Genomic DNA, 48629 nt, shown 5'->3' with positions numbered 1-48629 from the left:
GATCGTGGGGCATGGGGGGGCGGTCAGCGGGCTGCAACGTAAGGAGGCGAAGCATGCAGAATGACGGAAACCCGCGTGGATTGTGGATATCCACAGTAGTGGGCGGTGTATAACGTTTGTGATACTGCGCCAAGCTGGCCTGAGGGCTAGTCTACATAAACCAAATCAACTGTTTGTCGGAGGAGAAAATATGAAGATGTCCCATCTCATGTTCGGCCTGTTGGCCGGAGTCCTGTCCTGCGGGGCCATGGCCCAGCAGCCCATCGTCATCAAGTTCAGCCACGTGGTGGCCGTGGATACGCCCAAGGGCATGGCCGCCGACTTCTTCGCCAAGAAGGCTGCCGAACTGACCAAGGGCAAAGTGAAGGTCGAGGTCTACCCCAACAGCCAGCTGTACAAGGACAAGGAAGAAATGGAAGCCCTGCAGCTGGGCGCCGTGCAGATGCTGGCACCTTCCCTGGCCAAGTTCGGCCCCCTGGGCGTGCGTGAATTCGAAGCCTTCGACCTGCCCTACATCTTCGACAACTACGAAGAGCTGCACAAGGTCACCACCGGCCCCGTCGGCGCCGCCCTGCTGGCCAAGCTGGAACCCAAGGGCATCAAGGGTCTGGCTTACTGGGACAACGGCTTCAAGTCCTTCTCCGCCAACACCCCGATCAAGACCCCGGCTGACCTGAAGGGCAAGAAGATGCGCATCCAGTCCTCCAAGGTGCTGGAAGAGGAAATGCGCTCCCTGGGCGCCCTGCCCCAGGTGATGGCCTTCTCCGAGGTGTACCAGGCCCTGCAGACCGGCGTGGTGGACGGTACCGAGAACCCCATCTCCAACCTCTACACCCAGAAGATGCATGAAGTGCAGAAGCATCTGACCCTGACCGACCACGGCTACCTGGGTTACGCCGTCATCGTGAACAAGAAGTTCTGGGACGGTCTGCCCGCCGATGTGCGTGGCCAGCTCGAAACCGCGATGAAGGACGCCACCACCTACGCCAACAAGATCGCCAAGGAACAGAACGACAAGGATCTGGAATCCGTGAAGAAGAGCGGCAAGACCCAGGTCTACGTGCCCACCAAGGAAGAGCGCGAAGCCTTCAAGAAGGCACTGACCCCGGTGCACGCCAAGATGGCTGACCGGATCGGCAAGGATCTGATCCAGTCCATCTACAAGGAAACCGGTTTCACCGCCCAGTAAAACATTCTGCCCGCGAGGACGCCCGCCTCAGACTGGGGCGGGCGTTTTTGTGAGGGCAGGGGGAGTTCTGTCATGAATAAGCTGCTCAATCACCTGGAAGAAGCCATCATCACCTTCCTGATGGGTGCGGCCACGGTCATCATTTTCCTGTCCGTGGTGCATCGCTATCTTTCCGGTTACGACATTCCTGGCCTGCAGGACTGGCTGCTCAGCCTCAACTTCAGCTGGGCCCAGGAACTGTGCATCATCATGTTCGTGTGGATGGCCAAGTTCGGCGCCGCCTATGGCGTGCGCACCGGCATCCACGTCGGCGTCGATGTGGTCATCAACCGCTTGAAGACTGCCAACCGCGCCAAGTTCGTGCTGTTCGGCCTGCTCGCCGGCGCCACCTTCACCGGCATCGTCGGCACCCTGGGTGCCACCTTCGTCTGGGAAAACGGCGCCCACTACCAGTTCTTCCACTGGTTCGGCATCGAAGCGCCGGACCTCTTCGAAGGCCCCATCACGCCGGACCTGGAATGGCCGACCTGGATCGTCTATTCCGCCGTGCCCCTGGGCTCCTACCTGATGTGCTTCCGCTTCCTGCAGGTGGCCGTCTCCTTCCTCAAGACCGGCGAACTGCCCCACCACGACCATGGCCATGTGGAAGGCCTGGAAGAGGAACTGGCCCAGGAAGAGAAGACCTACTCCATCGGCGAGGCCATCCAGGCCGCCGAGGAACTGGAACACGTGGACGCTGGCCGCAAGGAAGTGCCCATGGAGCCGGATACGCCCCACGGCGTGAAGCGCAGCGACAAGAACGGAGGCCAATAACATGAACGCCGCAATCATTTTCGGCCTCCTCCTGGCGCTGATGCTGACGGGGATGCCCATTTCCATTTCCCTGGGTCTGACCGTACTGACCTTCCTCTTCACCATGACCCAGGTGCCCATCGAATCGGTGGCCCTGAAGCTGTTCACCGGCATCGAGAAGTTCGAGATCATGGCGATCCCGTTCTTCATCCTGGCCGGCAACTTCCTTACCCACGGTGGGGTGGCGCGGCGCATGATCAACTTCGCCAGCGCCATGGTGGGCCACTTCTACGGCGGCCTCGGCCTTGCCGGCGTGCTGGCCTGCGCCCTGTTCGCCGCCGTCTCCGGCTCCTCCCCGGCGACCGTGGTGGCCATCGGCTCCATCCTGCTGCCGGCCATGGTCAGGGCAGGCTTCCCCAACCGTTTCGGTGCGGGCGTCATCACCACCTCCGGCGCCCTGGGCATCCTGATCCCGCCCTCCATCGTCATGGTGATGTACTCCGTGGCCACCAACACCTCCGTGGGCGCCCTGTTCATGGCCGGTGTGATCCCCGGTCTGCTGCTGGCCTTCACCCTGGGCATGGTCACCTGGTACCGGGCCAAGAAGTTCGACTATCCGCGCATGCCCAAGGCTTCCTGGGGCGAGCGCTGGGTCGCCTTCCGCAAGTCCGTGTGGGGCCTGATGCTGATCGTCATCGTCATGGGCGGTATCTACACCGGCATGTTCACCCCCACCGAGGCGGCGGCCATGTCCGCGGTGTACGCCTTCATCGTGGCGGTGTTCGTGTACAAGGACATGGGCCTCAAGCAGATCCCCAAGGTGCTGCTGGATTCGGCCAACATGTCCGCCATGCTGCTGTACATCATCACCAACGCGGTGCTGTTCTCCTTCCTCATGACCAACGAGAACATCCCCCAGCTGCTGGCTGAATGGCTGCTGGACAAGGGCCTGGGCCCCATCGCCTTCCTCCTGGCGGTGAACGTGCTGCTGCTGATCGCCGGCAACTTCATGGAGCCTTCCTCCATCGTCCTGATCATGGCGCCGATCCTGTTCCCGGTGGCCGTCAAGCTGGGCATCGACCCGGTGCACTTCGGCATCCTGATCGTGGTGAACATGGAAGTGGGCATGTGCCACCCGCCGGTGGGCCTCAACCTTTACGTGGCCTCGGGCATCACCAAGATGGGGATTACGGAGCTGACCATCGCCGTCTGGCCGTGGCTGCTCTCCATGCTCGGCTTCCTGGCCCTGGTCACCTACTGGCCCACCCTGTCCCTGTGGCTGCCCCGCACCCTGGGCATGCTGTAGCAAAGAATCACCCTTGCGTTGAGTTGGCGCGCGTGCGGGAAACCGCCGCGCGCTTTTTTTTGCCCATTTTTTACAGTGCTTTTATACGGCTCGGGCTAGCATGGTGCCCATGATTCCGGCTACTTCCTGCTGATTCGGCCATGGGGCACCTCCTGCAGCGCTTCTCCGGCTACCTGATGGGCATGCTCTTCGTCCTCCTGGGGACGGCGCTGGCGGCCCCGTTCCGGGCCGAGATCGACCTCTCCAACCTGGCCCTGCTCTACGTCCTGGCGGTGGTGGCCGTGGGCGGCCACTTCGGCCGCGGCCCCGCCGTGGCCTGCGCCCTGGCCGGCAGCCTGGCCTTCGCCTACGTCTTCGTACCGCCCCATTTCTCCCTGGCCATCACGGAAATCCAGTACGTCATGGCGGCGGTGATCATGGTGGTGGTGGCCCTGGTGGTGGGCCATCTCACCGCCGCCCTGCGCACCCAGGTGGAGCTGGCCCGCGACCGGGCCCGGCGGGCCCGGGCCCTCTACGAACTGGCCAAGCACCTGGCCGGCAGCCAGACCGCCGAGGAGGTGACCCAGACCTGCCGCCGCTTCCTCGCCGACGCCCTCGGTGCCCGCCGCATCCGCCTGCTGGAGCCGGCCACCTGGGACCAGCCGCCGCCCTTCATCACCAAGGCCCTGGTACGGGCCTGTCTGGAGCGGCGCCAGCTGGTGGCCATTCCCAGCCCGGCGCCGGGCATTTCACGGGCCCTCCTGCCCTTGGCCGGCACCCGGGACCTGCAGGGCCTGCTCGGCTTCGAGGTGGACAGCGGCACCCTGGACGACGGCGAATACCGGGAGGCCCTGGACACCATGGCCTCCGTGGTGGCCGTGGCCCTGGAGCGGACCCAGTACGCCGCCGCCGTGCGCGAGAGCGAATTGCGGGTGGCGGCCGAAACCCTGCGCGGCACCATCCTTGCCAGCCTCTCCCATGACCTGCGCACGCCTCTCACGGCCCTGGTGGGCATGGCCGACGGCCTGGCCCTGGGCAAGGTGGCCGGTGCCGACAAGCAGAAATCCATGCTGCTGCGCCTGCGGGACCAGGCCCTGGCCATCAACCAGTTGCTCGGCAACCTGCTGGAAATGGCCCGGCTGCGCTCCGGCAATGTGGAGTTGCAGAAAGAATGGCAGCCCATCGAGGAGGTCATCGGCGCCACCATGGGACTGCTGGAGCCCCACGCCGGGGGGCGGGAGATCGTCATCAACATCGCCCCGGACCTGCCGCCGGTGCATATCGACGGGGTGCTGATCGAGCGGGTGCTGTGGAATCTCCTGGAGAACGCCCTCAAGTATTCCCCGGCGGAACAAAGCATCGAGCTGCGTGTGGCCCAGTCCGAAGGCTGGCTGGAACTGTCCGTCTGTGACCGGGGCGAAGGCCTGGCGCCGGGCCAGGAGGAGGACCTGTTCGGCCTCTTCCGCCGCGGCCGCAGCGAGTCCAACGTGCCCGGGGCCGGGCTCGGGCTGGCCATTGCCCGCACCATTGCCGAGGCCCACGGCGGCAGTGTCAGCGCCGCCAACCGCAGCGGCGGCGGTGCCTGCTTCTGCCTGCGCCTGCCCCTGGAAACCCCGCCCGACCTGGCGGATCTGGCAGACCTGGAAAGCGAAACGCCATGAGCGCCAGCGAAACCATCCTGGTGGTGGAGGACGATGGGTCCATCCGGGAATTCGTCGTTTCCGTGCTGGAGAGCGAAGGCTACGCCGTCAGCGAGGCCGGTTCGGCCCGCCACGGCATGGTCCAGGCCGGCGCCCTGAAGCCCTCCCTGCTCATCCTGGACCTGGGCCTGCCGGACCTGGACGGCCTGGATTTCCTGCGGGACTTCCGCGCCTGGTCGGCGGCGCCGGTGCTGGTGCTGTCCGCCCGCACCCAGGAGAGCCAGAAGGTGGCGGCCCTGGACGCGGGCGCCGACGACTACCTGACCAAGCCCTTCGGCGTGCCCGAGCTGCTGGCCCGGGTGCGCGCCCTGCTGCGCCGGGGGCCGGCGGCCACGGGGGAGGGCAGTCCCCTCATCGAATTCGGCGAGGTGCGCATCGACTGCGCCGGGCGCCGGGTGGAGAAGGGCGGCGAACTGTTGCACCTGTCCCAGATCGAGTACCGTCTGCTGCTGGCCCTGGCCGGCAACCCGGGCCGGGTGCTGACCCACCGCCAGCTGCTGACCCAGGTGTGGGGCGGCAAGGCGGCGGAGAACAATCAGTACCTGCGGGTCTATGTGGGCCACCTGCGGCAGAAGATCGAGGCCGACCCGGCCAAACCGCGCCATATCCTGACGGAAATCGGCGTCGGCTACCGTTTCCTACCCTGATTTCAACTTTAGACGGATCGTCATCATGCACATCGTCGTTTGTATCAAGCAGGTGCCGGACAGTGCCCAGATTCGGGTCCATCCGGTGACCAACACCATCATGCGCCAGGGGGTGCCGGCCATCATCAACCCCTACGACCTCTTCGCCATCGAGGCGGCCCTGGCCCTCAAGGACCAGCTGGGGGGCAAGGTGACGGTGCTGACCATGGGCCCGCCCCAGGCCGAGCCGGCCCTGCGCAAGGCCCTCTCCTACGGCTGCGACGAGGCCGTGCTGGTGACCGACAAACTCTTCGCCGGGGCCGACACCCTGGCCACCTCCTACGTGCTGGCCTCGGCCATCAAAACCTTGCACCAGGAGACCCCGGTGGACCTGGTGTTCACCGGCAAGCAGACCATCGACGGCGACACGGCCCAGGTGGGCCCGGGCGTCGCCAAGCGCCTGGAACTGGAACTGCTCACCTACGTCTCCCGCATCGTCAGCGTGGATCAGGCCGCCAACAGCATCCGCGTCGAGCGCCGCGCCGAGGGTGGGGTGCAGGTGCTGGAAACCCGTCTGCCGGCCCTCATCACCATGCTCGAAGGCAGCAACGAGATCCGCTTCGGCAGCGCCCCCGACATGTTCCGCGCCGCCCGGGCCGAAGTCCGCGTCTGGGACCGCAACGCCGCCGGCATCGAAGACATCAAGAAGGTGGGCCTGAAGGGCAGCCCCACCATCGTCAGCCGGGTCTTCGTGCCCAGCCCCCGGGCCCAGAAGGCCCTGCAGATCGAGTTCGACGCCGCCAACCCGGAAGCCGCCACCCAGGCCCTGCTGGACAAGGTGCTGGTGGAAATCCCCAAGGTCAAAAAGCAATTGGATCAAACCCGCGACAACAAGCGGGCTAGCCGTAGTGCAGGAGAGCGCCATGAGTGAAGCCAAGACCGACAAGCCCATCAAGAAGCGCAAGATCAAGCTGGATGAAGAACTGCTGGCCTACAAGGGCGTCTGGGTCTTCGTCGAGAGCGAGCGGGGCCATGTGCATCCCGTCTCCTGGGAGCTGATGGGCCAGGGCCGCCGCCTGGCGGACCAGCTGGGGGTGGAGCTGTGCGGCGTGGTCATGGGCGCCCCGGGGCCGGACCTGGAAGCCCAGTGCCGGGCCGCCTTCGCCTACGGCGCCGACCGCTGCTACCGTATCGCCAGTCCGGTGCTGGCCGAGTACCGCAACGTGCCCTTCACCCGGGCCCTGACCGACCTGGTCAATGCCCACAAGCCGGAAATCCTGCTGCTGGGCGCCACCACCCTGGGCCGGGACCTGGCCGGGTCGGTGGCCACCACCCTGAAGACAGGCCTCACCGCCGACTGCACCGAACTGGCCATCGATCCGGAAGACCGCTGCCTGCTCTCCACCCGCCCCACCTTCGGCGGCAGCCTGCTGTGCACCATCGTCACCCTCAACTACCGGCCCCAGATGGCCACGGTGCGCCACCGGGTGATGCCCATGCCCGACCCGCAACCGGAACGGACCGGCCTGATCGTGGACTTCGAGGCCGGCCTGATCGAGACCGACATCGTCACCAAGGTGCTGGAATTCATCCCCGACGACCAGCGCGACAAGCCCCAGCTGCCCTACGCCGAAATCGTCGTCTCCGGCGGCAAGGGCCTGGGCAAGGCGGAGAACTTCAAGCATGTGTGGGATCTGGCCAAGGTCCTGGGCGGCGAAGTGGGGGCCTCCCGGGCCGCCATCCACGCCGGCTGGATCTCGGCCGACCGCCAGGTGGGCCAGACCGGCAAGACCGTGCGCCCGGCCCTCTACATCGCCGCCGGCATTTCCGGCGCCATCCAGCACCGGGTGGGCATGGAAGGGGCGGACTGCATCATCGCCATCAACAACGACCCCAACGCCCCCATTTTCGACTTCGCCCACTACGCCATCGTCGGCGACTGCAACCAGGTGCTGCCGGCCCTGGGCCGCACCTTCGCCGGCTACCTGGCGCACCAAGGCAGCTAAGGAATCCCCATGACCCAGAACATCGAAAAATTCGACGTCATCGTCGTCGGTGCCGGCCCCGCCGGCAATGCCGCCGCCTACACCCTGGCCAAGGCCGGCAAGAAGGTGCTGCAGCTGGAGCGGGGCGAGTATCCCGGCTCCAAGAATGTGCAGGGCGCCATCCTCTACGCCGATGCCCTGGAAAAGATCATCCCCGACTTCCGCGACTCCGCCCCCCTGGAGCGTACCGTCATCGAGCAGCGCATGTGGGTGATGGAGGACGAGTCCTACGTCGGCACCACCTTCCGTTCCGACCGCTTCAACCAGATGCCGGGCAACCGCTACACCATCATCCGGGCCCGTTTCGACAAGTGGTTCTCCGAGCAGGTGCAGAAGGCCGGCGCCCTGGTGATCTGCGAAATGACGGTGATCGCCCTGCTGCGGGATGCCGCCGGCAAGGTCATCGGCGTCGAAGTGGACCGGGAGGACGGCAAAATCTACGCCGACACCGTGATCCTGGCGGACGGGGTCAATTCCCTGGTGGCCAGCCGGGCCGGCCTGCGGGAGGACATCAAGCCCGCCGCCGTGGCCCTGGCGGTGAAGGAAACCATCTTCCTGCCCAAGGAAACCGTGGAGGCCCGCTTCAACCTGAAGGGCAGCGAGGGTGTGGTGATCGAGATGCTGGGCAGCATCAGCCAGGGCATGGCCGGTACTGCCTTCCTCTACACCAACAAGGACTCCATTTCCCTTGGCATCGGCTGCATGCTTTCCGACATGAAGGCGCAGAACACCACCCCGACGGAACTGCTGGAAAAGCTGAAGCAGCATCCTTCCGTGGCGCCCCTGATCGCCGGCGGCGAGACCCGGGAATACGCCGCCCACCTCATTCCCGAAGGCGGCTACCACGCCCTGCCCGAGCTGTACGGCGAAGGCTGGCTGCTGGTGGGGGATTCCGCCGGTTTCGTGAACGCCGTGCACCGGGAAGGCTCCAACCTGGCCATGACCAGCGGCCGCCTCGCCGCCGAGACCCTGCTGGAACTGGGGGAGAAGGGCCTGCCTTCCACCGCCGCCAACCTGGCCCGCTACAAGGCCAGGCTGGAGGACAGCATCGTGCTCAAGGACCTGAAGAAGTACCGCAACATCCCGGATACCCTGCACAGCCAGCGCCAGTTCCTCTCCGATTACCCGGCCCTGCTCAACGGCGCCGCCCACGAGTTCTTCACCGTGGATGGACAGGACAAGGCGACCAAGGAAAAGGCCATCTTCAACGCCTTCCGCGAACGCCGCAGCCTGCTGGGGCTGCTGGGTGATGCTTACCGCCTGTGGCGCGCCACCCGCTGAGGAAGGGCCAACAAAATGGTCCTGGCCGTGCCGCCTTGCCGTACTAGCTGTACTGCCTGCGGCGGCACGCCTGGCCAGGATCGCTGCGCTCCACGCTGTTTCCCTTGGGCGCAGCGCTTCAAAAGGACATAGATCATGATGAAAGTCGAAGAAAAGCTGTTCCAGAACCGCTACCGGGTCGATGCGGACCGGCCCCACATCCGCATCAAGAACGAATCCGTCTGCAACGACGGCTGCGTCAGCCGGGCCTGTGTCGTCTGCTGTCCGGCCGGCTGCTGGTCCTTCGAGGAGGGCAAGATCGGCCTGATCACCGACGGCTGCCTGGAATGCGGTACCTGCCGGGTGGTCTGCGACACCCACGGCAACGTGGACTGGAACTATCCCCGGGCCGGCTTCGGCATCCTCTTCAAGTTCGGTTGAGTCCCGGCGGCCGCCTTCCCGCCAGGGGGGGGGCGGCCGGTTTCCCGTCCCGGCCCCGGGGCGGGGATGGCGGCTGCCGTGGTGCTGCCAAGGTGCGGAAATGGCGTCCGGGCTGGGGTTCTCCCCTAAGGTCTGGTAAAATATAAAGTTATTTCCAAACCCAGCTATTCACGGAGTGACCATGGCTATCGAACGCACCCTTTCCATCATCAAACCCGACGCCGTCGCCAAGAACGTCATCGGCAAGATCTACTCCCGTTTCGAAACCAACGGTCTGAAGATCGTTGCTTCCAAGATGGCCTGGCTGTCTGCCGAAGAAGCCGGCAAGTTCTACGCCGTGCACAAGGAACGCCCCTTCTTCAAGGATCTGGTGTCCTTCATGATCTCCGGCCCCGTCATGATCCAGGTGCTGGAAGGCGAAAACGCCATCGCCAAGAACCGCGACCTGATGGGCGCCACCGACCCCAAGAAGGCCGAGCCGGGCACCATCCGCGCCGACTTCGCTGAATCCATCGACGCCAACGCCGTGCACGGCTCCGACGCCGCCGAAACCGCTGCCAACGAAATCGCCTTCTTCTTCCCGGCGATGAACGTTTACTCCGGTCGCTAATCGGAGTCGGGTGAGCGGGGTCTGACGGTCCCGCTTTTTCGTTGTTCCCCCTCACCCAATCAGAGTCCCAGATGCAAAACCTGCTCGATTTCGATGCCGAAGGCCTGACGGCCTGGTTCGCCGCCCGTGGCGAGAAGCCCTTCCGGGCGCGCCAGGTGCTGCGCTGGATGCATCACTTCGGCCAGGCCGATTTCGATGCCATGACCGACATCGCCAAGAGCCTGCGTGAAATGCTCAAGGCCAATGCGGTCGTGCTGCCCCCGGCCATCGTCAGCGACAAGCTGTCCGACGACGGCACGCGCAAGTTCCTCTTCGACGTGGGCAACGGCAATGCGGTGGAAACGGTGTTCATCCCGGAAGACGACCGGGGCACCCTGTGCATTTCCACCCAAGCCGGCTGCGCCCTGGACTGCGCCTTCTGCTCCACCGGCAAACAAGGATTCAACCGCAACCTGGCCGTGTCCGAGATCATCGGCCAGCTGTGGCAGGCCAACCGGGCCCTGGGGGTCGATCCCCGCCACCCGGACAAGGCCGAACGCATCATCAGCAATGTGGTGCTGATGGGCATGGGCGAGCCCCTGGCCAATTTCGAGGCCGCCGTCGCCGCCCTCAAACTGATGCTGGACGACAACGCCTACGGTCTTTCCCGCCGCCGCGTCACCGTTTCCACTTCCGGCCTGGTGCCGGCCATGGACCGCCTGCGGGATGAATGCCCGGTGGCCCTGGCCGTCTCCCTGCACGCCCCCAACGACAAGCTGCGGGACGAGCTGGTGCCGATCAACCAGAAATACCCCATCGCGGAACTGATGGCCGCCTGCCAGCGTTACCTGGAAAAGGCGCCGCGGGATTTCGTGACCTTCGAATACGTGATGCTCGACGGGGTGAACGACAGCGATGCCCATGCCCGGGAACTGCTGGCCATCACCCGCGACGTGCCCTGCAAGTTCAACCTGATTCCCTTCAATCCCTTCCCGGGATCGCCCTTCCGCCGCTCCAAGGCGGAGCGCATCCGCCGTTTTGCCGACATCCTCATCCAGGCCGGCGTCGTCACCACCACCCGCAAGACCCGGGGCGACGACATCGATGCGGCCTGCGGCCAGCTGGCCGGCCAGGTGCAGGACAAGACCCGGCGCAACGAACGGCGGACCATCCCGATTCAGGAGATGCGACCATGAGCAAGACCCCCTTCCGGCTGCCCACGCTCCCGCTTCTGATGTGCTGCCTGGCGGCCCTGGTGACGGCCTGCAACAGCAATCCCAGTGTCCCCTCCAGCCAGCCCCTGGCCGAAGGTCCCCAGTCCCAGATGACGGTCACCGGCAATGCCCGCAATTCGGCCAAGATCCATACCGAGCTGGGGGCCCTGTACTTCCAGGACGGCCAGCTGGCCACGGCCCTGGAGGAGCTGCGCATTGCCATCGCCGCCGATTCCAGCTATGCCCCGGCCCACAACGTGCTGGGCCTGGTGCACATGGACCTGCGGGAAAACGAGGCGGCGGAGCAGAGCTTCCGTCGCGCCCTGTCCCTTGCCGGCAACGACCCCGAAATCAACAACAACTTCGGCTGGTTCCTCTGCCAGGTCGGGCGGGAGAAGGAATCCATCGCCTACTTCAACAACGCCATCAAGAACCCGCTCTACCCGACGCCGGAGCGTGCCTATCTGAATGCGGGCCGGTGCTCGGAGAAAATCGGCGACCTGAAAGGCGCGGAAAACTATTATTTCCGGGCGCTGCGCCTCGCCCGCAACGATTTCCAGGCCACCTTGGCCATGGCCGGCCTCAAGTACCGCCAGGATGACCTGGACGAGTCCTACCGGCTGGTGCGCGAATTCCACAAGGCCAGCGATCCCACTCCCGAATCCCTGTGGCTGGGCCTACGCCTGGCCCGCAAGCTCGGGGACCGGGCCGAAGAGGCCAGTTACAACGCCCAGTTGCGCCGCCGTTTCCCGGGCTCCCGGGAAACCCAGGCCCTCTTGAAAGGCAATTTCGAATGAGCGAACTCGTTCAAGAAACCCTGGCCGAGGAATCTCCCGCCGCGGAGTCCCGGCCCGAGGTCAGTGTTGGCCTCGTCCTGCGCCAGGCGCGGGAATCCCGTCAGATGTCCGTGGCCGATGTGGCCCAGTTGCTGAAAATCAGCTATCGCCAGGTCGATGCCCTGGAGAGCGACAACTGGGACGCCTTGCCGGGCCAGACCTTCGTCCTCGGCTTCATCCGCAATTACGCCCGGCTGCTGCATCTGGACGCCACGCCCCTGCTGCAGCAGATCAAGGCGGCCCAGACCCCGGACAATCCCAACATCGTGCTGCCCGAAGCCTCCGCCGCCTCCCTGCCCCAGCCGGGCCAGGGCAAGCGCCGTGATCTGGCCGCCGTGGCCGGCGCCGCCCTCATGGTGGGGGTCGCCGTGGCCGCCTATTTCCTGGTGCCGGCCGATTTCTGGCAGTCCGCGCCGGAGCCCGAGCCCGTCGCTGAAACCGCCGCCGAGGCAGAGCCCGAGCAGGCCTTCCCGCCTGCCGCTCCGGCCGAAGGCAACAGCAGCGAAGCTGCCGCCACCGGGGTTCCGGAGCAGGCGCCAGCTGCCGTTGTGCCGCCTGCTGCGGCCGCAGTCGCGGCACCGGCTCCTGCGGCAGCGCCAGCTCCCGCTGCCGTGGCCGCCCCCGCTCCGGTCACGGTTTCTCCCCCGGCCCCCAGCGGTGCCGTGGCCGCCGGCCAGGCCCGCTTCAAGTTCCGCTTCGAGCAGCCCTCCTGGGTCGAAGTGAAGGACAAGAGCGGCCAGATCGTCTTTTCCCAACTCAACCCCGCCGGCAGCGAACGGGAAGTGGAAGGTGTGCCTCCCTTCTCCCTGGTGGTGGGCAATGCTTCCCACGTCAAGCTGACCTACAAGGGCCGGGATGTGCCTCTGGAACCCCGCAGCAAGGACGACGTGGCCCGCGTCAGCCTCGATTGATCCATGTCTGATCCCTATTCCATTCCCCGTCGCCCGACCCTGGGCGTGAAGGTGGGCGGCGTCACCATCGGCGGCGATGCCCCGGTGGTGGTCCAGTCCATGACCAACACGGACACCGAGGACTACCTCGCCACCGCCCTGCAGACGGCCGAACTGGCCCGGGCCGGCTCCGAGCTGGTGCGCATCACCGTGAACACGCCGGAAGCGGCCGCGGCCGTGCCGAAGATCCGCGAGCACCTGGATCGCCTCGGCCTCTCGGTGCCCCTCATCGGCGACTTCCACTACAACGGCCACCGCCTGCTCACCGACCATCCGGAGTGTGCCCAGGCCCTGGCCAAGTACCGCATCAACCCGGGCAATGTGGGCCATGGCAAGAAGCGGGACGAGCAGTTCGCCCAGATGATCGAGCTGGCCTGCAAGTACGACAAGCCGGTGCGCATCGGCGTGAACTGGGGCAGCCTGGACCAGGACCTGCTGGCCCGTATCATGGACGAGAACGCCAAGCGGCCCGAACCCAAGGACGCGGTGCAGATCATGCGCGAGGCCATGGTCACCTCGGCCCTGGAGTCGGCGGAGAAAGCCGTGGAGATTGGCCTGCCGGCCGACCACATCGTCCTCTCCTGCAAGGTTTCCGGGGTGCAGGACCTGATCGCCATCTATCGGGAGCTGTCGGCCCGTTCCCGTTTTGCCCTGCACCTGGGCCTGACCGAAGCCGGCATGGGCAGCAAGGGTATCGTCGCTTCCACTGCCGCCATGGGCGTGCTGCTGCAGGAAGGTATCGGCGACACCATCCGCGTCTCCCTGACCCCCGAGCCCGGCGGCAAGCGTACCGGCGAAGTCATCGTCGCCCAGGAAATGCTGCAGACCATGGGCCTGCGCGCCTTCACCCCCATGGTGGCGGCCTGTCCCGGCTGCGGCCGCACCACCAGCACTTTCTTCCAGGAACTGGCTTCCACCATCCAGGAGTATGTGCGGGCCCAGATGCCCCAGTGGCGCACCGAGTACGACGGCGTGGAGAACATGACCTTGGCGGTCATGGGCTGCGTGGTCAACGGCCCGGGCGAGAGCAAGCACGCCAACATCGGCATTTCCCTGCCCGGCACCGGCGAAGTGCCGGCGGCACCGGTGTTTGAGGACGGGGAAAAGACGGTTACCCTGCGGGGCGACAATATCGCCGAAGAATTCAAGGCCATCGTGGATCGCTACGTGGCCCGTACCTACCAACGCAAACTGCATCCGTGATTGCCAGGGACCGGGGCCGGCGCCGCCTGTGGGCGGTGTCCGGCCCTTCCCGATAATGAAACCAGGTTTATGAGTCAGAAAACACTACAAGCCGTCCGCGGCATGAACGACATCCTCCCCGACGAAGCCGAGCTGTGGGAGCGCTTCGAGGAGGTCGTCCGTTCCTGGCTGCACAGCTACGGCTACCGCCCCATCCGCATGCCCGTCGTGGAGCCCACCGGCCTCTTCAAGCGGGCCATCGGCGAGGTCACGGACATCGTCGAGAAGGAAATGTATTCCTTCGAGGATGCCCTCAACGGTGAAAACCTCACCCTGCGCCCCGAAGGCACCGCCGGTTGCGTCCGTGCCGTGATCCAGCACAGCCTGGCGGCCCAGCATCCGCGCCGCCTCTACTACATGGGCCAGATGTTCCGCCACGAGCGGCCCCAGCGCGGCCGCTACCGCCAGTTCCACCAGGTGGGCGTGGAGTCCTTCGGCTTCGCCGGTCCCGATGTGGACGCGGAGCAGATTCTCATGGGCGCCCGCCTGTGGGACGACCTGGGTCTGGAAGGCATCACCCTGCAGATTAACAGCCTGGGCCAGCCCGAAGAGCGGGCCCGGCACCGGGCCGAGCTGATCGCCTATTTCCAGGCCAATGCCGACCGGCTGGACGAGGATTCCCAGCGCCGCCTGCACACCAATCCCCTGCGCATCCTGGATACCAAGAATCCGGACATGCAGGAGCTGTGCGCCAACGCCCCCAAGCTGATCGACTTCCTCGGCGCCGAATCCCTGGCCCACTTTGAAGGCGTGCAGCAGGTGCTGCGGGATGCCGGCCAGCCCTATACGGTGAATCCGCGCCTGGTGCGGGGGCTGGACTACTACAACCTGACCGTGTTCGAATGGGTCACCGACCGCCTTGGCGCCCAGGGTACGGTTTGTGCCGGCGGCCGCTACGACGGCCTGGTGGAGCAGCTGGGCGGCAAGCCCACGCCCGCCTGCGGCTTTGCCATGGGGGTGGAACGCCTCATCGCCCTGATCCAGGACCAGGATCTGGCGGGCAATCCGGAGCCGGTGGATGTGTACGTGGTGCACCAGGGCGAGGCCGCCAGCCGGCTCGCCTTCCGCGTCGCCGAAGGGCTGCGGGACAACGGCCTGGCCGTGCTCCTCAATTGCGGCGGCGGCAGCTTCAAGAGCCAGATGAAAAAGGCCGACGGCAGCGGTGCTGCCTTCGCCGTGATCATCGGCGACGACGAGGCGGCGGCAGGGGAGGTGAGCCTCAAGTCCCTGCGCAGCGCCGACGGCGAGAAGGGCGAACAACAGCGGGTGAAGGTGGATGATCTGCCTGCCACCCTGATGGATTCAATCATTGATTGGGAAGAGGAATAATGGCCGTCTACGACTTGCAGGAGCAGGAACAGCTCGACGAAATCAAGACCTGGTGGAAGCAGCACGGCAACCTGGTGACCAGCATCCTGCTCGCCGCCGCCATCGGTGTTGCCGGCTGGCAGGGCTGGAACTGGTACCAGGGCCGCCAGTCGGCCCAGGCCGCCGTGGTTTTCGGTGTGCTGCAGAAGGCCGCCCTGGAGGGGGATGCCCAGCGCCTCAAGGCGGCTGCCGGCGAGCTGCTGGAAAACTACAAGGGCTCCACCTACGCCTCCCTCGGCGCCCTGACCGCGGCCAAGGTGGCCTTCGACGGCGGCGACCTGAAGACCGCCAAGGTGCAGCTGGCCTGGGTGGCCGAGAACGGCAAGGACGAGCTGCGCGACCTGGGGCGTCTGCGCCTGGCCGCCGTGCTGCTCGACGAGAAGTCCTACGACGAGGCCCTGAAGCAGGTGGAAGCCAAGCCGGCACCCGCCTTCGCGGCCCGCTATGCCGAAGTGCGTGGCGATATTTTCCTGGCCCAGGACATGAAGGACGAAGCCCGCAAGGCCTTCGCCGACGCCCTGGCCGCCATCGATGCCCTGGCCGCCATCGATGCCGCCGCCAAGGCTGGCAGCGGCGCTCAGGATGCCCAGTCGGCCGCCGCCTACCGTCAGGTGCTGCAACAGAAGGCCGACGCCCTGGGAGAGGCCAAGTGAAATTCCGTCCCGCCCTCCTGAGCCTGCTGCTGGCAGCCGCCCTGGGCGGCTGTTCTTCCCTGGACAAGATCAATCCCTTCGCCAGTTCCTCCAAGGTCAAGATGGCCGAGCTGGACACCATCAAGCCCAGCGTCAATGTGGTGAGCCTGTGGCAGGGCCGGGCCGGCAAGGCCGAGGACTACGTCTTCACGCCGGCGGTGGTGGATTCCAGCGTCTATGTGGCCGCCAACAACGGCAGCGTCACCCGTTTCGACGACGGCAAGCAGGCCTGGCAGGTTTCCGCCGGCCAGCCCCTCTCCGGCGGTGTCGGCAGCGACGGCCGTCTGGTGGTGGTGGGCACGCCCAAGGGCGAAATCATTGCGTTCGACGCCAAGGACGGCAAGCAGCTGTGGAAGGCCCGGGCCAGTTCCGACATCCTGGCGGCGGCAGCCGTGAGCGCCGACATCGTCGTCGTGCGCACCGGCGACAACCGCCTCTACGGCTTCGATCCGGCCGACGGCAAGCGCAAGTGGGTCTATCAGCGCAACAACCCGGCCCTCTCCCTACGCAATGCGGCGCCTCCGGTGATTTCCGAACGCTACGTCTTTGCCGGCTTCCCCGGCGGCAAGCTGGTGGCGGTGTCCCTGCAGAACGGCGCCGCCGTCTGGGAAGGCACCGTGGCCCTGCCCAAGGGCACCACCGAGCTGGACCGGGTGGCCGACATCACCAGCCCCCCCGTGTTCGACGGTCCCCAGGTGTGCGCCGTGGCCTACCAGGGCCGCGTCGCCTGCTTCGACCTGACCAACGGCAACCTGATCTGGGCCCGGGACATGTCCTCCGCCTCCGGTCTGGCCATGGACAGCCGCAATATCTACGTCGCCGACGACAAGGGCGCCGTGCACGCCCTGGACCGTTTCCGCGGCACCTCCCTGTGGAAGCAGGACAAGCTCTTCCTGCGCCAGCTCTCCATGCCCCGGGTGGCCCACGGCCTGGTGGCGGTGGGTGACGTCAAGGGCGTGATCCACTTCCTCAACCGGGACGACGGCTCCTTCAGCGCCCGCTTCACCACCGACGGCACTGCCGTGGTGGCGGCGCCCCAGAGCTACGGCAGCGGCTGGCTGTTCCAGACCCAGGGCGGCGGCGTGTTCGCCCTCGACGTTCAATAATCCAAGCAGAAAGCATTACTCGTGAAACCCACCCTGGTACTGGTCGGCCGGCCCAATGTAGGCAAGTCCACCCTGTTCAATCGCCTGACCAAGACCCGTGACGCCATCGTCGCCGACCTGCCCGGGCTGACCCGGGACCGCCACTATGGCCACGGCAAGGTGGGCAGCAAGCCCTATCTGGTGGTGGACACCGGCGGCTTCGAGCCCCTGGCCAAGGACGGCATTTTCCACGAGATGGCACGCCAGACCGAGCAGGCCATCGCCGAGGCGGACGCCGTGGTCTTCGTGGTGGACGGCCGCGTCGGCATTACCGCCCAGGACAAGGAAATCGCCAACAAGCTGCGCAAGCTGGAGCGCCCTGTGCTGGTGGCGGTGAACAAGGCCGAGGGCATGAAGCACACGGTGGTGGCCGCCGACTTTTACGAACTGGGCCTGGGCGAGCCGTTCCCCGTTTCCGCCACCCACGGCGACGGCGTGCGGGATCTGGTGGAAATGGCCCTGGCCGATTTCCCCGAGCCGGACGAGGATGACGCCAAGGACGAAACGCCCCGGGTGGCCATCGTCGGCCGTCCCAACGTGGGCAAGAGCACCCTCATCAACGCCCTCATGGGCGAAGAGCGGGTCATTGCCTTCGATATGCCCGGCACCACCCGGGATGCCATTTTCGTGGACTTCGAGCGCAACGGCCGCAAGTACACCCTGATCGATACCGCCGGCCTGCGCCGCCGCGGCAAGGTCTTCGAAGCCGTGGAGAAGTTCTCCGTGGTGAAGACCCTGCAGTCCATCGAGGACGCCAACGTGGTGGTGCTGGTGCTGGATGCGGACCAGGACATCTCGGACCAGGATGCCCACATCGCTGGTTTCGTTGTCGAATCCGGCCGCTCCCTGGTGGTGGCGGTGAACAAGTGGGACAGCCTGGACGCCTACCGGCGCGAGCGCATCAAGGTGGATCTGGAACACAAGCTGAAATTCCTCAGCTTCGCCACCTTCCACTACATTTCCGCCCTCAAGGGCCTGGGCCTGGAAAAGCTGTTCACCTCCGTGGACCGGGCCTACGCCGCTGCCATGGCCAAGCTGCCCACGCCCAAGCTGACCCGGGTGCTGCTGGACGCCGTGGCCCGCCAGGCGCCGCCCCGTCACGGCGGCATCTTCCGCCCCAAGCTGCGCTATGCCCACCAGGGCGGCTCCAACCCGCCCCTGATCGTCATCCACGGCAACGCCCTGGATTCCCTGCCGGAAAGCTATCGCCGCTACCTGGAACATACCTTCCGCGAAGTGTTCAAACTGCAGGGCACGCCCCTGCGGGTCCAGTTCAATACCAGCCACAATCCTTTCGCCACCAAGGAAGTGCGCAAGATCGGCAATCCGCGGGACACCTTTTACAAAAACCGCGAGAAAAAGTCCTGAATCTACGGGTTTGCCCGGTGGCTTTCCCCCGGAAAATCCATTAAAGTGCTTTTTCCATAACAACGAACCATGGAGTTTCAGCCATGAGCAATAAAGGGCAACTTTTACAAGACCCGTTTCTCAACACGCTCCGCCGCGAACATGTGCCGGTTTCCATTTACCTGGTGAACGGCATCAAGCTCCAGGGCCAGATCGAGTCCTTCGACCAGTACGTCGTGCTGCTCAAGAACACGGTGACCCAGATGGTCTACAAGCATGCCATTTCCACCGTGGTGCCGGCCCGCCCCGTCAATATCCAGCAGGATAACGGCGCCGAGTCGTGATCATTCCCCGCATACGCATTTCCGGCCCGCTGGCGTCACCGGCGGGCCGCGTCGTTTTCGGCCGGTTGCGGCCAGTCTGCTCCTAATCCATGTTTGATCGTCCCTCCGCCGGTGACCCCAGGGTCCCCGGTTCCGAGCGCGCCCTCCTGATCCAGGTGGATTTCGGCCAGCCCGACATCGAGGATTCCCAGGAAGAACTGCGCCTGCTGGCCAGCTCGGCTGGTGCCGAAGTGGTGGATGTGCTGGTGGCCAAGCGGGGTGCGCCCGATGCGGCCACCTATGTGGGCAAGGGCAAGGTGCAGGAAATCGGTGCCGTCGCCGCCGCCCATGATGCCACCCTGGTGATTTTCAACCACGAGCTGTCGCCGGCCCAGGAACGCAACCTGGAGCGGGCCCTGCAGTGCCGGGTGATCGACCGCACCAGCCTGATCCTGGACATCTTCGCCCTGCGCGCCAGCAGTTCCGAAGGCAAGCTGCAGGTGGAACTGGCCCAGCTGGAGCATCTGGCCACCCGCCTGGTGCGGGGCTGGACCCACCTGGAGCGGCAGCGGGGCGGCATCGGTATGCGCGGTCCCGGCGAAAAGCAGCTGGAAACGGACCGCCGTCTGCTTGGCGTCCGGGTCAAGAGCCTCAAGGAGCGCCTGGCCAAGCTGTCGCGCCAGCGCAATGTGCAGCGACGGGCCCGTTCCCGGCGCGATGTGCTCAACGTGTCCCTGGTCGGCTATACCAACGCCGGTAAATCCACCCTGTTCAACGCCATGACCAAGGCCGGCGTCTATGCGGCGGACCAGCTTTTCGCCACCCTGGACACCACCTCCCGCAAGCTGTGGCTGCCGGAAGTGGGCTCCGTGGTGATGTCGGATACGGTGGGTTTCATCCGCGACCTGCCCCACGCCCTGGTGGAGGCCTTCAAGGCCACCCTGGAAGCCACGGCCCAGGCCGACCTGCTGCTGCATGTGGTGGATTCCGCCTCCCATGCCCGGGAGGAGCAGATTGCCGAAGTCAACAAGGTGCTGCACGAGATCGGCGCCGACCAGGTACCCCAGATTCTGGTGTGGAACAAGGCCGACCTTACGGGCTTGCCCGCCGCTGTGGAGCGGGACGAGTATGGTAAACTTCATCGCGTCCGATTGAGTGCCAGGACCGGCGAAGGCCTGGATTTGTTGCGCCAGGCATTGACGGAGTTTGCCCGGGATAATTCACTCAGCATGACGACAGCGGCCTCTGCGGACGATGCCGCGGCAGCCAGTGCGAATGACGCAGTGCAAGACGTTTAGACCGGATCACCGGCCCCTCATACCGCCCTCAATAAGAGTTCCCCGACATGATCTCTAGCATTGGACTTCTGATGTCGCTCAACGACCCCCAGTGGGGCAATCGTGGCAATGGCGACGGCCGCCGTCCCAACCAGGGACCTCCCGATCTGGAAGACCTGTGGCGCGATTTCAACCGTCGCCTGTCCGGCATGTTCGGCAAGAAGGGCGACGGCAAATTTGGCGGCGGCGATTCCGGCGGCCCCTCCGATTTCAATCCCAAGCTCTTCGGCGGCGGCATCGGCCTCCTGGCGGCCCTGGTGGCCGTGGTCTGGCTGGCCTCCGGCTTCTACATTGTCGATGCCTCCCAGCGCGGCGTGGTGCTGCAGTTCGGCAAGTTCAAGGAAACCACGGAACCGGGCCTGCGCTGGCGTCTGCCGTTCCCCATCGAATCCCACGAACTGGTGAATCTCACCGGCGTGCGCACCATCGAGGTGGGCTACCGGGGCAGCGAGAAGAACAAGGTGCTGAAAGAGGCGCTGATGCTGACCGATGATGAAAACATCATCAACATCCAGTTCGCCGTGCAGTACTACCTGAAGGACCCGGTCGAATACCTGTTCAACAACCGTCACGCCGACGAGGCTGTGATGCAGGCTTCGGAAACGGCCATCCGGGAAATCGTCGGCAAGAGCAAGATGGACTTCGTCCTCTACGAAGGCCGGGAGCAGGTGGCGGCCCAGGCGGCCAAGCTGATGCAGGACATCCTGGATCGCTACAACACCGGCATCCTCATTTCCAAGGTCACCATGCAGAATGCCCAGCCGCCGGAGCAAGTCCAGGCAGCCTTCGACGATGCGGTGAAGGCGGGTCAGGACCGGGAGCGGCAGAAGAACGAAGGCCAGGCCTACGCCAACGACGTCATCCCCCGGGCCAAGGGCACCTCTGCCCGCCTGTTGCAGGAAGCCGACGGCTACAAGCAGCGCATGATCGCCACCGCCGAGGGTGATGCCAGCCGCTTCAAGCAGATCCTCGTGGAATACGCCAAGGCACCCGAGGTGACGCGCCAGCGCCTCTATCTGGAAACCATGCAGCAGATCTACGCCAACACCTCCAAGATCATGGTGGATGCCAAGGGCGGTAACAACCTGCTCTACCTGCCCCTGGACAAGCTGATGGAAACCGTGGCGGCGCCCGGCCATGCCGGCGTCCCGGCCGCCCAGGCCGTTGAAAGCACCGTGAACCGGGGTGTGTCGATTTCCAACGACGTTCCGCCCCAGCTGGAAAAGAACGATGTACGTTCCCGTGACGCTTCCCTGCGTTCCCGGGATCGGGACGGCCGCTAAGGAGCCCCAGAGATGAAACAGAGCTTCGGTCTTATCGGCGGCCTGGTGGCCGCCATCGTGGTGGTGCTGGCCCTCAGCCTGTTCACCGTGGATCAGCGCCAGTACGCCGTGGTGCAGCAGCTGGGCGAGGTCAAGTCGGTCATCACCGAACCCGGCCTCAACTTCAAGTGGCCCCTGATCCAGAACGTCCGCTTCTTCGATCGCCGCATCCTGACCATGGATTCCCCGGAACCCGAGCGTTTCATCACCTCGGAAAAGAAGAACGTGCTGGTGGATTCCTACGTCAAGTGGCGCATCGTCGATCCCAAGCTGTACTACATCTCCGTCGGCGGCGACGAATCCCGGGCCCGTACCCGTCTCTCCCAGACCGTCAATGCGGGCCTGCGGGAAGAGTTCGGCAAGCGCACGGTGCATGACGTGGTTTCCGGCGAGCGGGACAAGATCATGGACGACATGCGGGAAAAGGCCGACCAGGATGCCCGCAAGATCGGTGTGCAGATCGTGGACGTGCGCCTGAAGCGCGTCGAGCTGCCCCAGGAAGTGAGCGAGTCCGTCTATCGCCGCATGGAGGCCGAGCGCAAGCGGGTGGCCAACGAACTGCGTTCCCAGGGCGCTGCCGAGGCCGAAAAGATCCGCGCCGACGCCGACCGCCAGCGCGAAGTGCTGGTGGCCGAAGCCTACCGGGATGCCCAGAAGATCAAGGGTGAGGGCGATGCCAAGGCTGCCGCCATCTACGGCCAGGCCTTCGGCCAGAATCCCGAGTTCTTCGCCTTCTACCGCAGCATGGAAGCTTATCGCTCCACCTTTAAGAGCAAGAGCGATGTCATGGTGCTGGAACCCAATTCCGATTTCTTCAAGTACATGAAGAACGTCGGCCGCAGCGGCAAGTAAAGTCGGCCGTCGTTCTGCCTATGGGCGATAATCTCCTCCTCGCCTTCGCGCTCATGCTGGTGCTCGAAGGCGTCGTTCCCTTTCTCGCGCCCCAGGCCTGGCGCGAGACGTTTCGCCGCCTCATCGCCATGAGCGACGGCCAGATCCGCTTCATCGGCCTCACCGCCATGATTGCGGGCCTCATACTGTTGATGATTTTCAAATGAACTGGTTGCTACCCGAATACCTGGCCGATGCCCTGCCGGCAGAGGCTGCCAAGATCGAGCGCCTGCGGCGCCAGACCCTGGACCTGTTCCGCTGCCATGGCTACGAACTGGTCATGCCGCCCCTGCTCGAGTACCTGGAATCCCTGCTCACCGGGTCCGGCCAGGACCTGCGCCTGAAGACCTTCAAGCTGGTGGACCAGCTGTCCGGCCGCACCATGGGCGTGCGTGCCGACATCACGCCCCAGGTGGCCCGCATCGACGCCCACCTGCTCAACCGCCAGGGCGTGGTCCGTCTCTGCTATTGCGACAGCGTGCTGCATACCCTGCCGGCGGCCACCGCCGGCACCCGGGAGCCGATCCAGATCGGCGCCGAGATTTATGGCCATGCCGGCGTCGAAGCCGACCTGGAGATCATCCGCCTGATGGCTGCCGCCCTGGAAGGGGCCGGCCTCTCCGCTGCCCGCCTCGATCTGAGCCATGTCGGCATCTTCCGCGCCATCGCCCAGGCCGCCGGCCTGCCGGCTGCGGCTGACGAGGAAGTGTTCGCCCTGCTGCAGGTCAAGGACATCCCCGGCCTGCAGGCCGCCTGTGCCGGCCTGCCCGAGCCCTACCGTTCCGCCCTGCTGCGCCTGCCCGACCTCTATGGCGATGCTTCCGTGCTGGCCAAGGCCCGGCAGCAGCTGCCCGACCTGCCGGCGGTGCATGCCGGCCTGGACCTGCTCTCGGCCCTGGCCGCCAAGGCCGGCGACCTGCCCATCGGTTTCGATCTGTCGGACCTGCGCGGCTATCATTACCACAACGGCGTCGTCTTCGCCGCCTACAGCCCCGGCTACGCCACCGCCCTGGCCCTGGGCGGCCGCTACGACGGCGCCGGCGAAGCCTTCGGTCGGGCCCGTCCCGCCACGGGGTTCTCCATGGATTTGCGCGAGGTGGCCCGCCTGGCCCCCGCCACCCAGGTTTCAAAAGCCATCCTGGCGCCCTACGGCGGCGAGGATGCCCAGCTGGCCGCCGCCATCGCCCGTCTGCGGGCCGAAGGCGAGGCCGTGGTGGAACTCCTGCCCGGCCAGGCCGGCAGCGAAGGTCTGCCCTGCGACCGCCGGCTGGTGCAGCAGGACGGCAAATGGATTATTGCAGCAATCAATAAGGACTAAGCAGTATGGCTAAGAACGTCGTGGTCGTCGGCACCCAGTGGGGCGACGAGGGGAAGGGAAAGATCGTCGATTGGCTGACGGACAACGCCCAGGGCGTGGTGCGTTTCCAGGGCGGGCACAATGCCGGCCACACCCTGGTGGTGGGCGAGCGCGAATACAAGCTGAACCTGGTGCCCTCCGGCATCGTGCGTGACGGCGTGCAGTGCTACATCGGCAACGGCGTGGTGCTGGACATCCAGCATCTGCTGGCCGAAATCAAGATCCTGGAAGAGGGCGGCCTGGACGTGCGTTCCCGCCTCAAGGTCAGCCCCGGCTGTCCCCTGATCCTGCCCTACCACTCCGCCATCGACAAGGCGCGGGAAGCCGCCAAGTGCGCCGACCAGAAGATCGGCACCACCGGCAAGGGCATCGGTCCGGCCTATGAAGACAAGGTGGCCCGCCGCGGCCTGCGGGTGTACGACCTGTTCAACCCGGAGCGCTTCGCCGCCAAGCTGAAGGAAGTGATGGAGTACCACAACTTCATCCTGACCAAGATGCTGGGTGCCGAGCCCGTTTCCTACGAAGCCGTGCTGGAACAGGCCCTGGCCAATGCGGAACAGATCAAGCCCCTGGTGGCCGACGTCTCCGCCGCCATCTACGAATCCAACAAGGCCGGCCAGAACCTGCTGTTCGAAGGCGCCCAGGGTACCCTGCTGGACATCGACCACGGCACCTATCCCTTCGTCACCTCCAGCAACTGCGTTGCCGGCCAGGCTGCAGCGGGCGCCGGCGTCGGCCCCGGCATGCTGCATTACGTGCTGGGCATCACCAAGGCCTATTGCACCCGCGTCGGCGGCGGTCCGTTCCCCTCCGAGCTGGATATCGACACCGCCGGCTGTCCCGGCCACCAGATGTCCACCAAGGGCAAGGAATTCGGCACCGTCACCGGTCGCAAGCGCCGCTGCGGCTGGTTCGATGCCGCCGCCCTGCGCCGCTCCGCCCGCATCAACGGCGTCACCGGCCTGTGCATCACCAAGCTGGACGTGCTCGACGGCCTGGAAGAACTGCACATCTGCACCGGCTACAAGCTGGACGGCAAGGTGCTGGACCTGCTGCCCATCGGTGCCGACGAAGTGGCCCGCTGCGAGCCCATCTACGAAACCATGCCCGGCTGGAAGGAAACCACCTTCGGCGCCAAGCGCTGGGAAGATCTGCCGGCCACGGCCCAGGCCTACCTGGACCGCATTCAGACCCTGTGCGAGATTCCCATCGATATCGTCTCCACCGGTCCGGAGCGGGACGAAACCATCCTCAAGCGGCATCCCTTCGCCGCCTGAGCGAAAAAGCCGGCGTCAGAGCGCCGGCTTTTTTCTTTAACCTGAGTGTCGTCCTGATTGTCGTCAACTCCCCTTAAGCTTGCCGGCAGCCAGTATCGCCGGGGGCATTCGTGCCCTGCGACTGCGGGAGGTGCGCACTCTGCCGCCGTCGCGAATGGGGACGGTGGTGCGGGGAGGGGGGAGTGCCGGACCGGCAGCCGTTGCGGAAGCGGGGCCGGAAAAGCAAAAAGCCGAAAATCCTTGAAGAATTTTCGGCTTTGCCTGAACCTTGGTGCCCAGGAGAGGACTCGAACCTCCACAGTGTTGCCACCGCCAGGACCTGAACCTGGTGCGTCTACCAATTCCGCCACCTGGGCAGGTGTCGAAAAGAGCCCGCATTATAATGAAGCCTGCGGTACTACCGCAAGAGGAAAAATGATTAATTTTTTACCGTCGCTGCAGAACCCGATTTTTGCCATGGCTGTCGCCCCCATGTCGTCCTTGCGGATGGCAGGACAGGGTGCGTCCCGGCTGGCGGGAATTGTGGCGGCTGGGGAAACCCGTGCAAACGGGAAGCAGAAAAACAAAAAGCCGGCAAAAGCCGGCTTGATGTCTGAAACCTGGTGCCCAGGAGAGGACTCGAACCTCCACAGTGTTGCCACCGCCAGGACCTGAACCTGGTGCGTCTACCAATTCCGCCACCTGGGCAGGTGTCGAAGAAGGCGCGATTATAAGGTAAATAAAGACCATGTCAACTAGAAAACTATCCAAAACCAGAAAAAACGATCCCTTCTTTGAAAGGGAGTGCCAAAAGTACGAGATTCCCCTGCCGTCCCGGGAATACACCATGCAGCTGCTGCAGGACCAGGGACGCCCCGTTTCCTTCGACCAGCTGGTGGCCCTGCTGGACATCAGCCGGGATGAGGAGGACCTCTTCCAGCGCCGTCTCAACGCCATGGAGCGGGACGGCCAGCTGCTGCGCAACCGCAAGAACTCCTACATCCTGCCGGAGAAGGCGGACCTGATTCCGGGCAAGGTGGAAGGCCATCCGGACGGCTTCGGCTTCGTCAAGCCGGACGACGGCAGCGACGACCTGTTCCTCGAGCCCAAGCAGATGGACAAGGTGCTGCACGGCGACCGGGTGCTGGTGCGCTGCATCGGCCTGGACCGCCGCGGCCGCCGCGAGGCCACCATCGTCGAGGTGCTGGAACGGGCCAACACCCGCCTGGTGGGCCGGCTCATGGAAGAGCACGGCATCCAGTTCGTGGTGGCCGAGAACAAGCGCATCAGCCAGGACATCCTGATTCCCCCCACCGCCATGACCGACAAGCGGGCCAAGCTCAAGGCCCGGCCCGGCAATGTGGTGATGGTGGAAATCCTGGAGCAGCCCTCCCGCTATTCCCAGCCCATCGGCCGCATTGTCGAGATTCTCGGCAACTATGCCGACCCGGGCATGGAAATCGAAATCGCCCTGCGCAAGCACGACCTGCCCTTCGAGTTTTCCAAGGAAGCCCAGGCCGAAAACAAGGCGGTGCCGGACAAGGTCAAGAAGAGCGACTTCAAGGGCCGCGAAGACCTGCGTGAGCTGCCCCTGGTGACCATCGACGGCGAGACCGCCCGGGACTTCGACGATGCGGTCTTCTGCGAGAAGGTGGGCCGGGGCTGGCGCCTGGTGGTAGCCATCGCCGACGTCTCCCATTACGTGCGCCCGGGCATGGCCCTGGACCAGGAGGCCTACGACCGGGGCAACTCGGTGTATTTCCCGCGGCGGGTCATTCCCATGCTGCCGGAGAAGCTTTCCAACGGCATCTGCTCCCTCAATCCGGACGTGGAACGGCTGGCCATGGTGTGCGACATGAACATCAGCGCCACCGGCAGCATTGGCAAGTACCGCTTCTACCCGGCCGTGTTCCGCTCCCATGCCCGCCTCACCTACAACCAGGTGTGGGGCTGGCTGTCCGGCGAAAGCCAGCCGGAGAACGAGGTGCATCAGGCCCTGCAGCCCCACCTGCAGAACCTCTACAAGCTCTTCCAGGTGCTGCTCAAGGCGCGCAAGAAGCGGGGTGCCATCGACTTCGAGACGGTGGAAACCCAGATGCTGTTCAACGCCCAGGGCAAGATCGAGAACATCGTGCCCGTGGTGCGCAACGACGCCCACCGCCTGATCGAGGAATGCATGCTGGCGGCCAACGTCTGCGCCTCCGGCTTCCTGCATGAGCACAAGCAGGCCTGCCTGTACCGGGTGCACCAGGGACCGACGCCGGAAAAGCTGGAGAACCTGCGGGCCTTCCTCGGCGAATTCGGCTTCTCCCTGGCCGGCGGCGACGAGCCCAAGGCCAAGGATTACGCCGAGCTGCTGGAGAAGATCCAGGGCCGTCCCGACACCCAGCTGCTGCAGACGGTGATGCTGCGCTCCCTGCGTCAGGCCCAGTACGCCCCGGAAAACCTGGGCCACTTCGGCCTGGCCTACGAGGCCTACACCCACTTCACCTCGCCCATCCGCCGCTATCCCGACCTGCTGGTGCATCGCGCCATCAAGGCCGTGCTGGCCGGCGAGACCTACAACCCGGGCAAGTGGGAAGACATCGGCCTGCATTGCTCCGGCACCGAGCGCCGGGCCGACGAGGCCACCCGGGACGTGGACAACTGGCTGAAGTGCTTCTACATGAAGGAGCGCATCGGTGAGGAATTCGAGGGCACCATCGCCGGCGTCGCCGCCTTCGGCATCTTCGTCGCCCTGGACGAGGTCTTCGTCGAAGGCATGGTGCACGTTTCCGAACTGGGCGAGGATTACTTCCACTTCGAGCCGGCCAAGCACCAGATGCTGGGCGAACGCAGCGGCAAGCGCTTCCGCCTCGGCGACCGCCTGCGGGTGAAACTGGTGCGGGCCGACCTGGAGTCTGGCCGCATCGACTTCATCCTGGCCCAGGAAAAGAAGGAAGGTCCGGCCGGCGATGACGAGGTGGTGACCTGGCGCAAGAACACCACGGGCAAGCCCGCCCTGGGGGCTGCTGCTCCGCAAGGCAAGCCCCGTGCGGGTTCCGGCGGTGGCAAGCCTGGCAAGTCCGCCCCTGGCGGCAAAGCGGGCGGTCCGGGTCAGGGCGGTCATCGCGGCAAGAGTCCGGCCGCTGCCAAGACGGGCGCTCCCAAGCGGAGCGGCAAGGGCGGGGCGAAGGGCGGCAGCAAGTCCGCCAGCAGGGGCGGCGCCAACAACGGCGGCCGCAAGGGGCGCTAGGCCCCGTTGCCGTGTCTCAGGTCTGGCCGGCGAGCCCCGCCGGCAGGGCCTGGGCCCAGCCCAGCTCGGCCACCAGCCGGGCGAAATCGCCCTCCAGGGGCGCTTCCAGCCGCAGGGGGGCGCCGCTGGCCGGGTGTCTCACTTCCAGACGCAGGCAGGCCAGCAGCAGGCGCGGGCAGGCGAAGTGCTGGGCGAAGAAGCGGTTGTGCTTGCCCTTGCCGTAGGTGGCGTCGCCGATGATGGGATGGGCGATGTGCTTGAGATGGCGCCGCAGCTGGTGCTGCCGGCCGGTGGCCGGCTCCAGTTCAAGCAGGGCGTAGCGGCTGCTGGGATAGCGGTCCACCGCCAGCGGCAGTTCCACCGTGGCCAGGCGCCGGTAGCGGGTGAGGGCGGCCTGGGGCTCCCGGTTCATGCGCTCCCCCTGCCATTCCCCGTCGTCGAACTGGCGGCTGAGGGCATGGTCGATGACGCCGGCTTCCTCCGGATGGCCGCGCACCACCGCCACGTAGGTCTTGTGCACCGTCTGGGCCTCGAACTGGCGCCCCAGTTCCCGCGCCATGTCGCTGCTGAGGGCGAACAGCAGCACGCCGGAAGTCCCCCGGTCCAGGCGATGGGCCGGGTAGACCCACTGGCCGATCTGGTCCCGCAGCAGCTGCACGGCGAAGCGGGTCTCGTGCCGGTCCACCAGGGAGCGGTGCACCAGCAGGCCGGGGGGCTTGTGGATGGCGATCAGGTGCTCGTCGCGGTAGATAATCGGCAGCATCCGCTCGGTTTTCCTCGGTAACGGTGATGGCAAAGGGGAGGGGCATCCTAGCAGGAATTGCTGCCCGAGGGCTTCCCGCCGGCCTCCCCGCATCCGCCGAAGGCCGCCCTGGCGCCCATCCCGCAGCTGTCTTGATGCGTATCAACGACGCCCCATTTCTTCCCGCGTTCAATGGCAGCCACGATCTCCAGGGAAGAAAAAATGTTCCGCATCTCCCAATTCATGGACGAGCTGGTGACCCCCAGCACCATCGGCCCCCGCCGCAATCCGCCCGGGCCGGTGGTGATCTGGAACCTGGTGCGCCGCTGCAACCTCACCTGCAAGCACTGCTACTCCATCTCCGCCGACAAGGATTTTCCCGGCGAACTGAACACCGAGCAGGTGTTCACCGTGATGGACGACCTCAAGGCCTTCCGCGTGCCGGTGCTGATCCTCTCCGGCGGCGAGCCCCTGCTGCGGCCTGACATCTTCGACATCGCCCGCCGCGCCAAGGGCATGGGCTTCTACGTCGGCCTTTCCTCCAACGGCACCCTTATCAGCGAAGCCAATATCGACGCCATCGCCGCGATTGGCTTCGACTACGTGGGCGTCAGCCTGGACGGCATCAAGGAGACCCACGACAGGTTCCGCCGCCTGGAAGGGGCCTTCGACGCCTCCCTGGCCGGCATCCGCCTGTGCAAGGAGCGGGGTATCAAGGTGGGCGTGCGCTACACCATGACCCAGGACAACGCCCACGACCTGCCCGGCCTGCTCAAGCTGATCGAGGCCGAGGGCATCGACAAGTTCTACTTCTCCCACCTCAACTACGCCGGCCGGGGCAACAAGAACCGGGCCACCGACACCCATCACCTGGCCACCCGCCAGGCCATGGACCTGCTCCTGGACACCTGCTGGGAATACAGCCAAATGAGCCGGCAGGGTGGCCCGCACAAGGAATTCGTCACCGGCAACAACGATGCCGATGGCGTGTACCTGCTGCGCTGGGTGGCCCGCCGCTTTCCGGACAAGGTCTCCCACATCCGCGCCAAGCTGGAGCAGTGGGGCGGCAACGCCAGCGGCGTCAATGTGGCCAACATCGACAACCTGGGCAATGTGCATCCGGACACCATGTGGTGGCACCACACCCTGGGCAACGTCAAGGAGCGGCCCTTCTCCACCTTGTGGAACGACCTCTCCGACCCCCTCATGGCCGGCCTCAAGCAGCACCCGCGGCCCGTGGAGGGGCGCTGCGGCGCCTGCGCCTACCTCAACATCTGCAACGGCAACACCCGGGTGCGGGCCCAGCAGCTGACCGGCAATCCCTGGGCCGAAGACCCGGCCTGCTATCTCAGCGACGAAGAAATCGGCGTCAAAAAGGTAACCGAGGTATCCCTATGAAAACCCGCGTCCAGGCCGCCAGGCGGCCGTCCTCCCTGGCCTTCTGGCTGCTTTCCGTACCTCTCGGTCTGGGGGCGTTGTGGCTGGCCAGCCGGCCGGCCCACGCCGCCGATGCCAACGCCCCGGCCCTGTTCCAGCAGCACTGCGCCGCCTGCCACGGTGCCGACCGCCTGGGAGGCATGGGCCCGGCCCTGCTGCCGGAAAACCTGGAACGGCTGAGAAAGGCCGAAGCCCTCAAGACCATCAGGGAAGGCCGGGCCGCCACCCAGATGCCGGCCTTCAAGGACCAGCTGAGCGAGGCCGACATCGCCGCCCTGGCCGACTACGCCTACGCCCCGGTGAACCCCAAGCCCACCTGGACGGAGAAGGACATCCGGGCCTCCCGCGTCCAGCATGTGGACGAGAAGACCCTCTCGCCCAAGCCGGTGTTCAAGGCCGACCCCATGAACCTCTTCGTGGTGGTGGAAGGGGGCGACCATCACGTCTCCATCCTCGACGGCGACAAGCTGGAGCCCATCCACCGCTTCCAGTCCCGCTACGCCCTCCACGGCGGGCCCAAGTTCTCCCCCGACGGGCGCTTCGTGTATTTCGCCTCCCGGGACGGCTGGCTGACCAAGTTCGACCTGTGGAACCTGAAGGTGGTGGCCGAGGTGCGGGCCGGCATCAACACCCGCAACGCCGCCGTCTCCGGCGACGGCAAGTACGTCATGGCCGCCAACTACCTGCCCCAGGATTTGGTGTTGTTCGACGCCGACCTCAACCTGATCAAGGTGATGGAGGCGAAGAGCGCCGACGGCAAGGAAAGCTCCCGGGTTTCCGCGGTGTACGACGCCGCCCCGCGCAAGAGCTTCGTCGCCGCCATGAAGGACATGCCCGAGGTCTGGGAAATCAGCTACGACCCGGAAGCCCATCCCATCTACGACGGCCTGGTGCACGACTACCAGTACAAGGAAGGGGTCTCGGTGCCCGGCTTCCTCAACCCCCGCCGCACCCGCCTCACCGATCCCCTGGACGATTTCTTCTTCGACCAGAGCTATTCCGAGGTGATGGGCACCAGCCGGGAAGGCAAGGGCCAGGTGGTGAACCTGGATGCCCGGCGCAAGGTCTCCGAACTGCAGCTCTCCGGCATGCCCCACCTGGGCTCCGGCATCACCTGGAACTGGCAGGGCCGCACCGTGATGGCCTCCACCAACCTCAAGGAAGGCAAGGTGACGGTGATCGACATGAAGGACTGGAAACCGGTGAAGGACATCGTCACCCGGGGAGCCGGCTTCTTCCTGCGCAGCCACGAGAACAGCCGCTACGCCTTCGTCGATTCCATGATGAGCCCGGCCAAGGACACCCTGCAGGTGATCGACAAGGACAAGCTGGAGATCGTCAAGGAACTCAAGCCCGTCCCCGGCAAGACCCTGGCCCACATCGAGTTCACCAAGGATGGCCGTTACGCCCTGGCCAGCCTGTGGGAAATGGACGGCGCCCTGATCATCTACGACGCCAGGACCCTGGAAGAGGTGAAGCGCCTGCCCATGAAGAAGCCTGTGGGCAAGTACAACGTGTGGAACAAGATCACCCGTTCCGAAGGCACCAGCCACTAGGCTGGGCTCGGCAGCCCGGGCCCCGTCGCTCGGGGTCCCGGCGGGCTTTCCTGCTGCCGCGATGGCGGTGGGGATGGCCTGAGAGCAAGGGATGATGGGAAGGAGGGCTGCCCGGCCGGGCAGCAGCGCCCTGGATGTGACCAGGGGAGGCAGGGGCCCGGCAACCCGGGCGGTGTTCCGTCAGAGCCGCTGCAACAGCTTTTCCAGGGCCCGGTGCACCGTTTCCGCCTTGAAGGGCTTGACGATGTAGCCCTGGATGCCGGTCTGGATCAGTTCCCGCACCCGGTTCTGGTCCGCTTCCACGGTGACCATGATCACCGGCATCAGGTGGCCCGCCGCCCGCAGGGCGCGGACGAACTGGCCGCCATCCATGACCGGCATGTTCCAGTCGCTGACGATGGCATCGATGCCGCCGGCCTGCACCATCTCCAGGCCGGCCTGGCCGTGGGAGGCCTGCTTGACGGCAAAGCCCACCTCCTGGGCGATGGCGGTGAGGATGCCGCGCATGGACTCCACGTCGTCCACCACCAGGAGGGTCTTGGCTGCCATGGCCGGAGCAGACACCGCCTAGAGGGCGGCGTTCTGGCTTTCGATGTAGGCGAACAGCTCGTCGTACATTTCCACCAGGGCATCCCGCTCGGCGCTGCCCTCGGTCCACTTGCGGGTGGCGGCCAGTTCCAGGGCCGCCCGTTCGGTGGCGGAGCGGCTGGCGATTTCCACCTGCTCGCCGTTGATGATGGCATTGACGTCGGCCCGGGCCTTCTGGGCCAGGGACACCATGCGCATGGAGGTTTCCATCCTGCCGGCACCCTGGCCGATGGTGCCCGCCAGTTCTTCCACCACGGAGGCGGAACTGGCGGAACCGGCCAGTTCCTGGCTGAAGGTATCGGCGGTGCCGCGGGCGTCGGAGACGGCGCCCCCCAGTTCTTCCATGCGCCGGGATACGTCTTCCATGGCGCCGGAAACGTCGCCGATGGCCTGGGTGATTTCCACCGCCGCCTTCTGGGACTGGTCGGCCAGCTTGCGCACCTCGTCGGCCACCACGGCAAAGCCGCGGCCCGTCTCGCCGGCCCGGGCCGCCTCGATGGCGGCGTTGAGGGCCAGCAGGTTGGTCTGCTTGGCGATGGCGTCGATGTGGCCGGTCAGCTGGCGGATGGCGTTGGTCTTGCCGTCCAGCTCGTGCAGGGCTTCGGCGCTGTGCTGGGCCGAGGTCTGGGCCTGACCGAGGGCGGCGGACATGGATTCGGCGGCGCCGGACATGGCGCCGGCGGATTCGGCGAAGGCCCGGGCCAGGGATTCGGCCTGGGCCGATTCCTGGGCCACGGTTTCCAGGGCCTCGCTGACCCGGCCGATGGCGGTGGACAGGCCCCGTTCCGAACGCAGGAAGATCTTCGACAGCAGGGCCTCCCGGGCCACGGATTCCCGGGCCTCGTCGAGGCGGTCGAGCATGCCCTGCATCTGCTCCAGCACGTCGCGGAAGGTGCCGTGCAGGCCCGCGGTGTGCAGGCGGCGCCAGGGCCGGCCATGGGTCGAGGCTTCCATGGCGCCGAGCATCTCGCGGAAGGCGGTTTCGGTCTGGTCCAGGGCCGAGTTGATGCTGATGCGGATGGCGTCGAGCTGGGGATCGTCGATGCTGCGGGGCATGCGTTCCACCAGCAGGCCGCTCTGCACCTTGTCCATCAGGGCGTTCAGCTCTTTCAGGCGCTCCTGGCGGGAAGTGGCAGGCAGGACCAGCAGCAGGGCCGCCAGCAGCAGGGCCGGCAGGGCGTAGAGCGGGTCGAGGAAGGCCAGGCCGGTACCGGCCAGCACCAGGATCAGGAGCGGCCAGCGCCGCTTGTCAAAGTGAGAGAACCAGCTGTTCATAGCTCATTCCGGAAGATTGCAGGAGGTCGGTCAGCACCTTGGTGCCGGCGGCGATGGCGTCTTTGCTGCCGGCGGCCTTTTCGGCCGCCAGCATCTGCTGGTACACCGGCACGATCTTGTCGATGGCGCTGCGCCTGGGGCAGCGGCGCACCGAGTAGTAGCCGACGATGTCGCCCTTGGGGCCGAAGTCCGGGGTGATGTGGGCGAAGACCCAGTAGAAGCTGCCGTCCTTGGACATGTTCTTCACGTAGGCGAAGATTTCCCGGCCCGACTTGAGGGTGTCCCACACCAGGTTGAAGGCGGCCCGGGGCATGTCCGGGTGGCGGATGATGTTGTGCTGGGTGCCCAGCAGTTCGGCTTCGCTGTAGCCGGAAAACTCGATGAAAATCTCGTTGCCGTAGGTGATGCGGCCGCTCAGGTCGGTCTTGCTGACGATGAAATCGTTGTCGCGCATGACCCGTTCCCGGTTGGTGGGAACGATGGATTTATCCTTCATTTTTGTCTCGCTCCTCGTCTGGAAGAAGCTATACCTCCCGGGGCCGTAATCTACCTTGTGGCACGAGGATTGGAAAGCTTGGGGGGCCGATATTTTCCTTTTGCCGGGGCCCTGTCGGCAAATGTCCGGGGCAGGCTCTCCGCTTTGCCCCACAATGGCTTTCCAGGCGGTACCCGCCCCCTTCGGCGGGAGCCTTTTTTGGCCTGGGGACGAAAGGTGCCAGGATCATGATCGAATCCATTTTGTTGACGGCAGTACGGGTATGCACTTTCGGCGCCGGGCGGGCCCTGACTAATGCCAGCGGCTTTTTCTTCGCCCCGGACGAGAGCCGCCTGTTTCTCGTCACCAGCCGCCATGTGCTGTGCGATGCCGCCAGCGGCCACCATCCGGAGCGCATCGAGATCGAGCTGCATACCGATCCGGCCAACCTGGCCGCCGCCACCGGCTTTTCCATTCCCCTCTACCGGGACGGCCGCAGCCTGTGGCGCCAGGGCGAGGACGGGGCCGGGGAGATCGACGTGGCGGCGATCGAGATCGAGCGGGCGGCCCTGCCGCCGACCACGCTCCATGCCGCCTTCACGCCGGCCCACCTGGCCGGCCGCCGGGACCGGGTGGAGGTGGGCAGTTCCCTGCTCATCGTCGGTTTCCCCCTGGGCTTCCACGACCAGCTGCACCACATGCCGGTGGCGCGCCAGGCGGTGGTGGCCTCGTCCTTCGGCCTGCGCTTCCAGGGCCAGGGCTATTTCCTCACCGACGCCCGCACCCACCGCGGCACCAGCGGCGCGCCGGTGGTGATGCGCCTGCCCGACGGCGACGGGGGGCGGGGCGAACTGCCCTGGCTGCTGCTGGGCGTGCATTCGGCCCGCCTCGATGCGGGCGGACGGGATGCGGAGGTGGACGAGGCCCTGGGCCTCAACTGCGCCTGGTATGCGGACATCCTCCTGACCCTGACCCGGGACTGAATCGGGCGCGGCCTAGGGCGAAGCCAGACGCAGGGCCTCCACGTCAGGGATGTGGATGGTGCGGCCGTCCACCACCACCAGGCCGCGGCCGGCCAGGTCGTGCAGGATGCGGGAAAAGTGTTCCTGGGTCAGGTTGAGGCGGGAGGCAATGTTGCCCTTGCTGCTGGGCAGGCGCACCACGGCCTGGCGCGGACAGTTGCCGCTGCCGGCCTCCGGCGCCTCGGCGCCGCGCAGCAGGAAGCCGACGATGCGCTCCCAGCCGGACTGCAGGGAATAGGCTTCCACATCCACCACCCGGTGGTGCAGGCGGCGGGAGAGGCTGCTGATCATCTTGCGGCATAGCAGGGGGTCCTGGTCCATCTCGTGGAACAGCACCAGCTTGGAAATGTGCAGCAGGCGGGAGCGGGTCAGGGCCTGGGCGAAGAGGGCGTAGGGCTTTTCCATGAACATCACCGCCTCGCCGAAGGTCTGGCCCGGGTGGATCAGTTCCACCACCTTTTCGTTGCCCTGGTTGGAATTGAAGGCCAGCTTCACCTGTCCCGCCAGCAGCAGGTGGAAGCCGCGGCAGGGATCGCCCTTGTGGAAAAGGATGTCGCCGCGGCCGGCCTCGACCTCGCGCACGCCCCGGGCCAGGCGCTCCAGGTCGGGCTCCTCCAGTTCGGCGAAGAGGCTGGTTTCCCGCAGCAGGGCGATGATGCGGGGATCGGGCGGGGTGCCCGAATCCGGGGGCAGGAGGCAGGTGCTGTTGTTCATGGGCTTACCTTCGTTTCCTGGGAGGCGGTGGGTCAGCGCGTCAGTTGGGCGTAAAGCAGGGGCAGGCGGCGGGGCAGTTCCTCCGGCTTGCGGATCACCGCGTAGCCGGCGGGGCCGAACAGGTGGGGCAGGTAGGAGGCCCCTTCCCGGTCGATGGTGACGCAGAAGGGCTGCAGGCCCAGCTTGCGCGCCTCGATGATGGCCATGCGGGTGTCCTCGATGCCGTAGCGGCCGTCGTAGATGTCCAGGTCGTTGGGCTTGCCGTCGGAGAGGATCAGCAGCACCCGGCGGCTGGCCGGCTGCCGCGCCAGCTGGCTGGCGGCGTGGCGGATGGCGGCGCCGAGGCGGGTGTAGTAGCCGGGCTTGAGGGCCAGGATGCGGCCCCGGGCGGCGGCGTCGAACTTCTGGCCGAAATCCTTGAGGCGGGAGAAGCGCACCTGGCTGCGCTTCAGGGAGGAGAAGCCGCACAGGGCGAAGGCGTCGCCGGTGGCGCCCATGGCGGTGCCGAACAGCAGCAGGGCGTCCTTGACCACGTCGATGACCCGGGCCTCGTCGCTGACCCAGGTGTCGGTGGACAGGGAGAGGTCGGCCAGCACTAGGCAGGCCAGGTCCCGCTCCCGCTTTTCCAGGGAGAGGTAGAGGTTGTCCGTGGGGTGGCCGCCGGTGGCCCGGTCGGCGTGGGCGCGCACTGCCGCATCCACGTCCAGTTCCTGGCCGTCGGGCTGGCCCTTGAGCCAGCGCCGGGCCGGCAGCAGGGCGGCGAACTGTTGGTGCAGGCGGCGGGCGGTGCGGGCGAGGCGGTGCGGTAGGGCGCTGTCGCTGGCGGCCTGGGGCGTCACTTCCAGCAGGCGCACATGCTCCTCCAGCAGCTGGCCCTTGCGGTAGTCCCATTCGGGCAGGGGAATGCCGTCGCCCAGGATCACGTCGTCCTCGGCGGCGGAGGGCAGGTCCAGGTCGAAGCGCACCTTGGAGGCCACCTTCTCGCTGTCGTCGGCCAGGGCCAGCTGGTCCAGGTCGTTGGCGGCGGCCACCGCGTCCTCGTTGGGGTCGTCGTCGGTGGGGCGGTTCACCTTCACGTATTCGCCCCAGCTGAAAATGCTCTCGGCCCGGAACATCATCAGCATGCCGTTCTTCTCCGTCGGCATTTCCACCCGCTCGGTCTGGTGGGCGCGCCGCTCCTCCTCTTCCTTCAGCTGCTGGCTGCCGGCCTGGTCCTCGGTGGGCGCCTCGCGGCTGGGCTGGGTGGCGCCGTGCGGCTCGGTGCCGAAGTCGCCCAGCCACAGCATCACCGGGCGGGAGGGCTCCGGGGAGCGGGGCAGGGCATCGACGCTGCCCGGCTCCAGCAGGGCGCGGCGGATGGCCTCTTCCCGCGGCCGCTCGGCGGCGGGCAGGCTGTCGGGGTTGAGGCGCTGGGCCAGGTGGGCCTGCACCAGGCGCCGGTAGCGGGGCGCCAGGCCGGGCCAGCAGGCCAGGGCGCGTTGGGTGGCGGCCTGGTTGCGGCGGCAGGGATCGGCCTCGGCGGCAGCCCCGGGCTGCTGGCCGGCGGCGGCCAGGGCGGCCAGCCACAGGTAGAGGTCCCGGTTGAGGGCGGCGTCGGGGAAGGCGGCGATTTCCGGCGGCAGGCGCAGGGTGGCCAGGTCCAGGGTGGCGGGAGTGGCCTTTTCGTCGCTGCCGGCAACCCGGGACAGCCAGCGGCGGCGGGCGCCGTGGCGCACTTCGACGGCGGCGGCGACGCGCAGGCCGGGGTCGCCGCCGAAGGCGCGGAAGAGGATGCCGGCGGTGCGTTCCACTTCCTTCAGCTTGACCGCCGCCTTGGGGTAGTGGCCGCCCGCGGCCTGGGTGATCCAGCGGTGCCAGAGTTTGCCGACGAATTCTTCCATGGCCGTTCCTTAATGGGCCGCCAGGGGCGCCGCGAGGGCCTGAGCGCCGGCCTGGGGCCCTTTATCCATGCGGTTCTTGGGGCGGTGCCGGGTCATGGCCGGTCCACCGCGGAAAATCCGGCCTCGTTCTGCCGCGCCGCCTCCGCCTCCACCCACTGCAGCAGGGGCGGCTGGCCCTGGCGGCCCTGGCTCTGGGCGCAGGCGTCCAGGCACTGGCCGCACTGGGTGCAGGCGAACATCATGCGTTTCAGGGTGCGGGGCTTGAGGCGCATGGGGCAGACGGCGTCGCAGGCCGATTGCCGGTCCGGCAGGCAGTCGGCGCATTCGGCCGTGCGCTGCCGGTTGAAGCCCACCACCAGGGCGTCCTTGTTGCCCATCCAGGCCAGGCTCTGGAACAGGCCGACGGCGCAGGCATAGCGGCAGAAGAGGTGGCGGGCGAAAAGGAATTCCAGGGAAATGACCGTAGTGGCGGCCGCGATGAAAATGAGCTGGTTGCGCGTCAGTTCCCCGTTGAAGAGGTTGGCGTAAACCTCCATGGGCGGCAGCAGGTAGGTGAGGAAGACCACCGCCCAGACGAAGGCGAAGGCCACCGCTAGGGGCAGCACCGCCAGCCACCAGATCGGGCCCCGGGGCGCCGGGGTGCCGTCGGGGCGCCAGGGGGAGATGGGCTTCTTGTCCCACAGGCTGTGCTTGCCCGAGGCCCGGATCATTACCCGGTTGATGGTCTCCACCACGGAGAAGTGGGGGCACAGCCAGCCGCAGTAGAGGCGGCCCCATTTCCAGGCGGCCCAGAGGAAGACGGCGGCGCCGGCGAGAATGGGCAGGAACAGCCGGGTGAGGACGTTGAAGGCCGCTTCCCCGGCGCCGATGCGGCCGGCCAGGAACTGGTCCAGGCCCAGGCGCCATTCGAAGGTGAGGAAGAGGGCGTGGCCGCGGGCCAGGTCGTAGCGGAACAGGTCGAACACCGGCGCCAGGGCGAAGAGGACGAAGAAGCCCATCTGGGCCGCCAGCCGTTGCCGCTGCACGCGCTGGTTGCCGGCCACGGCCTGGGCCGCCGGAATGATGGGAATGACGCGCTGGTTCATGGAAATGGAAAGGGCAGGGCCTTCTCAGGCCCGGGGCAGGCGCGGGCCGATCAGGGGGAAGCGCCAGGGCTGTCCGGCCATGGCGCTGGCCAGGCCGACGATGCCGCCCACCACCAGGGCCGAATGGACGCAGGTGAAATAGAGGATGACAGCGACCCAGGTCCATTCCCAGTTGAGGCCGCCCAGGGCGATGAAGCCGGCGGACAGGGTGACGATGAGCAGGCCGCCCCAGGCGCTGACCCAGAAGGTCTGCTGCAGGTGTTGGCGGGCCAGCAGGGGCGCCGTGCCGCCGTGGCGCCACCACAGCCAGGCCAGGGCGGCGAAGGCCAGGCCCGGCAGGGCCAGGAGATTGACCAGGAACAGGGCCTCGGCGGCGATGGCCAGGCCGGTGCCTTCCGGGTTGTCTGCAGGGGCGCTGGGGCTGGCCATGGCGGTAGCTCAGCGGCCGAAGGTGGCGTTGACGATTTCCATCAGGGCGCCGGCGGTTTCCACGTCGTCGGTGAGGCTTTCCACCATGGCGGCGCGGCAGGCGGTAACCGGGTCCATGCCGGCCTTCACCAGGGTGGCGGCGTAGACCAGCAGGCGGGTGCTGGCGGCTTCCTCCAGGTCCTGGTCCTTGAGGGTGCGCAGGGCCTGGGCAATGGCCACCAGGCGCTTGGCCAGGTCCTCGTCGCAGCCGGTTTCGCCGCGCAGGATGGCGATTTCCCGGGCGCTGCCGGGGAAGTCGAAGCGCAGGGAGACGAAGCGCTGCCGGGTGGAAGGCTTCATGCCCTTCATCAGGTTCTGGTAGCCCGGGTTGTAGGACACCACCAGCATGAAGGAATCCGGCGCCTCCAGCACCTCGCCGGTACGGTCGATGGGCAGGATGCGGCGGTCGTCGGCCAGGGGGTGCAGCACCACGGTGGTGTCCTTGCGCGCTTCCACCACCTCGTCCAGGTAGCAGATGCCGCCTTCGCGCACGGCCCGGGTGAGGGGGCCGTCGCACCACAGGGTCTTGCCTTCGCCGATGAGGTGGCGGCCCACCAGGTCGGCGGCGGTGAGGTCGTCGTGGCAGGCCACGGTGAACAGGGGCAGGCCCAGCTTGGCCGCCATGTGGGCGACGAAGCGGGTCTTGCCGCAGCCTGTGGGGCCCTTGATCAGGAGGGGCAGACGGTTCTTCCAGGCGTGCTCGAAAATTTCCACTTCATCGGCGGCTGCGTCGTAGAAGGGCAGGGTGGCGGCCATGTCCATCAGGGCATTCCTTTCCAGTAGGCGATAGCAATGAGGCCGCAGACCAGGACCACCCAGCCGAGGGTGATGCCCTTCCACAGCAGGGGGGCGTGGCGCAGGCCCATGAAGTCGAGGATCACCGCCCGGCTCTTGAGGGCGGCGATGAGCAGCAGGCTGGCGACGGCGGCGGGGCCGCTGATGCCTTCCTCGCCGACGGTCCAGGTGGCCAGGGTGGCGGCGATCAGCAGCAGCCAGACGATGGTGCTGCGGCGGGTGCTGTAGGGGGCGGCGACGTGGGTCAGGTTGTCCATGGTTCCGTTCTCAGCGCAGTACATAGACCAGGGGGAAGAGGATGATCCACACCAGGTCCACCATGTGCCAGTAGGAGGCGCCGCTGTGCAGGTTGTTCATGGCGGTGCCGTTGTCCGGGCCGTAGTTGCCGCGGCGGGCCTGGAACCAGAGGACGGCCAGGATCACCAGCCCCAGCAGCACGTGCATGAAGTGGAAGAAGGTGAGGGAGAGGTAGAACATGTAGAAGGGGCTGGTGGACAGGGTGATGCCGGCCCCCAGCTTGTCGGCGTACTCCACCAGCTTGACGGCGACGAAGCCGCTGCCGCAGAGGAAGCCGGCGGCCAGCCAGGGCGCCACCTTGTCCCTGAGGCCCGCTTCGGCGGCCTGCACGGCGCGCACCACGAAGTAGCTGGCGGTGAGCAGGAGGATGGTGTTGAGGGCGCCGGCGTTGCGGTCCAGGGCCAGCTGTTCGGCGTTGAACAGTTCCACGTGCTTGGCCCGGGTGAAGGCGTAGGCGGCGAAGAAGACGCAGAAGGCCAGCAGTTCGGCGCAGATGAAGAACCAGATGGCCAGGTCGCCGGGCAGGCGGCGCTCGCTGGCGGGGGACGGCATGGCAAGGGCTTGGGTATCCATGGGCCCCAGTATAGGAAGGGGGGCCGGGGGCGACTTTGATACCTGCTAAGAACGCCGGCAAAAGGTGGCCGGGGCCGCCGCGGGCCGCGGCAGGCCCTAGCCGGGGGCGCCCGGGGTGGCCTGCAGCAGGGTTTCGAGACGCTCGGCGACGGCGGAAAAGTCGCCGGCGGGCACCGGGCGGGAGAAGTGGTAGCCCTGGCCGTAGCGGGTGCCCATGCCGCGCAGCAGGGCCAGCTGGGCCTCGTTCTCGACCCCTTCGGCCACCACCTCCAGGCCCAGGCTGCGGGTCATGGCGACGATGGCCTCCACCAGGGCCCGGTCGCTGCTGTCCTGGCCCATGTCGCGGACGAAGGACTTGTCCACCTTGACCGTGGTCACCGGGAAACGCTTCAGGTAGGAGAGGGAGGAATAGCCGGTGCCGAAATCGTCCAGGTAGATGCGGATGCCCACCTGGCGCAGGGCCTGTAGCCACTCCAGGGCCTGCTTCATGTCGGACATGAGCACGCCCTCGGTGATTTCCAGGACCAGGGCGCCGGGGGGCAGGCTGCGCCGGCTGAGGGCCTCCATCACCGCCGAGGGCGGCAGGCCGTGGGGAATCTGGCTGCCGGAGACATTGATGGAGAGGTACAGGTCCTCCCGGCCTTCCCGGCGCCACTGCTGCAGCTGGTCGCAGGCCGTTTCCAGCACCCACAGGCCGATTTCCTGGATCAGGCCGGTTTCCTCCGCCACCGGGATGAAGTCGTCCGGCGGCACCATGCCCTGCTGGGGATGGACCCAGCGGATCAGGGCTTCGGCCCCGGCCAGGCGGTTCTGCTGGATGTCCACGATGGGCTGGTAGAACAGGCGCAGCTCCTGGCGCTCCGCCGCCAGGCGCAGTTCGTTCTCCAGGCGGCGCCGGTTCTCGGCGGCGGCGGCCATGGAGGGGTGGAAGAACTGGTAGTCCCGGCCGCCGCTGCGCTTGACCCGGTCCAGGGCCAGTTCGGCGTTGCGCAGCAGGGTCAGCAGTTCCCGCCCGTCCTCCGGGTAGAGGGCGATGCCGACGCTGCTGCCGACGAAGGCCGGGGTGTCCCCCAGCTCGTAGGCCAGGCCCAGGGTCTCGACGATGCGGTGGGCCACCTTGGCGGGAATCTCCTGGCCTTCCACATTGGGCAGGAGCAGGGCGAATTCGTCGCCGCTGGTGCGGCCCAGCCAGTCGCTGCCCTTGATGCAGTTGCGCAGCCGGTTGGCGGCCATCAGCAGCAGTTCGTTGCCCACGTCGAAGCCCTGGCCGTCGTTGATGCGCTTGAAGCCGTCCAGGTTGATGAGCAGCAGGGCGAAGGGCTGCTCGGGATGGAGGATGATCATTTCCCGGATCTGCTGCTCCAGGCCCATGCGGTTGCCCAGGCTGGTCAGCAGGTCGGTGACGGTCATGCGCTGGGCAAAGGTCTCCACCAGCTTGCGCTGGGTGATGTCGCTGGCGATGCCCTGGACCAGGGCGTCGCCGATGGGGGTCAGGCTCAGGTGCAGCCAGCGCGGATTGTCCGGCAGGGCCAGTTCCAGGTCGTCCTCCTGGGCGCTGTTGCTTTCCAGGCAGCTGCGCAGCAGGGCCGCCGTCTGCTCCGGCTGGCCCCAGGGCAGGGCCAGCAGGTTGGGCGGCATGCCGCCCGGCCGCTCCTCCTGGCCGCTGAGGCGGGCCAGGGAACGGTTGTGGGAGAGCAGGGTGCCCTGGCCGTCGGCCACGAAAATTCCCGATTCCGCATTTTCGAAAATGTCCCGGTACTTGCGCTCGTCCATGGCCTGGCGCAGGCGCAGGCTGTGCTCCTCCTCCAGGGCGGCCACCAGGTCCTCGGTGAGACCGTTGATGTCGTCCACCAGGCGGCCGATTTCGTTGCCGCCGTGGCCGGGGGGCGCCGGCAGCCGCTCGCCCAGGGTCGGCTTGAGCAGGTGCAGGCGGTCGGAGATGGCCTTGATGGGGGCGACGATGAGGCGCAGGACGATGAAGATCACCGCCAGGGTCAGCAGGGCCAGCTGGGCGGCCAGTACCAGGCCGACGAACAGGCTCTCGCGGAAGGTGCGTTGTTCCAGGGCTTCCCGGTTGGGTTGCAGCTCGATTTCACCGACCCGGCGGGTGGGGTCGAAGGGGGAGTAGATGTCCCGCCGCAGGGCGGCGGCGCTGTTCTGGGACAACTGGCCGCTGCGCTCCTCCCGCCCCAGCTCCTGGTTCAGGCTGCGGATGCTGACGGCGGCCACCTCGCTGTTGCGGATCAGGCCCCGGGCCACTTCCGTCGCCAGCTGGGCGTCTTCGATGAAACAGGCGATGCGCACCGTCTCCTCGATGGTGTCGAGCAGTTCCCCCAGGCGGTTGTTGGCTTCCTGCTGGGCCAGGTGGTTGGTGACGACCCAGGTGATGCCGATCACCAGTGTGCCCACCAGCAGGGTGACCCCGGCCATGGCCCAGACGGCCCGGCTGAGGATGTTGCGTTTGGGCGGGCATCTCATGGGGTCCGGTTCTCCAGTTCCAGCACCACCTTGACCCGGCCATCAACCCGGCTGCGGTCCAGGTAGCCGATGGCGCCCCGGTTGCTGGCCACGGTGTTGAGCAGCATGTCCGGCGACTGCTGCTGCAGGGGCGGCGAGGTGCGCCCGGAGAAGATCACCCGGGCCCAGTAGGCATTGATCTCCGCCGGGCTCTTGCCCACCAGGCGCCAGTAGAACTGGGTCCGCTCCAGGGATTCCTGGGGCAGTTCCAGGGGCACGGCGGTGAGGCCGGAGGGAAACTGGCGGTAGCGGCCGAGGAAAATGTTGGTGACGTCTTCCCGGCTCAGTTTCTCCACGCCGCTGCGGGGATTGACCACCACCACCAGGTCGCCGGCGGCCTGCCCGGCTGCGGGGAGCAGCAGGGCCAGGATGAGGCGGAGGCGGGGCAGGAGGCGGGGTTTCACGGGCGTCGTCTCAGAAAATGAAGTCGGTGACGATGCTGATGACGTCGGTGCGGCCGTTCCAGCCCGGCGTGTCGCGGCGGGTGGGGAAGATGGAGTCGCTGCTGCCGCGCACGGCGTCGTACTGCAGCTTCAGGTCCATGTTGGTGCGGAAGTCCCAGCGCAGGCCCAGGGTCACGGTGTGCTGGTGGCTGCGGGAATCGGCCAGGATGCTGCTGACGGCCGCATTCAGCAGGCCAGGGGGCAGTCCCGTGGTCAGGCTCTTGGGCGTGGATTTCTGCCAGGAATAGCCGGCGTAGGGAGTGAACTGGCCGATGCGGTAGCCGGCCAGCAGGGTGCCGGCCCGGGAGTCCTGGAAGGCGGCGCTCTGCTGGCGGATGCGGTTGAGCATCAGCTGGGCCTGCAGGGGGCCGGATTCGTAGAGGGCACCGAGGGAGTAGAACTCGCTGTCCTTGTCCTGGGTGCCGAGGGCGTCGGCCGCGGCGGCAGCACTGGGCACGCCGCTGGCCCGCAGGCCGTTCACCACCGGGTCGATGGGCAGGTTCTGGCCGAAGCGCAGGTGGGCGTAGCCGGCCCGCAGGGTCCACGGGCCCTGCAGGTAGTCCAGGTGGCCGCCGTACATGCTGGAGCCGCCCATCTGCCATTGCTGGTCGCCCAGGGCCAGGCTGCCGTGCATGCGGCCGCTGAAGGCCTGCACCTTGCCCAGGCCCGGCCCCAGGGGGAAGGTGAAGCTGCCGTCCACCCCGTCCACGTGGGAGAAGGGCAGGGAGGTGAAGTAATCCACCGAGGGCCGCACCGCCAGGTAGGAATAGCCCACCAGGCGGGAGTCGGCGAGCATGAAGAAATTGGTGCCGAGGCGGCCGGCCCGCAGGCTGAGGGAGGGGGTGGGGTCGTACTTGAGGTAGGCCCAGGTCAGTTCGGGCTGGTAGGTCTGGTCGTAACGGTAGCGGGTGACCCCCTGGACCACCGCCTCGAGCTGGTCGGTGGCCTGCCAGTTGGCCTGCAGGCCGAGCACGCTGTCCACCCGGGACGACCAGTTGCCGCCGGAGGTGCCCCGGGGCTGGGAGAGGTCCCGCACGAAGTCGGCGCCGTCGGCGGAAGAGCGGGTCAGGCCCAGGGTGCCGAAACCCCGCAGATGCAGGCGCGCGGGCTCGTTCTCCAGGCTGTCGGCAGCGTCCGCGGCGGCCGGGAGCGGCAGGCAGAGCAGGGCGCCGAGCAGGGCTGCGAGGCAGGCTGTAGACGGCCCCGGCGCCAGCATCGGGCCGGGGTCGGGACGGTTCTGGGCAAGACTGTTTTCTTTATACATTGGTCAATTCCACCCCCCCCCTGGTGCGGCTCGAGGGAATTGCGTCTGTTGGCTGTCAGTCTGTTCTTGACGCAGCTTAACCAATTGCTGCACTGCGTAAAAGCAATTAATACACGCCGGCAGGCCCGCCGGCCGCGGTCCCGGCCGTTCGGCGGGGCAAAAAAAATCCGGCGGACCCTTGCGAGTGCGCCGGTTTGTCAACGGAGGTTGGGAGGTGACAAAAAAGGTGTTGCTGGTTCCGCTCCCGCCGCGGTTGGGGCGGCGGGGGCGGAGGTGTTGCCGGGACCTCAGGCGGCTGCCTTGTCCTCGCCCTTCACGAAGAAGCTGGCGATGTACAGGATCAGGCCGATGAGGAAGACCACGCCGGTCCACTCACGCATCCAGTAGAACAGGGAGATCTTGTCCTGGGTTGCCATGAAGGACAGGGGAGTCTCGGAGACGCGCTGCAGCCAGACTTGCAGGATGCCGGCGGCGGTGAGGAACAGGGTGATGAAGACGATGGAGATCGTCATCAGCCAGAAGCTCCACATTTCCAGGACCTGGGACTTGTTGCTGTTGGCAGCACGGCCGCGCAGGATGGGCATGGCGTAGGAGATCATGGTCAGGTTCACCATCACGTAGGCACCGTAGAAGGCCATGTGGCCGTGGGCTGCCGTGATCTGGGTGCCGTGGGTGTAGTAGTTCACCGGAGCCAGGGTGTGCAGGAAGCCCCACACGCCGGCGCCCAGGAAAGCCATCACACCGGTCCCCAGGGCCCACAGGGTGGCGGCCTTGTTGGGGTGTTCGCGACGACGGCGGTTCACCATGTTGAAGGCGAACACGGTCATGGCGAAGAAGGGGATGGGCTCCAGGGCGGAGAACACGGAACCCCACCACTGCCAGTATTCGGGCGTGCCGATCCAGAAGTAGTGGTGACCGGTACCGATGATGCCGGTGACCAGGGTCAGGGTGATGATGACGTAGAGCCACTTTTCGATGACTTCACGGTCCACGCCCGTCACCTTGATCAGCACGAAGGCCAGCATGGCGCCGAGGATCAGTTCCCACACGCCTTCCACCCAGAGGTGCACCGTCCACCACCAGAAGAACTTGTCCAGGACCAGGTTGGTGGGGTTGTAGAAGGAGAACAGGAAGAACACGGCCAGACCCCACAGACCCAGCAGCATCACCAGGGAGATGGAGGTCTTGCGCCCCTTCAGCACGGTCATGCTGATGTTGAAGAGGAAGGCCAGGGCGACGATGACGATACCCACCTTGGTGATCAGCGGCTGTTCCAGGAACTCGCGGCCCATGGTTTCGAGCAGGTCGTTACCGGTCAGCTCGGCCAGGGTGGCGTAGGGAACCGCCAGGTAGCCGACGATGGTGAGGGCCCCTGCCACCAGGAAGATCCAGAACATGGCGAGCGCCAGCTTGGGGCTGAACAGCTCGGTTTCCGATTCTTCCGGGATCATGTAGTAGGCCGCACCCATGAAGCCGAACAGCAGCCACACGATGAGCAGGTTGGTGTGGACCATGCGGGCCACGTTGAAGGGGATCATCGGGAACAGGAAGTCCCCGATCACATACTGCAGGCCCATGATCAGCCCGAATATGATCTGCCCGACGAAAAGACCGATTGCCGCGATGAAATACGGCGTGGCAACGGCCTGGGATTTATATTGCATAGCGATGACTCCTTAAGCGTAAGCTCTGTTTTTCTGGGGTCCGCGTCGAGGCATCAGCCCTCGATGTTGGGCGGCCAGTTAGCGGTATTGATCTCAGAGGTGTACTTGAGGAAAGCCACCAGATCGTCCAGTTGCTGCTCAGTCAGGTTGAACTGAGGCATCTGGCGACGGCCGGGGGCACCGCTGGGTTGGCCCTTGATCCAGGCTTTGATGAAGTCACCACCGCGGCGGGGATACACATTGCCCAGCTCGGGCGCAAAGTAAGCGCCTTCGCCCAGCAGCGTGTGGCAGCCGATGCAGTTACGGGTTTCCCAGATTTTTTTACCGTTGGCGACGGCCGGGGTCAGATTGGCCCGGTTATCGCGCTTCGGCAGTGTTGCGGTTGAGTCGAACGACAATGCCAAGAACAGCAGAAAGAAAAAGACCGTTCCGCCGAAAAAGATATTGCGCGCCATCGACTTAGTGAAAGCGCCGCTCATGCTGCCCTCCTTTCATGAGAGGAAAAAATAAAGATGGAACACGGCAGTGCGGAGAGTAGCGACGGGGCTCCTTATGCAGCCATGATGTGAATCAAAAAGGCCGGAAGGGCCTCCGTCGCTCTCCGGACAAGGCCGGCTTTGGGATTCCGCCCTCCAGCCCTTAGAATTGAGGCTTCACCCCTAGTCCGGCCTCACGCCATGCCCGAACGCACCCTCGCAGACCTGATGACCTGGAATATCGTCGAGGTGGAGCGTCGGACCACCCTGCTGGCGGCGGCGGAAGTCATGGAAACGGCCCGCATCAGCTCCCTGCTGGTGCGCGAGGGTGCCCTGATGGTGGGCATCGTCACCGAACGGGATATCCTGCGGGCCCTCTCCGCCAACGTGGACGGCCTGCTGGCGGTGGATCAGGTGATGAGCTCCCCGGTGTATACCGCCGATTCCCGCATGTCCGTGCATCACGCCTACCACCTGCTGGCGGAAAAGGGCATCCGCCACCTGCTGGTGACCGGCGAAGCGGGCCAGCCCGTGGGGGTGGTTAGCGAGAGCGACTTCCGCTTCCACCTGGGGGCCGCCTTCTTCCGCCGCCTGCGGGACGTCAATGCGGTGATGCAGAGCGGCGTCCAGCTGCTGCAGCCCGGCGATACGGTGCGCCAGGCCCTGGCCCTGATGTCCGCCGGCAGCCTGCGCTGCGTCGTCGTCGCCGAGGCCGGCCGGCCCCTGGGCATCCTCACCGAGCGGGACGCCCTGCGCTTCTTCCGCCGCGGTGCCGACAGCCTGGAGCAGCCCCTGGCCGCGGTGATGAGCGCCCCGGTGGCCAGCATTCCGGAAGGCTATCCCCTCAGCCAGGCGGTGGACCGCATGCAGGCCGAGCACGTGCGCCATCTGGTGGTGGTGGGGGCGGCCGGGGAGG

At 66.3% G+C, this 48629-nt stretch carries 46 protein-coding genes and 2 tRNA genes; 30 read left to right on the top strand and 18 right to left on the bottom strand.

Features of this window, described 5'->3' with window-relative positions; translation table 11 throughout:
* Positions 1 to 190 precede the first annotated feature (190 nt).
* From AC1RTA_RS09315 to AC1RTA_RS09195, 25 genes are all read left to right on the top strand, one after another.
* Entirely contained in the window at positions 191 to 1189 is a 999-nt protein-coding gene (locus AC1RTA_RS09315) for a TRAP transporter substrate-binding protein (RefSeq protein WP_014238167.1), read from the top strand.
* A 72-nt stretch (positions 1190 to 1261) separates the two neighbouring features.
* Positions 1262 to 2002 (top strand): TRAP transporter small permease, encoded by a 741-nt coding sequence (locus tag AC1RTA_RS09310; protein WP_130458815.1) that lies wholly within the window; start codon positions 1262 to 1264, stop codon positions 2000 to 2002.
* A 1-nt stretch (position 2003) separates the two neighbouring features.
* A complete protein-coding gene (locus AC1RTA_RS09305) occupies positions 2004 to 3287 on the top strand; it encodes a TRAP transporter large permease (protein WP_492784571.1) in 1284 nt (427 codons plus the stop codon).
* A 140-nt stretch (positions 3288 to 3427) separates the two neighbouring features.
* Positions 3428 to 4927, top strand: coding sequence for an ATP-binding protein (locus AC1RTA_RS09300; protein ID WP_416244105.1), 1500 nt, complete (start codon positions 3428 to 3430; stop codon positions 4925 to 4927).
* A complete protein-coding gene (locus tag AC1RTA_RS09295) occupies positions 4924 to 5613 on the top strand; it encodes a response regulator (RefSeq protein WP_416244106.1) in 690 nt (229 codons plus the stop codon). Before AC1RTA_RS09300 ends, AC1RTA_RS09295 begins: the two co-directional genes overlap by 4 nt.
* A gap of 25 nt (positions 5614 to 5638) precedes the next feature.
* Positions 5639 to 6523, top strand: coding sequence for an electron transfer flavoprotein subunit beta/FixA family protein (locus AC1RTA_RS09290; RefSeq protein WP_492784570.1), 885 nt, complete (start codon positions 5639 to 5641; stop codon positions 6521 to 6523).
* Positions 6516 to 7598 carry an electron transfer flavoprotein subunit alpha/FixB family protein gene (locus tag AC1RTA_RS09285; RefSeq protein ID WP_014238161.1) on the top strand — a complete coding sequence of 361 codons (1083 nt, stop codon included), beginning with the start codon at positions 6516 to 6518 and terminating at the stop codon, positions 7596 to 7598. Before AC1RTA_RS09290 ends, AC1RTA_RS09285 begins: the two co-directional genes overlap by 8 nt.
* 9 nt (positions 7599 to 7607) lie before the next feature.
* Entirely contained in the window at positions 7608 to 8918 is a 1311-nt protein-coding gene (locus AC1RTA_RS09280) for an FAD-dependent oxidoreductase (protein WP_492784569.1), read from the top strand.
* 135 nt (positions 8919 to 9053) lie between these two features.
* On the top strand, positions 9054 to 9338 hold the full coding sequence (locus tag AC1RTA_RS09275; RefSeq protein WP_014238159.1) for a ferredoxin family protein: 285 nt from the start codon (positions 9054 to 9056) through the stop codon (positions 9336 to 9338).
* Between the two features lie 181 nt (positions 9339 to 9519).
* A complete protein-coding gene (gene ndk, locus AC1RTA_RS09270) occupies positions 9520 to 9948 on the top strand; it encodes a nucleoside-diphosphate kinase (protein WP_014238158.1) in 429 nt (142 codons plus the stop codon).
* A 71-nt stretch (positions 9949 to 10019) separates the two neighbouring features.
* Positions 10020 to 11123 (top strand): dual-specificity RNA methyltransferase RlmN, encoded by a 1104-nt coding sequence (rlmN, locus tag AC1RTA_RS09265; RefSeq protein ID WP_014238157.1) that lies wholly within the window; start codon positions 10020 to 10022, stop codon positions 11121 to 11123.
* Positions 11120 to 11938, top strand: coding sequence for a type IV pilus biogenesis/stability protein PilW (gene pilW, locus AC1RTA_RS09260; protein ID WP_130458812.1), 819 nt, complete (start codon positions 11120 to 11122; stop codon positions 11936 to 11938). The genes rlmN and pilW overlap by 4 nt, the downstream gene beginning before the upstream one ends.
* The gene (locus AC1RTA_RS09255; protein WP_492784568.1) at positions 11935 to 12888 is read left to right on the top strand and encodes a helix-turn-helix domain-containing protein; all 954 of its coding nucleotides are present in this window, start codon (positions 11935 to 11937) and stop codon (positions 12886 to 12888) included. The genes pilW and AC1RTA_RS09255 overlap by 4 nt, the downstream gene beginning before the upstream one ends.
* 3 nt (positions 12889 to 12891) lie before the next feature.
* Positions 12892 to 14130 (top strand): flavodoxin-dependent (E)-4-hydroxy-3-methylbut-2-enyl-diphosphate synthase, encoded by a 1239-nt coding sequence (ispG, locus tag AC1RTA_RS09250; protein WP_014238154.1) that lies wholly within the window; start codon positions 12892 to 12894, stop codon positions 14128 to 14130.
* A gap of 69 nt (positions 14131 to 14199) precedes the next feature.
* Positions 14200 to 15498 carry a histidine--tRNA ligase gene (gene hisS / locus AC1RTA_RS09245; RefSeq protein ID WP_014238153.1) on the top strand — a complete coding sequence of 433 codons (1299 nt, stop codon included), beginning with the start codon at positions 14200 to 14202 and terminating at the stop codon, positions 15496 to 15498.
* Positions 15498 to 16190 carry a YfgM family protein gene (locus AC1RTA_RS09240; RefSeq protein ID WP_492784567.1) on the top strand — a complete coding sequence of 231 codons (693 nt, stop codon included), beginning with the start codon at positions 15498 to 15500 and terminating at the stop codon, positions 16188 to 16190. Before hisS ends, AC1RTA_RS09240 begins: the two co-directional genes overlap by 1 nt.
* On the top strand, positions 16187 to 17335 hold the full coding sequence (gene bamB, locus AC1RTA_RS09235; RefSeq protein WP_014238151.1) for an outer membrane protein assembly factor BamB: 1149 nt from the start codon (positions 16187 to 16189) through the stop codon (positions 17333 to 17335). The genes AC1RTA_RS09240 and bamB overlap by 4 nt, the downstream gene beginning before the upstream one ends.
* A 21-nt stretch (positions 17336 to 17356) precedes the next feature.
* Positions 17357 to 18742 (top strand): ribosome biogenesis GTPase Der, encoded by a 1386-nt coding sequence (gene der / locus AC1RTA_RS09230; RefSeq protein WP_014238150.1) that lies wholly within the window; start codon positions 17357 to 17359, stop codon positions 18740 to 18742.
* A gap of 83 nt (positions 18743 to 18825) precedes the next feature.
* Positions 18826 to 19065, top strand: coding sequence for an RNA chaperone Hfq (gene hfq, locus AC1RTA_RS09225; RefSeq protein WP_014238149.1), 240 nt, complete (start codon positions 18826 to 18828; stop codon positions 19063 to 19065).
* An 89-nt stretch (positions 19066 to 19154) separates the two neighbouring features.
* Positions 19155 to 20342, top strand: a complete 1188-nt coding sequence (hflX, locus tag AC1RTA_RS09220) for a GTPase HflX (RefSeq protein ID WP_130458810.1) — start codon at positions 19155 to 19157, stop codon at positions 20340 to 20342.
* A 71-nt stretch (positions 20343 to 20413) separates the two neighbouring features.
* Positions 20414 to 21664, top strand: a complete 1251-nt coding sequence (gene hflK, locus AC1RTA_RS09215) for an FtsH protease activity modulator HflK (protein ID WP_043798355.1) — start codon at positions 20414 to 20416, stop codon at positions 21662 to 21664.
* 12 nt (positions 21665 to 21676) lie between these two features.
* Positions 21677 to 22555, top strand: a complete 879-nt coding sequence (hflC, locus tag AC1RTA_RS09210; RefSeq protein WP_014238146.1) for a protease modulator HflC — start codon at positions 21677 to 21679, stop codon at positions 22553 to 22555.
* A 20-nt stretch (positions 22556 to 22575) separates the two neighbouring features.
* The gene (locus AC1RTA_RS09205; protein ID WP_014238145.1) at positions 22576 to 22761 is read left to right on the top strand and encodes a DUF2065 domain-containing protein; all 186 of its coding nucleotides are present in this window, start codon (positions 22576 to 22578) and stop codon (positions 22759 to 22761) included.
* The gene (locus tag AC1RTA_RS09200) at positions 22758 to 23912 is read left to right on the top strand and encodes an ATP phosphoribosyltransferase regulatory subunit (RefSeq protein WP_130458809.1); all 1155 of its coding nucleotides are present in this window, start codon (positions 22758 to 22760) and stop codon (positions 23910 to 23912) included. Before AC1RTA_RS09205 ends, AC1RTA_RS09200 begins: the two co-directional genes overlap by 4 nt.
* Before the next feature lie 5 nt (positions 23913 to 23917).
* Complete coding sequence (locus tag AC1RTA_RS09195; protein ID WP_152088912.1) at positions 23918 to 25228, top strand: adenylosuccinate synthase; 1311 nt, start codon at positions 23918 to 23920, stop codon at positions 25226 to 25228.
* Positions 25229 to 25497: 269 nt separating this feature from the next.
* On the opposite strand, the gene AC1RTA_RS09190 is transcribed toward AC1RTA_RS09195, so the two are convergent.
* Both AC1RTA_RS09190 and AC1RTA_RS09185 read right to left on the bottom strand, forming a co-directional pair.
* Positions 25498 to 25584: transfer RNA gene (locus tag AC1RTA_RS09190), tRNA-Leu, on the bottom strand.
* 244 nt (positions 25585 to 25828) lie between these two features.
* Positions 25829 to 25915: transfer RNA gene (locus AC1RTA_RS09185), tRNA-Leu, on the bottom strand.
* A gap of 139 nt (positions 25916 to 26054) precedes the next feature.
* On the opposite strand from AC1RTA_RS09185, the gene rnr reads away from it, so the two are divergent.
* Entirely contained in the window at positions 26055 to 28442 is a 2388-nt protein-coding gene (gene rnr / locus AC1RTA_RS09180; protein ID WP_492783414.1) for a ribonuclease R, read from the top strand.
* A gap of 16 nt (positions 28443 to 28458) precedes the next feature.
* Here the strand turns inward: rnr and AC1RTA_RS09175 are convergent, their stop codons facing one another.
* Entirely contained in the window at positions 28459 to 29205 is a 747-nt protein-coding gene (locus tag AC1RTA_RS09175; protein ID WP_492784566.1) for a tRNA pseudouridine(65) synthase TruC, read from the bottom strand.
* A 201-nt stretch (positions 29206 to 29406) separates the two neighbouring features.
* Here AC1RTA_RS09175 and nirJ point away from each other — a divergent pair, with 201 nt between their 5' ends.
* On the top strand, positions 29407 to 30582 hold the full coding sequence (gene nirJ / locus AC1RTA_RS09170) for a heme d1 biosynthesis radical SAM protein NirJ (RefSeq protein WP_492784565.1): 1176 nt from the start codon (positions 29407 to 29409) through the stop codon (positions 30580 to 30582).
* Complete coding sequence (locus AC1RTA_RS09165) at positions 30579 to 32177, top strand: cytochrome D1 domain-containing protein (RefSeq protein ID WP_492784564.1); 1599 nt, start codon at positions 30579 to 30581, stop codon at positions 32175 to 32177. The genes nirJ and AC1RTA_RS09165 overlap by 4 nt, the downstream gene beginning before the upstream one ends.
* Before the next feature lie 180 nt (positions 32178 to 32357).
* Here the strand turns inward: AC1RTA_RS09165 and AC1RTA_RS09160 are convergent, their stop codons facing one another.
* Genes AC1RTA_RS09160 through AC1RTA_RS09150 form a run of 3 tightly spaced genes read right to left on the bottom strand, consistent with a single transcriptional unit; the run spans position 32358 to position 34536 of the window.
* Positions 32358 to 32726, bottom strand: a complete 369-nt coding sequence (locus AC1RTA_RS09160) for a response regulator (RefSeq protein ID WP_130458803.1) — start codon at positions 32724 to 32726, stop codon at positions 32358 to 32360.
* Between the two features lie 18 nt (positions 32727 to 32744).
* Positions 32745 to 34040 carry a methyl-accepting chemotaxis protein gene (locus AC1RTA_RS09155; RefSeq protein WP_492784563.1) on the bottom strand — a complete coding sequence of 432 codons (1296 nt, stop codon included), beginning with the start codon at positions 34038 to 34040 and terminating at the stop codon, positions 32745 to 32747.
* Entirely contained in the window at positions 34015 to 34536 is a 522-nt protein-coding gene (locus AC1RTA_RS09150; protein WP_152088918.1) for a PAS domain-containing protein, read from the bottom strand. The genes AC1RTA_RS09155 and AC1RTA_RS09150 overlap by 26 nt, the downstream gene beginning before the upstream one ends.
* Before the next feature lie 227 nt (positions 34537 to 34763).
* Here AC1RTA_RS09150 and AC1RTA_RS09145 point away from each other — a divergent pair, with 227 nt between their 5' ends.
* Positions 34764 to 35498 carry a S1 family peptidase gene (locus AC1RTA_RS09145; RefSeq protein ID WP_492784562.1) on the top strand — a complete coding sequence of 245 codons (735 nt, stop codon included), beginning with the start codon at positions 34764 to 34766 and terminating at the stop codon, positions 35496 to 35498.
* A gap of 12 nt (positions 35499 to 35510) precedes the next feature.
* Here AC1RTA_RS09145 and AC1RTA_RS09140 read toward each other — a convergent pair whose 3' ends face one another.
* The 12 genes from AC1RTA_RS09140 to AC1RTA_RS09085 form a co-directional block, all read right to left on the bottom strand.
* Entirely contained in the window at positions 35511 to 36251 is a 741-nt protein-coding gene (locus AC1RTA_RS09140; RefSeq protein ID WP_014238134.1) for a Crp/Fnr family transcriptional regulator, read from the bottom strand.
* A gap of 32 nt (positions 36252 to 36283) precedes the next feature.
* On the bottom strand, positions 36284 to 38131 hold the full coding sequence (locus AC1RTA_RS09135; RefSeq protein WP_492784561.1) for a nitric oxide reductase activation protein NorD: 1848 nt from the start codon (positions 38129 to 38131) through the stop codon (positions 36284 to 36286).
* Between the two features lie 92 nt (positions 38132 to 38223).
* On the bottom strand, positions 38224 to 39216 hold the full coding sequence (locus tag AC1RTA_RS09130) for a 4Fe-4S binding protein (RefSeq protein WP_130458798.1): 993 nt from the start codon (positions 39214 to 39216) through the stop codon (positions 38224 to 38226).
* Positions 39217 to 39240: 24 nt separating this feature from the next.
* The gene (locus tag AC1RTA_RS09125; protein WP_014238131.1) at positions 39241 to 39645 is read right to left on the bottom strand and encodes a hypothetical protein; all 405 of its coding nucleotides are present in this window, start codon (positions 39643 to 39645) and stop codon (positions 39241 to 39243) included.
* A 9-nt stretch (positions 39646 to 39654) separates the two neighbouring features.
* Positions 39655 to 40446, bottom strand: coding sequence for a CbbQ/NirQ/NorQ/GpvN family protein (locus AC1RTA_RS09120; RefSeq protein WP_130458797.1), 792 nt, complete (start codon positions 40444 to 40446; stop codon positions 39655 to 39657).
* A complete protein-coding gene (locus tag AC1RTA_RS09115) occupies positions 40446 to 40736 on the bottom strand; it encodes a cytochrome C oxidase subunit IV family protein (RefSeq protein WP_043799579.1) in 291 nt (96 codons plus the stop codon). The genes AC1RTA_RS09120 and AC1RTA_RS09115 overlap by 1 nt, the downstream gene beginning before the upstream one ends.
* 10 nt (positions 40737 to 40746) lie before the next feature.
* Positions 40747 to 41349: a cytochrome c oxidase subunit 3 family protein gene (locus tag AC1RTA_RS09110; protein ID WP_492784560.1), complete on the bottom strand. Its 603-nt coding sequence runs from the start codon at positions 41347 to 41349 to the stop codon at positions 40747 to 40749.
* Positions 41350 to 41445: 96 nt separating this feature from the next.
* On the bottom strand, positions 41446 to 43827 hold the full coding sequence (locus AC1RTA_RS09105; RefSeq protein ID WP_492784559.1) for a putative bifunctional diguanylate cyclase/phosphodiesterase: 2382 nt from the start codon (positions 43825 to 43827) through the stop codon (positions 41446 to 41448).
* On the bottom strand, positions 43824 to 44270 hold the full coding sequence (locus AC1RTA_RS09100; protein WP_492784558.1) for a type 2 periplasmic-binding domain-containing protein: 447 nt from the start codon (positions 44268 to 44270) through the stop codon (positions 43824 to 43826). The genes AC1RTA_RS09105 and AC1RTA_RS09100 overlap by 4 nt, the downstream gene beginning before the upstream one ends.
* Before the next feature lie 10 nt (positions 44271 to 44280).
* Positions 44281 to 45573, bottom strand: a complete 1293-nt coding sequence (locus AC1RTA_RS09095) for a porin (protein WP_492784557.1) — start codon at positions 45571 to 45573, stop codon at positions 44281 to 44283.
* Between the two features lie 287 nt (positions 45574 to 45860).
* Positions 45861 to 47237 (bottom strand): cbb3-type cytochrome c oxidase subunit I, encoded by a 1377-nt coding sequence (locus AC1RTA_RS09090; RefSeq protein WP_014238124.1) that lies wholly within the window; start codon positions 47235 to 47237, stop codon positions 45861 to 45863.
* Between the two features lie 53 nt (positions 47238 to 47290).
* Positions 47291 to 47716: a c-type cytochrome gene (locus AC1RTA_RS09085; protein WP_014238123.1), complete on the bottom strand. Its 426-nt coding sequence runs from the start codon at positions 47714 to 47716 to the stop codon at positions 47291 to 47293.
* A gap of 198 nt (positions 47717 to 47914) precedes the next feature.
* Between AC1RTA_RS09085 and AC1RTA_RS09080 the strand changes: the two genes are divergently transcribed.
* The coding region (locus tag AC1RTA_RS09080) for a CBS domain-containing protein (protein WP_492784556.1) at positions 47915 to 48629 on the top strand (715 nt) is incomplete at its 3' end.

The sequence above is a fragment of the Azospira sp. MPR-E4 genome, from assembly GCF_058809645.1.
This window is presented reverse-complemented; position numbering and strand designations above follow the sequence as displayed.

Coding starts and splice junctions, on each gene's coding strand:
- AC1RTA_RS09315 (WP_014238167.1), top strand. CDS start 191: ATGAAGATGTCCCATCTCATGTTCGGCCTGTTGGCCGGAGTCCTGTCC.
- AC1RTA_RS09310 (WP_130458815.1), top strand. CDS start 1,262: ATGAATAAGCTGCTCAATCACCTGGAAGAAGCCATCATCACCTTCCTG.
- AC1RTA_RS09305 (WP_492784571.1), top strand. CDS start 2,004: ATGAACGCCGCAATCATTTTCGGCCTCCTCCTGGCGCTGATGCTGACG.
- AC1RTA_RS09300 (WP_416244105.1), top strand. CDS start 3,428: ATGGGGCACCTCCTGCAGCGCTTCTCCGGCTACCTGATGGGCATGCTC.
- AC1RTA_RS09295 (WP_416244106.1), top strand. CDS start 4,924: ATGAGCGCCAGCGAAACCATCCTGGTGGTGGAGGACGATGGGTCCATC.
- AC1RTA_RS09290 (WP_492784570.1), top strand. CDS start 5,639: ATGCACATCGTCGTTTGTATCAAGCAGGTGCCGGACAGTGCCCAGATT.
- AC1RTA_RS09285 (WP_014238161.1), top strand. CDS start 6,516: ATGAGTGAAGCCAAGACCGACAAGCCCATCAAGAAGCGCAAGATCAAG.
- AC1RTA_RS09280 (WP_492784569.1), top strand. CDS start 7,608: ATGACCCAGAACATCGAAAAATTCGACGTCATCGTCGTCGGTGCCGGC.
- AC1RTA_RS09275 (WP_014238159.1), top strand. CDS start 9,054: ATGATGAAAGTCGAAGAAAAGCTGTTCCAGAACCGCTACCGGGTCGAT.
- ndk (WP_014238158.1), top strand. CDS start 9,520: ATGGCTATCGAACGCACCCTTTCCATCATCAAACCCGACGCCGTCGCC.
- rlmN (WP_014238157.1), top strand. CDS start 10,020: ATGCAAAACCTGCTCGATTTCGATGCCGAAGGCCTGACGGCCTGGTTC.
- pilW (WP_130458812.1), top strand. CDS start 11,120: ATGAGCAAGACCCCCTTCCGGCTGCCCACGCTCCCGCTTCTGATGTGC.
- AC1RTA_RS09255 (WP_492784568.1), top strand. CDS start 11,935: ATGAGCGAACTCGTTCAAGAAACCCTGGCCGAGGAATCTCCCGCCGCG.
- ispG (WP_014238154.1), top strand. CDS start 12,892: ATGTCTGATCCCTATTCCATTCCCCGTCGCCCGACCCTGGGCGTGAAG.
- hisS (WP_014238153.1), top strand. CDS start 14,200: ATGAGTCAGAAAACACTACAAGCCGTCCGCGGCATGAACGACATCCTC.
- AC1RTA_RS09240 (WP_492784567.1), top strand. CDS start 15,498: ATGGCCGTCTACGACTTGCAGGAGCAGGAACAGCTCGACGAAATCAAG.
- hfq (WP_014238149.1), top strand. CDS start 18,826: ATGAGCAATAAAGGGCAACTTTTACAAGACCCGTTTCTCAACACGCTC.
- hflX (WP_130458810.1), top strand. CDS start 19,155: ATGTTTGATCGTCCCTCCGCCGGTGACCCCAGGGTCCCCGGTTCCGAG.
- hflK (WP_043798355.1), top strand. CDS start 20,414: ATGTCGCTCAACGACCCCCAGTGGGGCAATCGTGGCAATGGCGACGGC.
- hflC (WP_014238146.1), top strand. CDS start 21,677: ATGAAACAGAGCTTCGGTCTTATCGGCGGCCTGGTGGCCGCCATCGTG.
- AC1RTA_RS09205 (WP_014238145.1), top strand. CDS start 22,576: ATGGGCGATAATCTCCTCCTCGCCTTCGCGCTCATGCTGGTGCTCGAA.
- AC1RTA_RS09200 (WP_130458809.1), top strand. CDS start 22,758: ATGAACTGGTTGCTACCCGAATACCTGGCCGATGCCCTGCCGGCAGAG.
- AC1RTA_RS09195 (WP_152088912.1), top strand. CDS start 23,918: ATGGCTAAGAACGTCGTGGTCGTCGGCACCCAGTGGGGCGACGAGGGG.
- rnr (WP_492783414.1), top strand. CDS start 26,055: ATGCAGCTGCTGCAGGACCAGGGACGCCCCGTTTCCTTCGACCAGCTG.
- AC1RTA_RS09175 (WP_492784566.1), bottom strand. CDS start 29,205: ATGCTGCCGATTATCTACCGCGACGAGCACCTGATCGCCATCCACAAG.
- nirJ (WP_492784565.1), top strand. CDS start 29,407: ATGTTCCGCATCTCCCAATTCATGGACGAGCTGGTGACCCCCAGCACC.
- AC1RTA_RS09165 (WP_492784564.1), top strand. CDS start 30,579: ATGAAAACCCGCGTCCAGGCCGCCAGGCGGCCGTCCTCCCTGGCCTTC.
- AC1RTA_RS09160 (WP_130458803.1), bottom strand. CDS start 32,726: ATGGCAGCCAAGACCCTCCTGGTGGTGGACGACGTGGAGTCCATGCGC.
- AC1RTA_RS09155 (WP_492784563.1), bottom strand. CDS start 34,040: ATGAACAGCTGGTTCTCTCACTTTGACAAGCGGCGCTGGCCGCTCCTG.
- AC1RTA_RS09150 (WP_152088918.1), bottom strand. CDS start 34,536: ATGAAGGATAAATCCATCGTTCCCACCAACCGGGAACGGGTCATGCGC.
- AC1RTA_RS09145 (WP_492784562.1), top strand. CDS start 34,764: ATGATCGAATCCATTTTGTTGACGGCAGTACGGGTATGCACTTTCGGC.
- AC1RTA_RS09140 (WP_014238134.1), bottom strand. CDS start 36,251: ATGAACAACAGCACCTGCCTCCTGCCCCCGGATTCGGGCACCCCGCCC.
- AC1RTA_RS09135 (WP_492784561.1), bottom strand. CDS start 38,131: ATGGAAGAATTCGTCGGCAAACTCTGGCACCGCTGGATCACCCAGGCC.
- AC1RTA_RS09130 (WP_130458798.1), bottom strand. CDS start 39,216: ATGAACCAGCGCGTCATTCCCATCATTCCGGCGGCCCAGGCCGTGGCC.
- AC1RTA_RS09125 (WP_014238131.1), bottom strand. CDS start 39,645: ATGGCCAGCCCCAGCGCCCCTGCAGACAACCCGGAAGGCACCGGCCTG.
- AC1RTA_RS09120 (WP_130458797.1), bottom strand. CDS start 40,446: ATGGACATGGCCGCCACCCTGCCCTTCTACGACGCAGCCGCCGATGAA.
- AC1RTA_RS09115 (WP_043799579.1), bottom strand. CDS start 40,736: ATGGACAACCTGACCCACGTCGCCGCCCCCTACAGCACCCGCCGCAGC.
- AC1RTA_RS09110 (WP_492784560.1), bottom strand. CDS start 41,349: ATGGATACCCAAGCCCTTGCCATGCCGTCCCCCGCCAGCGAGCGCCGC.
- AC1RTA_RS09105 (WP_492784559.1), bottom strand. CDS start 43,827: ATGAGATGCCCGCCCAAACGCAACATCCTCAGCCGGGCCGTCTGGGCC.
- AC1RTA_RS09095 (WP_492784557.1), bottom strand. CDS start 45,573: ATGTATAAAGAAAACAGTCTTGCCCAGAACCGTCCCGACCCCGGCCCG.
- AC1RTA_RS09090 (WP_014238124.1), bottom strand. CDS start 47,237: ATGCAATATAAATCCCAGGCCGTTGCCACGCCGTATTTCATCGCGGCA.
- AC1RTA_RS09085 (WP_014238123.1), bottom strand. CDS start 47,716: ATGAGCGGCGCTTTCACTAAGTCGATGGCGCGCAATATCTTTTTCGGC.